We start from the raw sequence: 57671 nt of genomic DNA, 5'->3' as shown, positions 1-57671 counted from the left end.
AGCGAAAGCTTTAGCTTTATTTGTAAATTTTTTAACTATTTTTTAAATTTTAACCTTGTAATAAGCTTAATGCCGCTTGAGGTCTTTGATTTGCTTGACCTAAGATTGTTTGGCTTGCTTGCTGTAAAATTTGGTTTTTAGTCAAATTAGCCGTTTCAGCTGCGAAATCAGCATCTTTAATTCGTGATTTAGCAGCCGATAAGTTTTCTGAAATATTCGCTTGGTTACGAATAGTCGATTGAAAACGGTTTTGTACAGCACCCAATTCAGCACGCTTTTTATCTACTACAGCAATCATAGAATCCATAGCTGCGAGCACTTGCTGAGCATTTACTTGAGAAGATACACTTATTCCGCTTGCAGTAATATTGCTAAAACCTGCTGTAGCTGCGGTTAATCCAGTGCCTATATCACTAATACCTGCAACCAATGTAGACATTCCTTTTCCGCTCACGCCTGAAGCAATACCAGCTATACCCGACATAGTGAAACCACTATTTGCAGTTAGTGAGTTAGCTGTACTTCCAACATTTTTCATACTAAAGCCGATAGTCTGAACGGCATCAGCACCAATTTGAAAACTAGCGGAGTAACTCCCATCAAGTAAGTTTTGGCCACCAAATGTGGTATCTGCAGCAATACGGTTTACTTCAGCAGATAACTGACGAATCTCTTCTTGGAGAGCAAGTCTGTCTTCATCCGTATTTGAACCGTTTGCTGCTTGTTGTGCAAGGGTTCTAATTCGCTGAAAACTTGAAGTAATTTCTTCTAATGCCCCTTCAGCTGTTTGCGCAAGTGAAATACCATCGTTCGCATTTCGGTTACCTTGATTCAAACCTAGAATTTGTGATTGTAAACGGTCAGAAATTTGTAAACCGGCAGCATCATCAGCTGCGCTATTAATACGTAGGCCTGAAGATAGACGTTTAAACGAAGTATCTAAATCTGTACCTGTTCTATCCAACTGTCTTTGTGCATTTAATGCACTAACATTAGTATTTACATATAAAGCCATAATAAACTCTCTTCTTATCTGTCAAAGTAAAGTCACTTATTAAAAAGTGAATTTGACAAAGTGACCCTTACAGCGGCAAATCTAAGTCGCCTGGGGCAAAATACTGCCACTTTGCTGATTAGTTAATTAACTTGAAGTAATGAGAGCAATTAATAGGCCAACTATTAATTAAGATTAAAAAAGGAATAAAAAGGCTCCATTTAGGAGCCTTAAGAGAGATAAGTTTAAGAGTGGGTTTAATAACACAAATTATGGCATAATCTGTGCTTTATGTTTTATGTTCTTACAAATGTTAGAACACTACTGTCAGGATTTTGAGCGCCTCCGCTTTATAATCCTATCTTAGCGCCTTTGTTAATACCCCATTAGACAAAGGCGCTTTTCTTTAAGTCAAAGTTTTGACTTCACTTTGACTCAAATTCCCAACTATTAACCTAGTAAGCTTAATGCCGCTTGAGGACGTTGGTTAGCTTGACTCAAGATTGTTTGGCTAGCTTGTTGTAAGATTTGCATCTTAGTTAGGTTAGCTGTTTCAGTCGCGAAATCTGTATCTTTAATACGAGATTGAGCTGCACTTAAGTTTTCAGAGATATTAGCTTGGTTACGAATCGTTGACTGGAAACGATTTTGAACCGCACCTAGCTCTGCACGCTTTTTATCAACTACCGCAATCATAGCATCCATACCAGCCAAGATTTGTTGTGCATTAACCTGAGAAGACACACTGATTGTAGTTGCGCCGAAAGCTGAGAAACCAACAGTTGCAGCAGTCAAACCTGTACCTACATCACTAATTCCTGCAGCAAGAGTGGACATACCTTTACCTGTCACACCAGAAGCAACACCAGCAATACCTGACATAGTAAAACCACCGTTAGCAGAAAGCGTATTAGCTGTACCACCAACATCCTTCATGCTGAAGCCAATTGTTTGAACAGCATCAGCACCCACTTGGAAACTTGCTGAGTAAGAACCGTCAAGTAAATTTTGGCCACCGAAAGTAGTATCTTCAGCAACTCGGTTTACTTCTGATGCTAAAGAACGAATTTCTTCTTGAAGTGCCAAACGATCTTCATCAGTGTTTGAACCATTCGACGCTTGTTGCGCAAGGGTACGTATACGTTGGAACATTGACGTTACTTCGTCTAGTGCACCTTCAGCTGTTTGCGCTAAAGAGATACCGTCGTTCGCGTTACGGTTACCTTGATTAAGACCGTTAATTTGCGATGTTAAACGGTCAGAAATTTGTAGACCAGCCGCATCGTCAGCAGCGCTGTTGATACGGAAACCAGATGATAAACGCTTGAATGAAGTGTCAAGTGAGTTACCAGAATTCATTAATTGTCTTTGAGCGTTTAATGAACTAACATTTGTATTTACATAAAGTGCCATGATATTTCTCCCGAAGTAAACTTATCATTTACTCTCAAACTTACTCTAATTAAGCGGTAACTGTTGTTTGTTACTCTGCTTGGTTAATTAAGTTATCGGTCCGCTCAAAAAATCCTTTAGTGAATTTTTAAACAATTTTTAAAATTTTATTTAATGCACTGTATTTAAAAGAGAAATATTTTAGCTTTTTAACTAAACATGGCATCTGGTTACCTTGAAAGCCGCTATCACGATGTTTTACTAAAGATATAAATACTAAAAAGAGTGCTCTAAAAACGCTTTTAAAGTGTGAAGCTTAAGGAAGGTTTTGTAGGTTAAGTTTATTAAATAAGCTTAACCTACATAAATTATAAGTAATCAAATAATGAGAGGTTAGCCAAACGGCCAAATGTTGCCTGTGCAGCTTGCAGTGATGTTTCTTGTTTGGTGAGTTCAGTAATCGCTTCAGCCATATCAAGCTCAACAAGCTCAGCTTTTGCAGCTTTATTGCTAGTATCTAAGTCACCGTTTGATTGTTCGATTTTCTTGGCCGTATTTAAGCGACCACCCAAACCGGCCTGAACAAGTGAAACCTGATTTTTGGCATTATCGAGTTGTACGATGGCATCAGCTAAAACTTGATCAAACTCTTCTTGAGTTAAATCAGGATTGGTTAGTCCTGCTATCAGGTCATCCAAAGTATTTAACGCATTCTCTTTTTGTGGTGCTTCAAGGTCAACATCAACTTGGCCATTTGCAACAGGTGAAACAGAAATCTCCATACCTTGATATTCAATTTTACCGTTTTCAAAACTACCGCTGTCAATCGTTACACCAGCTTGCTGCACAACAAATGTATTAGGTGTGCCTGTGGTAGTAATAAAGCTTAGTGTATTGGCATTTGCGGCTGCGGCAGGGTCTGCGTTGTAATTTGCCTGATGGAATTTATCGAAATCAGCTTGCTCAGTAACATAAATTTTTGAGCTTGTGATACCGCCTGACACAGTGCCGTCGTTTGATGCCACATTTAGTCGAGCATTTACTTTTTCGAATGTATCAAAACCATTGTCACTTGATTTGATTTCTACACCTTCAGCCACTTTGATTTTGTGTTGCCCCTGATCGCCACCATATTCATAGCGACCAGAAGTACTATTAAAGGTGTAAGACGGAGTATTATCTTGGTAACCCGAAAAGATAAATTTACCGTCTTCGGTCTTTGCATTCATCAAATCAAGTACCGTACTTTGCAATGCTTTAACTTCTTCAGCAATACCTTCACGGTCGATATCACTATACGCACCATTACCAGCTTGAATAGATAAAGTATAAGCAGACTCAAGCGCACCTTTAATATTTTGCAGCACACCTTCTTCTGTTGTTAGGCGGCTATTCAGCATTGTAATGTTTTTTGTGAACTGTTCATTACCCTGAATGCGATCTGTATAAAGTAGTGCGCGAGCCGTAGCCGAAGGATCGTCAGCAGCAGTCAATACACGCTTTTGAGTATTAACCTGCTCTTGCGCTTTGTTTACATTTTGCTGTGAGTTAAGAATAGAGTTAAGGTTATTCTTATACATCATGTTATTTGAAATACGCATAATTACCTCGCCGCACTTAATAAGGTGTCAAAAATAGTACGTGCTGTTGAAAGGACCTGTGCTGATGCTGCATACGATTGTTGAAAGCGCAGTAAGTTTGCCGCTTCTTCATCAAGGTTTACACCTGATAGCGATTCATACCAAGCTTCAGACTGATCAGCCAATGCTGTAAAGGCCGCACCATTGGTTTGGGCTTGACTAGTCACTACACCAATATCAGTGACAATGCCTGAATAGGCTTGATTAAACGTTTTATGATTATCGGCTGTACTACTTGCTTCAACATTTTGACGCACTAGCTCACCATTTTGTAAATCGGCCAATAGCAAACCATTACGGTTATCATCAAAACCACCTGTGTTAAACTCTACTGTGAAGGTGTCACCTGTTGCAGGTGATCCTTCAATATTAAAGTCAAAGCCGTAGGTATCGTAAGGCGCCCCTGCTTGAGCAAGAATATTCTCAGCAGGTGGTGTAATGGTAAACGTCGATGTACCGTTACCATCTGTAATTTGATACTCGTTAGCATTCGCCGTTTTCACGAGTGTGATATCGCCATTCGCCAAACTCGGTGGGGGACCCACGGTAATACCCGTTGAGTTGTCAATATCGGACACTGTGCCAGCAGAAATACTTGCATCACTGGTATTATTGATATCGTTCGCAGTTCGAATAGGTGATGCTAACGCTAAATCTTCAGGACGTTCAGTTGCAAGCTCTAAGCTAGTTGCAGCCTGAGAGTTCAACTTAACCATAAATTGGTCACCAGTATTTGCAGCACCTGATACGTTGAGCTGTAAACCAAACGCTTCACCACCCGTAATAGTTGATGAGTCAATCACACCGGCAGTCACATTCGCTGTAGATGCGGTGCCAATGGGTTCACCTTTATTATCAATTGCCTGAATCTCAACAGTGGTTGCGCTTGTATAGGTCACAATAAAATCACTTGCTGGCAATTCGCTGCCTTTACCAGGTTCAAGGGTTGCCGTCATTGTTGATGTGCCCGTATTCGCTTGATAACCAAACGCATCTACCGTTGGAATAGCAAAAATATCGCCACCAATTTCACCATTAGCGTCCATACCTAAGCTATTTTGTTGGTTAAAGGCATCGGCTAATGCTAAGCCCATTTGACCAAGTTGGTTTTGCGCTGGAACTAAAATATCGTCACGAAATGCCAGTAAGCCACCAATTTTGCCTTTCAATTTACTCACATCAACTTCAAGCGGCACGGCTTTGCCACCGTTTATATCAAGTTTTAATTCTTTAAAGTTCGGATCAGGATCGCCACTGAATGAAAACAGGTTAAATGTGCCACTTTGCATGACAAGTGCTTGACCAGAGCCTAAATACACTTGTTTCTCGCCGTTATTACCATCGAGTGTTTCAATATCAATCAGCTCAGATAGATCACGAATTGCTTTATCACGTTCATTATATAAACCACTTGATACTGACTCACGATCAGTACCATGAACCGAAGCAATCTTGGTATTTAAATCACTGATATTTTGGATCAGGTTATTTGCTTCATCTGAAAAGATTTCTAGCTGCTCATTTACTACTGCTTTTTGGTCAACCACAATGCTCGATAACCTGTCCATTTGATCAATCAAATTTTGTGCATCCGTCATGACCAGTGAACGAGCTACTGTTGATGACGGTTGATTTAAGCTTTCTTGTACATTGTTAAAAAACGAATTTACGCTCGTTGATAAGCTGTTTGACTCTTCTGAAAACAAGCTATCTACACGGCTTGCTTCAGTTACAAACTGATCAAAAAACGCTTTATTAGAGGTATCTCTATTTAATTGCTTTTGTGCAAATTCATTTAGTAAGCGATACGTTTCACCACGGCCGACTTGGTTATCGATCATGGTTGTGAACTCAGTACGCTCACGCACATAGCCCTCGGTATTAACGTTGGCGATGTTTTTACTGGTGGTTTGTAAAAGCTCAGAGTTAGCTCTTACACCGGCATTTGCTATGTCATATAAGCTAAATGACATGAGGGTCTACTCCTTAACGTACCAATGAAGCAGCGACGCTTTGAAGCTCAACGCGCTTCAATACCTGCTTAATTTTATCGGCATAATTTGGATCAGTTGCATAGCCTGCTTTTTGTAACGAATCTAAAAAGGCTGCAGGCTCTGCGGTATTATTAAGTGCTTCTTGATAACGTGGGTTTTCATTTAAAAAATCCACAAAGTCGTTCACACTGTCTTTAATCGATTGATAAGAGCGAAAACTTGCTTGCTTTTTAACTGGCACACCTTGTTCAAACTCAAGCGTGACTTTGCTTGCTTTATCACCTTGCCAGCTCCTATCCGATTTAATATTGAATAAGTTGTTACTACTTGTGCCATCAGCTTTACTGATGATGTGTTTACCCCAGCCCGTTTCAAGTGCTGCTTGAGCAACCATCACAGCTGGGTTTAAGCCAATTTTTTCAGCCGCATTTTTAGCGTGCTCCCAAACAGAGCTAATGAAAGACTCAGCATCTTCAAAGCGGTTTTCTGATTGCTCGTTCGCTGATGTATCCTCGACAGCTTGTGGTTTAGCCTTAGCCTCAGTAGTGCTATTAAGGACACCGCTTGCGCGTTTATCACTATCAAAGTCAGCCGTCGTTCTTAGTACAGAACCTGGTGTAAACTCTTTACCGTCTGGCGAGAGCTGCTGAACAATCAAGTCAGCTAGGCCGAGCGAACCATTTGATGAAAGCTCAACCGACATTTGTTGGTCATGCATCTCTTCAAAAAATTTAACGCCGCTTGAATTAAATGGGCTGTCTTTATCTTCAAACGCTTCATTTGCTTTGCGCATGCTTTTAAGTAGCATCTGAGTGAAGATAGATTCAAATTGTGCCGCCGCTTTTTTCAGCGCCTCTTTTGACGCATCGCTAGAGGCATCACTTTTTAAGGCATTTTGACGTAATGAGTCTAAGTTGCCTAAATCAAAAAAGTTTTGCTTGTCGAGATGATTTGTATCCATCAGCTTTTTGACACAATAGTTAATAATGAAAATTAAAATGCAAAAATTGCGCCAATAAAAAACTTTATAAATGAATGGCTAATAACTGATACAGGAATGGAGTAACTTCAGAGCCAAGATTTTGGCTGATGTTTGTGTGCTAAATGATTTAAGAAATACTAAAACAAAAAACGCGCTCGAAAGCGCGTTTTAATTTAAATGATAACCAGTTGCCCGTTTATCGCCCCCGCTTCTTTTAAAGCTTCAAGGATTGCCATTAAATCACCCGGTGCGGCCCCAACTTCATTGATTGCACGCACGAGATCATCAAGATTAACACCCGGGTTAAATACAAAAGCACGTGAATCATCTTCGTTCACATCAATAATACTTTGATTGGTAACGGTAGTTTCACCATCACTTAAAGCATTTGGCTGTGACACATTTTGCTGCTCAGCAATGGTGACCGTTAAACCACCATGTGTAATCGCCGCTGGCTGTAGCTTCACGTTTTTGCCAATCACTATTGTGCCTGTGCGAGAGTTCACAATAATTTTTGCTGCTGTGTCTGCTGGCTTAAACTCTAAGTTTTCAAGTGTCGACAAATAAGCAACACGTTGAGAAGCATCACGCGGTGCTAACACTCGTACTGAAGCTGCATCGATTGCCTGAGCGCTGTCAGGACCCACTAAATCATTAATCGTTTGCTCTAAGCGTTTAGCCGTTGTGAAATCAGGACGATTTAAATTAAAGGTAATGTAGTCACCTTGCATAAACGGGCTCTTAATAGCACGTTCTACAATGGCACCGTTTGGAATACGACCCACTGTGGGTGTGTTAATAATTACACGGCTACCGTCTGCCCCTTCAGCACCTAGACCACCAACGACTAAGCTGCCTTGTGCAATCGCATAGGTATTGCCATCAACCCCTTTTAGGAAGGTTTGTAATAAAGTACCGCCACGTAAACTACCCGCACTACCAATAGATGAAACCGTAATATCAATGGTTTGACCGGGTTTTCTGAATGCCGGTAACTCTGCATGTACAGCCACAGCGGCAACATTTTTAATCTTAGGTTTTAAGCTATCAGGTAAGGTAATACCAAAACCATTCAGCATAGCTTTAAAGCTTTGTTGAGTAAATCGGCTTTGTTCACCTGTGCCGGGCAAACCGACAACCAAACCATAACCCACTAATTGGTTTGCGCGCACGCCCTCAACCATAGATACATCTTTGACTCGCTCAGCCTGTGCAGAAAACTGCAGGCTAATTAAGCAAAGAGCGATGATGTATTTAAACCCATTCATGACTTTATTCCTCTAAAATGGGAAAAGCGAACTACTAAAGAAACGAGACAGCCAACCTGCACTTTGCGTTTCTTGAATTTGCCCTTTACCTGAGTATTGAATTCGCGCATTAGCAATACGGTTTGATGTGACCGTGTTATCTGCTTGAACATCTTCAGGACGAACTAAACCTTCAAGGCGAATAAATTCTTCACCGGTGTTCAAAGTGAGCCATTTTTCACCGCGAATAACCAAATTTCCGTTCGGTAGAACACGCATCACATTGACAGATATATCACCAAATAAGCTATTTGATTGGTTAGACTTTGAATCACCTTTAAACGATGCCCCAGAACCAATACCAAACTGAATGCTATCACCGCCAATGTTAACTGGATTACCGCCAAGCCCAATAACAGGGTCTAAACTAGCGTCCGTTTCTTTGTCGGTTTCGGTTTTTGCCGCTTTGGTGGCTTGCGTTGATTCTTGCAATTTAACAGTGATGATATCACCCGCGCGCAATGCCTTTTTATCTGAGTACAAGTCATCTGCTGAATAACTATCAAACAACGAACCCGTTGGTACCATTGGCTCTGTTGTTGGCTCCGGATACATAGGCGCATAGTAAGGGTCATCCTGAACCACATGATGATTTTGCGTTGTCATACAACCACCCAGCATTAATGCTGCCGATGTGACTAAGATAATGTTACGCATGCTGCCTCCTACCCATTAAAGCTGTTGATTGATGTAACTAAGCATTTCATCAACCGCTGAAATCACTTTTGAATTCATTTCATAAATTCGTTGCGTTTCGATCAAGTTAACGAGTTCTTCTGTTACATTCACATTAGACGTTTCTAGTGAACCTTGAACCACAGTACCTAAACCATCGATACCTGGGTTCCCTTGCACAGGTGCGCCACTCACAGCAGTTTCTGTGTACAAGTTTTGCCCCATAGGTTCAAGACCCGATGGATTAATAAAGTCACTAATTGTTAGCTGACCAATGACCACGTTCTCTGCTTGCCCTGAAATACGTACCGACACTTCACCGTCTTGCGAAACAGTAATTGATTGTGCATCGTCTGGTACGTTCATTTCTGGCTGTAATGGAAAACCCGCACCAGAAGTTACAATGCGACCATCTTCGTCAGTGGTGAATTGACCATTACGTGAGTATGCAATGTTGCCATCTGGTAATTGCACTTCAAAAAAGCCAGGACCTGAGATCATCCAGTCCAATGAATTTTCTGTGGTAAGCATGTTACCTTGTGAAAAGTTCTTTTGGTTAGCAACCACTTTTGCACCGGCACCAAGCATTAAACCTGATGGCATTTCAGTGTCTTGAGATGAACGGCCACCTGGTTGATTGATGTTTTGATATAGTAAATCTTCAAATACGGCGCGGCTTTTTTTGTAACCGACCGTGCTGGCATTTGCGAGATTATTTGAGATCACCGAAATATCGGTTTGCTGGGCGTCAAGCCCGGTTTTACTGATCCATAATGCAGGATTCATAACTCTACCCTCTCAGTCATCTTAAACAATGCGTAACAGCTGATCTTGACGCTCGTCGAGCTCTTCGGCTGTTTTCATTAATTTAACTTGTAATTCAAATTGGCGTTGATTGCTGATCATGTCGACCATTTCATGCACTGGGTTTACGTTCGACATTTCAAGCGTACCCGACAGTACCTTTACGTTTGGTGAAATATCACAAAAACCACAAAGGTCATTGACCAACATGTCTTCTTTTGGTCGAAATAAACCGTCATTACCTTTTTCAAGCTGAGTGTTATCAGCCTCAATCACTTTTAAGCGATCAACCACTTCCAAAAAGTTAGCTGGCGCACCTTGTGGGCGAACCTGAATAGCACCGTCTTCACTAAACTCAACTTTCTCGATAGGTAATGGCAAAATGATTGGACCACCTTCGCCAATTACTTGACGGCCATGGCTAGTGATCAACGCGCCATCTGGAGTAATGTTTAATGTGCCAGTTTTGGTGTACGCCTCATTGCCTGATGCATCTTGTACACTCAACCAACCACGGTCACTCATCGCGATATCAAGCTCGCGGCCAGTTTCAACAAAACCACCCGATTCCATATTAGATCCAGGGCGTTCTTGCATTGCAAACACCCTAGATGGCAGACCTTCACCGAAGGCTTGCATAGAGCGAGCTTGTGCAAAATCAGCTTTAAAGCCAGTGGTGTTAGCATTCGCAAGGTTGTTGGCCTTGAGTTCAAGACCTCGCAAACTTTGCTTAGCACCCGACATGGCAATGTAGACCATTTTGTCCATAACATTGACTCACTAAAAATACGATAACTAAGAAATGCAATAAAAGTGCCAAAGTAAAATTGACGCTAAAATAGAAGAGAAAAATGAATAATTAGAATGAAAAAAGGCTGCCAATAGAGGGAGCAGCCTTCGTGTCGGATTAAGCTTAGAGCCGTTAAAATTAACGGATCTGTAGGATGTTTTGCTGTAGTGTTGAGTTAACCTCAAGCGCACGTGAATTTGCTTGGAAGTTACGCTGCGCACTAATCAAGTCAACAAGTTCGTTAGTTAGGTTAACGTTTGATTGTTCAAGCGCAGATGAGTTAATTGAACCCAAGGTACCTGAACCTGGTTCGCCAGCAATAGGTTCACCTGATGTAAGGCTCTTCTTCCAGGCCGTATCACCCACTTGTTGTAAACCCTGTGAGTTCGAAAAGCGTACCATCGCAACTTGACCTAGGAATGAAGTATCACCATTACTGTATGAAGCAACAATTTTACCGTCAGAACCGATATCGATACCTGATAGACGACCTACAGTCGCACCATCTTGTTCCAGTGCTTTTACTTCAAAGTTACTAGCATACTGAGTAGGAATTTTATTTGTTGTTGCTGCTTCATCACGCCAATTAATAGTGACATCATCTGGGAAGCTGGCACCATTAGAAAGTAAGTCAGATAAGCCTGCCGCAGCACCAACACCATTTGGTAACGTTAATGGGTCAAACGTAGTGTCAGTGTTTGCTACACCATCTGTATTTAGTGGTAAACCACTTGAGTCAAACTGAAAAGTCGAAATAGGCGTGTATGGCGACGTAGTTTGCTCAGTACCATCCGCAGCAAACGGTTTTTCATCTAAAGTAGCATACACTTCCCACTCATTTTCATTACCAGTAGTTGTTGAATCAGTTTTCACAAAAAAGAATTGTAAAATATGTGGCTCACCTAATGAATCATACACTGTTGTTGATGTTGAGCTGTTATATGAAGCACTTGTCTCAGGATCAAACGGCGTCACTGACGGTGAAGTTGCTCGAGAGTCTAGATTAAAAGATGAATAAACATTCGTGGTTGCACGTGGTGAACCTGATGCATCAGGAATTTGTAGTGCAGAAGATGTACTTAAGCTAACAGAAGTGGTATCACCGGTTGCTTCATCAACAGGGAAACCTTGTAGATAGTTGCCATTAGCATCGACTACAAAGTTATCTTTATTTAATTTAAACGCACCTGCTCGGGTATATGTGAAGTCTTGTGCACCTAGGTCATTCGCCATTGCGAAATAACCTTCACCAGTGATCGCTAAGTCAAGTGAGTTATTTGTGAAAGATAACGAACCTTGGTGGAATTGTTGTGCCACCATTGTTGTTCTTACACCGTCACCATTTTTTGTTTTACCAGAACTAAATACTGATGATGCGTATACATCAGCGAACTCTGCACGAGACTCTTTAAAGCCCGTAGTATTAACGTTAGCAATGTTATTTGCGGTAACGTCTAAATCTTTTTGCGCGGCTGCTAAGCCTGTTAATGCAATATTGAAGCTCATAACTCACCTCTAACCTATCTCTTAGCCTAAGCTAACCCAAACCTTTTTTACTTATGCGATTTCAGCTATATCAGTTAGCCTAACCGCACCCTCTTTTGTATTTACGATAATGCCGCTTGCGCCATTAATATTGACACTTTCAATATTCTTAAAGGTCGCCATTGGCATACTGCTGTAGTCTCCATTTACAAAGCCTTCAGCACTGATGTCATATTCACCTTCAGGTAGCACATTGCCATCATTGTCTTTACCATCCCATTCAAAACGAAGTGCACCCGCTGACTGAGAACCTAATTCAATGGTACGCACTAACTGGCCTGATGAATCCGTTATTCTTAGCGTTAAAGATTCAACAGCGGTTTCTGCAACCACCGACCCTTTAGCTAGATTTTCGCCATCAAAATCAATGGTGTCAGACTCAAGTAACGCTTGCTTACCAACAAGAGTCGAAGCCTGTAACGCAGAATTTGATGTCATTGATGCAGTGAGTGAATCAAACTTCTCGTTTAAGTTTGAAATACCTTCAGCCATGGTAAAGTTCGTCATCTGCGCAATCATTTGATCGTTATCAGCAGGATTACTCGGATCCTGAAACGACAACTGCTGTGTTAACAACGAAAAGAAATCTTCCTGAGAAAGCGTGTTGTTGTCTTCTTCAGTTGTTTGCGTACTACTTTGATTCCAACGCAAACTATCCATATAGGATGATGATGCAGAGCTGATGTCGTTACTCATAACTTATCCTCGGTTACCGTTGTCCTAACAACAGTGTTTTACTTAACATTTGCTTAGCTGCATCAGCAACTTGCACATTTGTTTGGTAAGAGCGAGAGGCAGAAATCATATTTGCCATTTCTTCTACAACATTAACGTTAGGTTTGTAGATATAACCATTTTCATCCGCACTTGGGTGGTTCGGGTTATATTCAATTTGTAGAGGTTTATCACTCTCTACAATGCCTAACACTTTAACGCCAACAGAAGAGCCCTGAGGATTGCTTTGTGATGCTGACGCTTTAGTCAACTCTGCAGCAAAAACAGGGTGGCGCGCTCGATATGTCTGATCTTGACTAGAACTAATCGTATTTGCATTCGAGATATTACTGGCTGTGGTATTTAAGCGAACATTTTGCGCACTCATACCGGTTGCTGAAATATCAAAAACATTATACAAACTCATGATTAAGCTCCTTGACTACCGAGGGCTTTTTTAAGGCCTTTAATTTTACTACTCATAAATTGCAGGCTTGCCTGATACTCTAATGAGTTCTGTACATACAAGTTTCGTTCCACTTGTATATCGACTGAGTTACCATCACCTGTATCTGCTTGATTTGGCGTACGAAACATTTCTGCGCTGCCAACAAAACGACTGCCCCCGGCAATATGTTTAGCATCGGTTCTTACCATGCTATTGCCGCCTTGTTGGTTGCTTTTTGCCGCTTTTAATGCCGAGGCAAAATCGATATCTTTCGCTTTATAGCCCGGCGTATCAGCATTAGCGATATTTGTCGCTAATAACTCAGCGCGTTGTGAACGGATCAACATCGCATGAGGATGAACACCAAATGCTTTATCAAAACTGATAGCCATAACCATCTCCAAAAAATTGACTCTGTAGTGGTTAATGCAAAAGCTAAGCCAAAAATTTAGGAGTAATTTGATTTATATAAGAGACTGAAAAATAGGTAAATTTAGCAACCTAAGGACTAGGTTGCTAAGGAGAGTTTACTTTTTCTGATAGATGATACCTGGGTTACAACGAACCATATCAAAGCTATCACTTAAGCCCGCCATTGATTCTGACGCACCTAAAAACAGGTAACCTTTCGGGTTTAAAGCTTGAGCAAATTGAGAAATGATTTTAGCTTTTACTTCTGGTGAAAAGTAAATCAACACATTACGGCAAAATATGATGTCAAACTTGCCCATTAGGGCATATGAATCGAGTAAGTTTAAATGTCTAAAGCTGACCATTTTACGTATAGGGTCAACTACCTGAGCCATTCCATTACCGCTGTCCTTGAAGAACTTTTGACGACGCTCCATCGACAAGCCACGAGCGAGCGCCAGCGAGTCATACTCAGCATTCTTGCACATATCAAGCATGGTATTAGAGATATCAGTGCCAATAATTTGCGCACCCATCTTTAATACACCTGGGTTTTTAGATTGGAACTCGGCAACAGACATGGCAATTGAGTACGGCTCTTGTCCTGATGAACTTGCCGCTGACCATATTTTTAGTGGCCTACGCACATCTTTAAGTTCAGGAAATAGTTTTGTTTTCAATAACTCAAACGGATATTGGTCACGAAACCAAAGCGTTTCATTGGTTGTCATCGCATCAACGACAGCGGCACGAAGCTGCCTCTCATGAGGGCTTAGTGTTTTACTTACCAACTGTGATAAAGATTCAACATTAAAACGCGCCATAAGCGGCGCAAGGCGGCTTTTAACTAGATAAAGTTTATTATCGCCAAGCACAATGCCACATTGTTGCTCTAAAAAAGAGCGGAATTGATCGTATTCGCTTTGTTGTAAATGCTTATTTTCCAAAGTAATACCACCTATAAATAATTAATCACAATGAACCCATTTCTTCACAGCTGTCGCTAATTCATCTGGGTTAAATTTTGCAATAAAATCATCAGCACCCACTTTTTCGATCATTGCTTGGTTAAACACCCCACTTAAAGAGGTATGCAAGATCACATGCAAAGGTGATAATTTTGGATCAGCCTTAATTTCAGCGGTTAAGGTATAACCGTCCATTTCTGGCATTTCTACATCAGATATTAATAGACCAACACGTTCAGTAATATCATTTTGACAATCGAGCTGAGCAATCTCTCTTAAACGTAAAAGTGCTTCTTTTCCGTTTTTAGCTAGTTCAGTTTGTACACCTAGAGGTTCAAGCGCACGCTTGACTTGGTTTCGAGCTACTGCAGAGTCATCAGCAATAAAAACAATACGCTCACCCAAGTCACGCTGAATCTCACCTTCACCAACTACTTCAGCACTCACTTCAGTGTTAACTGGGCAAATTTCGTTTAATATCTTTTCTACATCGAGAATTTCAACTAATTCGTTTTCAATCTCAGTGACCGCAGTTAGGTAAGAATAACGTCCGGCTCCCGAAGGCGGCGGCATTATTTTTTCCCAGTTCATATTCACGATGCGTTCAACACCACCAACTAAAAACCCTTGCACTGAACGGTTGTACTCAGCAATGATGATAAAACTGTCTTTGATATTTTCAATTGCAGGGCCACCTACAGCCATCGATAAATCAATAACAGAGATAGTTTGACCACGGATATGCGCAACACCGCGAATGTACGCATTTGATTTAGGCATGTTAGTAAGTGGTGGACATTGCAGAACCTCTCTTACTTTAAACACGTTTATACCAAAGCGTTGTCGCCCTCTGAGTTTGAATAATAGTAATTCAAGGCGGTTTTGCCCAACCAACTGAGTACGCTGGTTAACTGAGTCTAAAATGCCTGCCATTTCAATCTCCTAAAGATAAACAATCAGAGCTGGAACAATAATTGCCTTCTTTGTGTTAAAGCTACATAAGGTTACAAAGCGTCTGTTTTTTGACGCAAAATATTTATACCTTGTTTTCAACCATAAGCATAGTCGAAACAATATGAGTTTGTTAAAAAAAAGCCGAAGATACAGTGTTTTTTATTTTCTTACTAGCCTGTTGTTTACAACACAACTACAGGCAGAAGTTTATAATACCGAGCAACTTCAACAAATCGCCATCGATTTTGTTAGCGAGCAGCTCCCTGATCTGGACACCACACCTCAAATTAGTGCTTTACCATTAGATAGTCGCATTCCTGAGAGGTTATGTGAGTCACCAATTAACAAAGAGTTACCAACAGAGCCTCCTTTTAATCGGCAGGTAACTGTACAACTTAAGTGCCAAGATTTAAATAGTTGGACCCAATACGTTCACGTGCGCATTATTGAGCTCGAACCTGTGGTTGTTGTTACCACTAATTTAGCCCGTGGAGAGGTCATTCGCCCTGAACATTTACGCCTCGAAATGAAGCCAAAGCAATTTGTTAGAACGCAATATGTTCAAGATGAGGCTATACTTATTGGCAGTCGCAGTAAGCGCAATTTACGTGACGGCACACCTATTGTTATGAGCCAAGTTTGTATGGTTTGTAAAGGCGATAATGTAACTATCTATGCTTCATTACGCGGGTTAAGAATTAAAACCACCGGAATTGCTCTAGAAGATGGCACGTTAGACGAATTAGTACGTGTAAAAAACAAAAAATCAGGTAAAGTATTAAATGCACGTGTGGATGGGGTCGAGTCTGTACAAGTAAATATTTAATTTTTTATATTTATGCTAAAGTATCCGCTGTGCCCGCCGATATAAAGGCATATGTTGGGTAATGTATAGGTCAAAATTATGGTAAGCAATGTCAATAATGGTCAACAACAGCCTTCTGTGTTGACAAATACCAAGCAAAAAAAGCTTGATTTACAAAAAGATAATGCTAATGCAGCCGCTGCAAAATCGGCCGCACCAAAAGCAAGTGCAGATTCTGTGAGCTTAACTCCTCAAGCTAAACAGCTAAAATCTTTGCAAGAAAAAGCAGAGCAATCATCTGGCTTTGATAGCAATAAAGTGGCTGAGCTGAAAAAAGCAATCAGTGAAGGTAAATACCAAATTGATGCTGAAAAGCTAGCAAAGAACATCGCTGCATTCGAGTTTGATGTCTATGGCTGATCATAATCATTTAATAGCTAGCAAATTAACACAACAAGTTTCGTGCTTGGAGTCTATTGCTGCGCTGTTAGATGATGAGTTGACAGCCATTGCTGCAAAGCGTGGCGACGGATTAAAGAGTATTGCCCAACAAAAAATCTCTTTGCTCCAACAAATTCAAACCATTGATAAAGAAGTGCAAAAGCTTGTTGCGCATAACGAATCGCAAGATGACGAAGTAAGTACACTTATTAAGCAAGTAAATACTCTCCTAGCAAGCTGCAAAAAGAAAAACGATGTAAACGCTCACGCGGCCCATCAAGCACAGTTGAGTGTTAAGCAACTTAAAGATATTTTAATCGGTGCACCATCATCGATGACCTACGACCAAGGCGGTAGCGTGATTCAAGGCGATAAGAAAATCGTTCACAACTTGAAAGCCTAAATACTATTTCATTAAAAAAGCGCGATAACTAAGTTATCGCGCTTTTTTAATGCTTGCAGAATTTGCTGGACTTATGCAGCAAGCCAATACTAAGTTGCACCTAATAATATGTTACTTTTTTTACTTGGCGCGGTTTTACTTCGCCGATGTATAAATCGTGCACTCGCTTCATATCAAGCTGTAATTCAGTTGCGTAGGTGTCCCCTACTGCATAGGTTTTAATAACCTGTGCACCTTTGATCACACCTTGTACTTGGCTTTGTAATTGATCATTATGAGCAATGCTGTTTTGCACTGTAGTGCCTGCGGAAATTCTTTGCCCGTAAACTTGCTCAGCAAGCTCGCGGTAAGCTTCAAGCTTTGAGGCTTTAATCGCAAGTAGAGTACGCTGCGATTCATTGCTACCTGGTTGAGCACTAATTGGCGCATAACCCACGGCTTTTAGCACTGGGTAGCTATCTGGCTCAATGTAAGTGTATTCTACATGTTTATCAAAAATACTACTGCAGCCGGTTAATGCTGCGCAGGCAACCAGCCCACCGAATAGAAGTGCTCGCATAATTTGCTTCCGCTTAAAACTCTTTGGCTACAAATATGCACGTTTAATGCCACTGTGGTACAGTCCTTGCTCATTTAGGTTATTCATTGGTTTTAATGCTAGGTGTCAGCATGAAAAATAAAACAATAGCCAGCTTAAAAGGCCTTGGCTTAGCCTTTACAATTTTGTTTTCTAACAATAGCTTAGCGCAGTGGTTTGAATCTACAGGCCATGCAGTTGTAAAAAATGGCGATACGAGCCAAGCCAAATCTGCCGCCATTAAAGACGCCATAACTCAAGCTTTAGTGTTTTCTGGCGCTCGAGTAAGCTCTGTACAGACACTAGTTGACGGGGTTTTGACGCAAGATCAGCTAAAAATAAGCAGCCATGGTGAAATCCAGAAAATAGAATTGATCAGCGAAGACCGCCATAACGACACCTATGCCATCACGCTTCGCCTCGATATTTTTGCCCAAGCAGAAGAATGCCCTGCAAACCAATACACCAAATTTATTGCCGTGACACAAAGCCAACTCGCCAACCGCGAGCAAGCGCGTATGGGCCAAATTTTTGACGTAAACAAAGCCATTAGTGAACACTTATATGCCAGCTTAAGTAATACGCAAATGGCAGCTAAACCGACAGCCTATTACAATATGCCGTTGCGAGTAGATCATTTTTTCACTCAGCAATACGATTACAGTAATGCACTACTTGAAGAGATCACTAGCCGCAGTAACTCGCAATATGTATTACTGAGCCGTATTCGTGATTTATCGGTTAACCATAAGATCAACAACGATTATGCATTTTGGCAAGATGATAGTTTCAAGCGTGCATACAAAGTAGATTACGTCTTATTTGATGGCACCACTTACGAAAAGCTCTGGCAAAAAAGCTACCAAACAGAAGGTATTTGGCCGTATAAAAAGACTGAGATCATCGATGTATATAGCGACCGATTTTGGGCAACTGACTATGGCCAAGCTATTAGCGATATAAACCAAACCCTAACCTATGACTTACAAGCAGCCATGGCCTGCTTACCCACCCAAGGTAAAATACTGCATATCGAAAACGACAGACTAATCATCAACTTGGGTAAGGCGCATGGGCTTGAGCAAGGGCAAATTTTAAATATAGCCCATCATAATTACCTAACGGATGCACAGGGTAATAAGCTTCCGCACAAAATCACCACACTTAATCAAATAAAAGTGACTCAGCTTTATCAGCAATCAGCGGTTGCCATGAGTATAGATAAGCAACCACTACCTAACATTCAAATTAACGATATTGTTGAATTAGCTGCTAGTGAGTAAATGAGCTTGTAGGCCTTCATGAGCATTTAGCCAGTTAGCTAATTGCTCAACACCAGCTATATGTGGGTAGTGCTTACGAGTTGCAATGACAACTTGGCGTTGCTGGTTTGGTGTTATAGCTAAATACTTCACTCCTTCACGTGGTGTACATGCAAGCTTAGGAACAAAGGTTACCCCATCATCCATTGCCACCAGCGCGAGTAAGGTTTCAATACTGTTACCTTTATATTGATTCGAGACTTCAACCCCAGCTGAAAAGCAAAATTGCTCAGCTTGCTCCTTAAAGCAATGCCCTTCGTTTAACATTAATAAGTCACATTCATGTAATTGAGCTAAGGCAACTTCAGTATGTTGTGCTAAAGCGTGTTGCTCAGAAACCGCAACTAAAAAGTCTTCTTTATAAAGCGGTGACACATGATAAGGCGCTAAATCGGCAACATCAGCAACAATTGCAATATCAATCTCACCATTATCAAGGGCCACCAGCGTTTGCGCTGTTTGCATTTCTATAAATGAAAACTGGGTTTCACTAAATGCCTGCTTCATAGAAGTTAAGAGTGTTGGCAGTAAATAAGGTGCAATGGTAGGAATAATACCGACATTGATTTTACCCTTTAGTGGGTCATGTGAGCTGGCAGCTATTTCTTTAAGCACTTGGGTTTGATCTAGGATCAGTGTGATCTGCTTAAGAAGTTGTTCACCTTGCACAGTCAACGTGACTTGCTTTGTTGAACGGTCAAAAATAACAACTCCCAGCTCTTGTTCAAGCTTTTTAACTTGCCCGCTTAATGTCGGTTGGCTGACATAGCAAGCATCAGCTGCTTTTCTGAAGTGCTTATATTGTGCAACCGCTTTAACGTATTCAAAGTCTTTTAAATTCATATTACACCACCAATAGCTTTTACCTATCATACTAATACAAACAAACGATTGGAGCTATCATAAATTAAATCGCATAATGACACTCAACAAATCAAGAGGAATCAAAACAATGTTAAACAATATCGAAGGCCAAAAAGTACCAAACGTTACATTCGCAACACGTGTAGACGAGCAGTGGAAATCAATGACCACTGACGAAATTTTTAAAGGTAAAACAGTTGTGCTATTTGCATTACCAGGTGCCTTTACACCAACATGTTCATCAACTCACTTGCCACGTTATAACGAGCTTGCGGCTGTATTTAAACAAAACGGTGTTGATGACATTGTCTGTATTTCTGTAAACGATACCTTCGTAATGAATGCATGGGCACAAAACCAAGAAGCGCAAAATATCACTCTATTGCCAGACGGCAACGGCGAATTTACCGACGGCATGGGTATGCTAGTCGATAAAAACGACTTAGGTTTTGGTAAGCGCAGTTGGCGTTATTCTATGTTGGTAAAAGACGGCGTTATCGAAAAAATGTTTATCGAGCCACAAAAGCCTGGCGACCCGTTTGAAGTATCTGATGCAGATACCATGCTTGAGTACATTAACCCAGCACAGGTAAAACCAGAATCAGTGAGTATTATTACCAAGCCTAATTGTCCGTTCTGTACAAAAGCTAAAGCGTTACTAGAGACGAAAGGTTATGTGTACGAAGAAATCGTATTAGGTCAACACGCTTCATTAACTAGTTTAAAAGCGATTTCTGGTCGTGAGACAGTGCCGCAAGTATTCATAGGCGGTGAGCACATTGGTGGCTCTGACGATTTAGAAAAACACTTTGCATAATTTTCAAGTTGGGGCTGCTAATTGCAGCCCTTTATTACTTTAAAACCTCAAACCATTGATTAAGTTATAAATTATATAACTGGTCTGCTCTCGCCATCACCCGTATTTATATTCAAAATACCAACATCTTAGTTACCAATTTGTTACATAAAGCAAAGAATGAATCTAAAATGTCTGCAGCTACATTTACTTAAACCGTAACGAAATTAAGATGATTTAATTGGAATATACAATGAAAAAACTAATACAAGGATTGCTCCTTTCCTTGCTATGTTTCGGTGGCCAAGCTCATGCTGCGTCAACTGGTACTATCGATTTACTCACCCATCCTGTTGGCATTATATGCCTTGTTATTTTTATCTTTGCTTATGTGCTCGTCATACTCGAAGAAAAAATTCACTTACGCAAATCAAAACCCGTATTGGTTGCAGCCGGGATTATTTGGACCCTTATTGCTTGGCAGTACAGTGCACAAAACTTATCTGATCTTAGCACCGACGCATTTCGTCACGCCTTGTTAGAGTTTTCGGAGTTAATGCTATTTTTGCTCGTTGCGATGACCTATATCAACGCCCTAGAAGAGCGTCGTTTATTTGATGGCCTAAGAAGCTGGCTGGTTGCTAGAGGCTTTAGCTACAAGCAATTATTTTGGATAAGCGGTGTACTGGCATTTTGTATTTCACCTGTAGCCGATAACTTAACTACTGCCCTACTTTTATGTGCAGTGGTAATGAAGGTAGCAGCAAATGATAACCGCTTTATTGCTATGTCGTGCGTCAATATTGTAATAGCCGCAAATGCCGGTGGCGCATTCAGCCCGTTTGGTGACATCACGACACTGATGGTTTGGCAAGCCGATGTTGTTGCCTTTACCGAGTTTTTTGTTTTATTCCTACCAGCTTTAGTCAGCTATATTATTCCTGCTTTCGTTATGTCTTTATTTATCAATAACCGACACCCGGATACGGCCGATGAAGATATTGAACTTAAACGCGGTGCGCTTCGCATATTGTGCTTATTCTTACTGACAATACTCACCGCCGTCGTGCTAAAAACCGCCTTTGGTTTACCACCGGTTGTGGGCATGATGATGGGTCTTGGCTATTTACAGTTTTTTGGTTACTTCTTACGCGTGACACTCCCCGGCTCTCTTGCCAGAAAGCGCGCGATGGCAGAGCGTGAAGGTGACAAAGAGCGCTTATCTCGCTTAGGTAACGTTGTTCCTTTTGATGTATTTAGCCGTGTATCGAGAGCCGAGTGGGACACGCTCTTGTTCTTCTATGGCATAGTTATTTGTGTTGGAGGCTTAGGGTTTATCGGCTACTTAGCGCTGCTTTCTGACTTGCTTTATAACAACTGGTCTGCTACCGGTGCGAACATTATTCTTGGTTTAATGTCAGCGGTAGTCGATAACATTCCAGTGATGTTTGCAGTGTTACAAATGATGCCTGATATGTCGCACGGTCAATGGCTGCTTATTACGCTAACAGCAGGAATTGGTGGCAGCCTGTTATCAATTGGCTCTGCGGCAGGAGTTGCACTAATGGGTCAAGCGCGAGGGATCTACACATTTAATAGCCACTTAAAATGGTCGCCGGTCATTTTACTAGGTTACTTTGCTGGAGTATTAACTCATTTATACCTCAATACAGCCTACTTCGGCTAAGACTTAATAAAGTAAAAACCCTTATCACTTTGAGGGTTTTTACTTTAAATACTCCACAATGAGTAGTTTATAAACAGACATGTCGTAATAAGCTGTGTTTTTGTCGTAAAAAGTCAAGATTAAGGCAGGCGCTTTACTTTAGTCTAATAATTCACAAATAAGGTGAATTGAGGACACACATATGAGCCAAATGAATTCTGTTGCCATGCAAAATGGCAAGCTGCATGTAAAACAAATTGATATCCCTACACCTGGACCCGGCCAAGTACTGGTAAAAAGCCTAGCTTGCGGCATTTGCGGTTCTGATATTCATATAACCCGCCACACCAGCGATGTATTCGATATCTATAAAAACCTTGGCATCATGGCTAAAGATGCAGGCGATGACCAAGAAGTATTATTAGGCCATGAGTACGCGGCAGAAATTGTTAGCTACGGTCCAAATACTAAAGGCGAATTAGCTAAAGGCACCCGTGTAACCTCTGTGCCTATTTTACTTTCTGCTGGCGGCGCTGGCGTAGGTGTAACCCCAGGGCTATATGGTGCCTATTCTGAATACTTTATTGTTGATGAAGCCTTACTATTACCTATTCCTGATGCTGTTCCATCAGAAGCGGCAGCCATTACAGAACCACTTGCTGTTGGCCTGCACGCAGTGAACCGCGCACAAATGAATAATGATGATGTTGCCATTGTGGTTGGCTGTGGCCCAATTGGCCTTGCCGCGATTGCCGCGTTAAAGCTTCAAGGCGTAAAACACATCGTTGCCTCTGATCCACAAGAGAGCAAAAAACAAATTGCCCTTGAATTTGGCGCCACAGAATATGTTAACCCTATGGCGGATGATGAAGTTGCTACAGCCGCAGCACTTGCGGGTAACAACAAGGTCGTTATTTTTGAATGTGCCGGTGTAAGCCGCTTATTGAACGACTACATTTTACGTGCACCGGCAAAAGCAAAAATCATTGTAACAGGTGTACATACCGCACCACTAAACGTTAACTTTGCCTATGCCACAGTGAAAGAGCTCGACCTTATTTTCTCTTATTACTACCAGCCAGAAGAGTTTGCACAATCACTTGAGAACATTGCGTCAGGCAAAATTGCATGGCAAAAAATGCGTACTGGTAAAGTCGGCATAGACGGCGTACAAGGTGCGTTTGATACCTTATTTAAACCAAACGACCATATCAAAATCATCATTGAACCATGGCGCACAGGCGAGCTTGAAAAAGTAACGGGTTAATTTAGTTTAAAAACGAGTAATAACTCTGCAGCTTAGAAATTAACAATCAAACGTTAATTTCTAAGCTATAAACTATAGTTCGATATCAGGGATTACATTTGCCTGCTCAAGAAAATGATCACAACGAGCATTAACTATATCAAAGTAATGCTTTAGATATGACACTTGTGATTCTGAAGGGCTATCAACAAGCGATATTGCCTGTTGTAAATTATTTTTAATACTTGTCGCTATTTTAGTTAGATGGCTTTGTAGTAACTTTTTTGAAATTCCATTTTCATCTGCAAAGTCAACTAACTGATAGGCATTAATTGCATCAGGGTCAAACTCATCTCCTATACTCATAGCTAGATCCTGTTCAAACTCTGGATACATTTTAACGTTTACTAAATCATAGAATGGCGCTGGGGTTAGACCTGATTTTTGCACAAAAAAGCTAAAGTTTTTGCCATGTGCATCTGAGTTGTAGATAAAAAGATTAAATAACGCCCACTTTAAAATTTCAATTTTTGCTGCTATTGGGTTTTCGCAGAGTTCAGATAGCGCAAACAGTTTTTCAAAGCTTGCACCATCGCGAATGTGACTAACATCTCGCTGCTTACCTAAATTTCTTTCGTACTTTTTATCAACCCCTAGATTACAAGCTTGGCATGCATCAATCATATGCCTGCGCTTTACACTTTCGGGGCTAAACAATTTTCTATCAAACCTTTCTACAAGTAACGCAGGGTGGTGATCAAAATATTTAAGTTCAACCTCTGCAACACTTAACCCAGCTAGTTTTGCAAGTTTCATTGTTACAAATTCATTTATAACAAGATGTTGCTGATTATTCTTTTCAAACTTAATAATATGGGTAGAGCAAAGGTCTCCTTCACCAAAACCTAACTTGCTATCAACTGACAATACATTTAATTTTGATTGAACACCTGCTACTGACAATCTTGGTTTGCCGTCCCAGACTTCCAAATGCCATAGTTGAGGATCAGATAACCTTTTGATCAGTTCAGCATCACTAATAGCGATAAAGTTACTTTTTACTTTATCGTTTAAAGCACCTTCAGGTAAAAACATCATAGCCCCAGAGGTATCTTTACCAATTCCACCGATCTGAGCAAATACATTCGTCCGTGATACCCCTAAGTAATCTATTAAATAATCTAGGCCCTTATTTTCGGGTAGTAAATTTTGTAAAAAACGTCTGATATTGACAGAAGGTATGTCATGTCCAAAAGGTAAATGAGGAGATATTGGAAAGCCTTCATCCACCCACTCTTGTTGATAACTCAATGATAAATTATCGCTTTCTCTAGAAAGATGTAATTTACCAACCAGCTTTTGGCTATAAATTATGTCGAGTGTATATCTATCAAACCCAGACGTCATTCTCATCCTCCAGAGGTGAGTTAACTGTACTATCACTTTGCCATGGCTCAATTGATATCTTAACGCCTAATGCCGAGACAACTTTCATTAACGAGGCCAATTTTACATCTGCACTACCTTGTTCAATATTTATGTATGTCTGCTTTGATATACCCGAAAGTAATGCAGCGTCAGTTTGCGTGATATTGCTTTGTGTTCTCTTCGCTTTAATAACGTCACCAAGCAAAGAAGGTGTGAACGCTCTACTTAAATCTGGGGATTTACTCGCTTTAACTTTCTTTGCCATCACAATCTCAATTTGAACAATGTTTCTATAAAAGTCTAATCTATCAGACTTTTATTTCAACCTGCACCATAAAATAAAATAAAATAAGTCTACTTTAAAAGACTTTTACAGTTTTAAACTTAAAAGGTCACAATAAAGTCCAGTTTAGTAGACTTTATTTTCAAATAATGGCAGCACCTCCATTAAAGTCTACCTCAATAGACTTTAATAATTTTCACTATTACTTTGGTCATTAGTAATTATATTTTTGATGAAATTATTAGGGGTGATATTCAAAAAATGAGATTTGGTAGCCCCTACAGGAATCGAACCTGTAACTGCCCCTTAGGAGGGGGCCGTTATATCCATTTAACTAAGAGGCCACTCAAAAGCTGAGGTGCTTGTAGCTTGTAGCTTGTAGCTTGTAGCTTGTAGCTTGTAGCTAAAATTATAACGGTCTAAGGCTTTGGTAATCAAGAGAATAAACCAATCGACTTGTGAGTAAGTCGATTGGCAAAATAATGAGGCTAGTTAACGCTAGCTGTTGCTGATTTGATTGATTCATTTTTTAGCACAAAATAAGGGATCACTTTTTGTGCGCTGGCAATAACCAGCTTTGAGTTTAAGTTAATTACTCGAGCATTCACTTCAACACCATTTGGGCGGTATATCAGCGTGCCTGTAAGTACATGGCTCGCGATGCGACGCTCGGCTAACTCTTCTACATCTCGCGACATCACAAAATCACCACGTGAGGTCACACTAATGATATCCATCGCTTTAAAATCAACAACGCCAAAACCAAATTTTTGCAGCTGGTGCATCATTGTTTCAGAGAGTTGATTACCAAGTTGAGAACTATTTTTTAGGCTCGCATCTAAATCAACAAAGCTAGTAATGGCTATTCCTAACTCGCTTTCTTGTTGCATGGTATCCACTAACTCAAGGGCCATTTGCTCGACATAATTAACAACGGTTTTATGGTGTTGATAAGGCACAAATAAACGATGGTTAGCGTTATCTTGCTGCATATCTTTTTGCTCAAGCGCTTGTAGCATAGCAACGTAATCGACTTGAGTACTTGATGATGCAGGCATATTTTGAGCTGTATTTTGCGGCTCTGCTGATTGCTCTGGCAACAATTGGCAGCCAGATAGTGCGAGCGTTAACGATGCTAAGATAAAACCTTTCATAGCTTACTCACTTGCTTGTTTTAGTGTAATACCATCACTGCGGTTGGTACTATCAAGGGCATCAACCACTGATTGCGGGATAAAACCTTGCGCTGACCCTACAACTGCTTTGCTTGCTAAACCAACAATACGCGCATTCACGAGCACACCACTTTGATGATTAACCAAAGTACCTGCCAATACATAATTGAAGTTTTGGTCTTGGCTAAGCTCTAAATAATCACGACTGAAAACATAATCACCACTTGGCGTAACACGCATATAATCCGTGGTTTTAAAATCAATGACAGGTACACCAAATGCATGAAGTTCATGAATAAAACTTTCGGCTATTTGATTACCCAGCAAATTTGTTGAGTTGTAATCTGCATCAAGGTACACAAAGCTTGAAACAGCAACTGGTGTGTTATCACTAACATATTGCAAGTTTTCAACTAAATCCTGCATGATACCACGTACATAGTGATTGATATTTTTACGCGTTGGGGCTGCTGTAAAAGTGCTGTTATTCATTACCGCCTGATTGGTTTGAAACACACTGTCATTACTATGCGGCGCGGCAACTTCTCTTTGCGCAGCTAACTGAGGATCATTTTCGTGTTGTGTTGCATCACCAGTTAACATTGACGAGCAACCAAAGCCAAACGGCAAACATAAAGTTAAAATTAAACGTTTCATTAAATGAGTTCCTCTTAATATTCGCTTCGATACAACTGGCCATCACGTTGCTGAACTTTTTCAGCGCCCCACATTACATTGATAGGGATCTCAGTGCTTGCTGCTGACACAATTCGCAGATCTTTGGTATTCACTAATCGGGCATTTACTATGTAGGCATGTTGTTGCCGCGTCAGTGTGCCGGTAATAACAAAGTCAATATTCTGACGTTGACGTAAGGTATTTACATCACGACTAAGTACACTATCGGCCGATTGCTGCAAATTTAAAGTATTTTCTAATCGATACTCTATGGTATGAAAACCAAGCTGAGTAAATTGCGTTAATAAACTTTCTTGAATTTGCTGACTCAAGCCACTGCCCTGATCTTCTGCTAAATCAGTACCTAAGCCATCAGCCATATAAAAACTGGTCACAGCAATACGTGCATTGCCTTTGTAAGGGCCTTGAATACGGCTCAGCTGACTACTTAAATCAGCAACGTATTGATGCACCGTATAAGGTGCCATCGGCGATTTTGGGGTTTCTCTAGGGGGCGTTTTTTGTGGCTCTTCAGTTAAGCTACAACCCACCAACACTAAAAAAACTGAATAAAATAACAGGCGCATAATTGCCATCCTCACTAAACTTAGTAAGTACAAAGCAATAATTATGCCTAAGTATTATTGTTGATGGGATAAATCAAGCGGATTCTGTACATAATGTGATACCAAGCATGCCACCCCGACTGATGCTAACTTTTTACAATCATTAGCTGCTTGCTGCTTTTGTTGATATGCACCAATTTTCAAACGATGAAAAGTGCTGCCATTCACTGTTACTGACTCTACATTAGCAATAAACTGGCCATTAAGTAGCGCCGGCGCTTGTTTTTTAATTTCAGCAAGGCGAGCTGTTAGTCTAGGTAATTCTGTTACGGAAGCAAGTTGTAGTGCAAATTTGGCTGAAGGCTCAGCTATAAACTGAGGTGCGGTTACAGATGACTTTTTAGTCTTTTCAGGCTCAGTTTGCTGCGCATTTAGCAAAGTAAGTTGTTCAGTGAGTAAGGTTAACTCACTTTCTATTGTCAGCAAGCGCTCAAGCTCTGGCTTCATCGCTTGGAATTGTTGATGCGACTGCCTCAGCTCTATAAGCTCTTGCTGGCTAATTTTTACTAAGTTTTCTTCACTCACTTGTGGCTTTGACATGCTTTGGCAACCAATGATAGGAGTAACCAGTAAGACTAACCATACTTTCTTCAGATTTTGAAAAGTCGTAAAAACCATAATTTGCTCCTTGCTAGTGTTGAACATGCTGCTCTGTTACATGGCATTTAATTGCTTGTGATATTAGCTGCACACATTGCTGCTCAAGCTCGTTTGCAGACAGTGGGTCAAAGCCAATCGCAAGCGTGTAGTGTGCATTTGCTTTATCGTGTATATAAAAAGCGTTATGTAACCCTTGCTGTAACAAACGCTGTTTCACCAATGAGTAATACACCTTTAAAATTTTCAGTGAATTAAACTTGCCAATACTCGCTAAATATCCCTGGCGCTTTTCGAGTGGCCGCAAAGTAATATCAACCCCCACCAGCACATCACCTTTAGGCGATAATTTTATTTTGTGTGTTTGAGCACTGGTCAGTGATTTTTGCTCTTGGTATTGCTTATCAACTACCGCCTTATACTTACCGGGTTTAATATCAGTAAACAAGTAATAGCCATCATAAGCCGCTTGCGTAGTAGCTACATCATTACCTTGTTCATCCACTAAAGTAATTTGGGCATAAGGTTGAACATTAGAGCCTTGCTCTGTTTGCTGATAAACAGTACCTTCTATTTCGCTGGCATTATTTACTGGGTAATCCATGTACTCAACAAAACCTGCTCGTGGTGTTATGGAGAAACCATCGTGGGCGGGGATCATAAAAGGATCAGCAAAACTATCACGGTCGAGCACTATATCTGTTGTGCGATTAGCTGGCATAGCTGAAAGAATCGCAATACCTTGTTCATCGGTAATAGCTTGGCGATAATTTTGTAAGCCTTTTACTTTAACACCCGCCAAGCCCTTTTCATTGTAGTCTTTAAGGCCATTATCATTTTCATCTAAAAACACATTAACCATCAAACTACCAGTATTGGTCAATGTTCGATTACTCATAAATGGCTGATTATATTGACTATCAAAGCCAAAACTAAATCGACTATTTAAGCGAATCTGCCATTGATCATTGCTGTCGTAATTAACATTACTGCTTAAGTTAATCCTGTCATTTTGCCACGTTAATCCTAATTCGGCAGACTGAACATCGTAATCTAGAGAATCCCTTAACGTTAGTTCTGTTTGTAAGCTTGGGCCTAAACTTCTGCTAAACTCAGCTTCATAACTCACTATTTCACTAACCGGAGAGAGTCGATAATTAACCCCAAATCGACTATACACTCTACCTAGGCGTGTTTGTAAACGCGTCGTACCATCAACACTTTCTTGCCCAACACTTAAGTCTTGCCACTGCAATAAATTATTTATAGAGACGTTTGCATAGCTGTAATTTAAACGGTTATAAATTTGCTTTAAATCACCACTTTGTGCATGTTGAATCAGAAAGTTGTTCTGATAATTAAGCCGCCCAAAATCATTTTTCATCAGCTCACCAGACATATCAAACTGATAGCTTTTCAGCGTTATATCTCGACCATTTTGATTATCAGTACGGTTCGTTGCGCTGAATAGCAAAGACTGATCAGCCAATTTAGTTCTTGTTGTTAATTCAAATTCTCTTTGTTGTTGATTATTTTCTTCATATTCCAGATTAACCAAAAACCTGTCTAACAAGCTAAGGTTCGTTCCTAGAGCAACATGATATAGCTCATTTTGCTCTCGTTTTTGCGCCATGAAGCCTGAATACATGGCAATGTTATCACTCACACCATATTGGTATCGCCCTGCAGCAACCCAGCCCTTGTTGGCACTGTAGTTACTGCTGCCAAGTAACTGCTCACCTTGCTCTGAAACAGATAGCTCATAAACAGCTTCCCCTTGCTCAAGCTGCGTGCCATCAATGTAGTAATATTCAGTTTTTCGCTCTACTTGTCCTTGTGGGCCATAAAAGATCAACTCAAAGCTGTTTTCACCAAACAGTAAATCTATATCAGCAAAAACATAGCGACCATCAGTCAAGCTCAGCTGCTGATCAATTAAAATGCCATTACGATATAATTCAACATCCCAACCTGGCTGTACTGCACCAGTTAGATTCACCCGATTATTATCAATAGCTTGCCCTAGTTGATAATTCGAAATTTTAACCCCGCGACCGTATTGGTTGTTATAACGGCTGCCAACTTGCGTAGCTGTGACATCACCTACTTCAATAAGACTTGCAGCAAGTGGACCTAACAATTGATTATTCACATCTTGCTTGGAGAAAGTTAGCCTTGAGTTATTCAATAAATCACTTTCACGACCCGATAAAAAGTATTCCATCGTTAAATATGCAAAATCTTGCGAGCCAAGTAATGAGTAACTAGCCTGACTGCCATCATTATCTTGGGTATAATTCAATTGTAAGTCAGCCACAGGGACAGATAAGGCCTGATATGGGCTTGGTTTCCAAGGTAAGGTTGCTTGTTTTTGAGTACTATAGCTTTGCAGTTGTTTTTTATGACGCTGCGCTTGGGCGACAACTGGATAAACAGACTCAGTTTCAATATGTAGCTCTAAGCTTGCGTAGTCAGAGCGGTGCTTAAATTCTAAAGCCTCTGCAAGTACTGCTGCCTCAATATAAATATCATCGTCAACACTAATTTGTTGCTCAGTAAGCTGCCACTTTTTGTTATCTGTAATCAGCTCTTTTTGAGCTGTTAATTGAAAGGCTTTATTAGTGTTGATGAACCAACCTTCTGCCCTCTCGGCCGATAAATCGACATTGATTGCTAATTGTAAGATATCAACTAGCCCTGAAAGCCCCAGCAATATGTCTTGATCAGACTTAAGGGCAAAAACCTCACCTAAATAATTTTCATTTAAATAAATTGAAAATAGCAAAAACTCCCCAGTCGCAATTCGCTGCTGGGTGTCTAAGGTGTCTGCAGAATGATTGACAGCAGGTGTATGCTTTGATTGTGGAGCATGAAGCTGTTCGCCATTTAGCTTAGCCTTTATGGCATTGAGTCTAGCTAGTACATCCTCTGTACTCACAGTCGAATTAGCAAAGCTAATAGGGCTTAATAGCATAAGCCCTAACGCAAATAAGCGATTCATAAATTTTTTCGCATTAATCCCTAATGTCGAATAGGCAATGAATATGAGCCAAAATCGACGCCTTCATACTCATCGGCACCTTGATATTTAAGCTCAATGTTCCCTTGTTTTGGCATCTGTTTACCAGAGAATAAATCTAATAATACAGTCGCTTGTTCAATTTCAGGGTATAAGCTTAGATTCCCGATTTCTGCGATTTTTTCTTGTTTACCTGCAGAGTTAGTAACATACGCGCTAAGTCGACCGTAACTACTAAAACCTTGTTCTTCTGTTAATTTAACGGCAATTTTTGGTTTTTTGTTTAGAGAATCTTCAACTATTTCTGCAGTTTGAAATGTAACTTTTGGTAGCTCACCTTGTTCACGATATATAACTGGAATACTAAAACTCAAAATCATGTTTACTTTAAGCCCAGCCTTAGCTGCTTTATCTTCATTTGGTAAGGCTTGAAATAGTAAATGAGAACGATATTCCCCTTTAGCCAAATTCTTAGGCTTTCTAATTGCTATTTTAATCGTTTGCCTTTCGCCCGGTGCTAAGCGAATTTGCTTTGGAGATAAGCGTGCCATAGGAGAAAGGCTCGTGGTTTCTGGCTCACTCAATGTTTGATAACCACCTGCGGGGAGCGCTAATTTTTCGCTCCATACCACGCGGTATGTACGGTACTCTTCTGAGCTATTAATAACGGTGACTTTTGCGCTACGTTGGCGCTCATCAAATGAAACCCGCGTTGGTGAAATAAGTAAATTTGCCGTTGCGTATTGACTGAATAAAACAAAAAAGAGTCCACATAAAAGACGTTTTGCGAACATATCTATCCTTAGTAATCGACCGATATTTCTAAATAAGTTGAAGAAGAGTAATGACCATCTGCGTATGGTTTAGCGCTGCGATCTGTTGTTAATGTACCGCCAATAAATACTTTTGCCTCACCGAACTCATTGCTAATCACAAATTTGGGAAAACCATTTAGACGTACAGAAAATCCAGCACTTGTACTGCCATCTACATCATGTATTAGCTGAGCTGTAGAAAGTGGCTTTATCTCTAACTGAGTTCTGGCTGGTAAGCCAGTGAGTAATAACTCTGCTGGGCGGCCATTTTTAAGTACATAAACAGAGCCCTGTGTATTGATACTGCCATCATCTTTGACAATTACAGAGCTGGTATTTGTATTAGCTAAAATAACCAGAGTGCCAAAATCAAGCGCTTGTTGCTCTGAGCTCGCTGCTTGTAGAGGCAAAGAGAAAACAGAAAATAGCACAGTGGCTAATAGCAAGAAGCGCATGATAAATTGCCCAAACTAATAATTAATAGGCAACTTCTAGTTGAAAAGTTCCTGTATACTCAACATCACGATAAGGCTCAGATGATGATGTATTTGCGGTAGATAAATTGGCACCAATGTTAAACTCAACACTGCCGTCAGCATCTGCTGTTAAATTTGGGCTGCCAGGAAGATAGTAAGCGTTGGCATTTGGGCCAGAAGTAATAAAATATCTCCAACCATCAACAATAAAGTTTGGCTCATTTAAACCTTGCCCATCAGAAGCTAAAGTATTAGCAGTGGGATCAGTAATCGACAAACGCGCATTTGGCACCGCTTCCGATACCGTAAATGAAGCAGGAGACCCTTGCTCAATAATTGAAATAATCGCAGGAGATACATCTGTTCTTGTTGAAACAGGGCTTGCATCAGGTTCTGGGTTGATAGTTAAAACAGCTTGCGCAACACCTAAAGGATCGGCTACGGCACGAATAGTACCAAAATTTAGATCATTTCCTTTTGTTAAAACAACTGAGTTTTGAACCTTTACTGTTGCACTGAAAGATTCAGTAGTGGCATAAGAAGAAAAAGCAGAAAATGCTAATGAGCATGCAATTAGAGAAAGAGGTAATTTCATATTAAGTCCTTATAATTAAATGGCTAAGCCATTTTTCTGTATCTTAAGCTTTATCGACCTCTAGAACAAATACTTTAAGATTAATTACCTAATTTTTAAGAGGAAAGATGCTTAAAGCATCTCTCCAATAAATGGTGCCGTCACACAGGTTTGCCCCATTCTTTTGGCTATCTCACAAAATGCAGTAGCCTGAGTATAGTTTGCAAATGGACCAGCCCTCAATCCATACAAGGTTACGCCTTTTTGCTCTCGTGTTTTAAAACGAAAATCAAGGTCATTTAAAACAGCAGGATAATCACGTTTAAGCTTTAAGAGCTGATGACTAACTTTTTTCGGCGTTAAATATAAACCTAATTGCACGCCCGCTTCAGCCGCTTTATTTGCTGCAATAATCGCCTCAAATGAGTCTGTGGATGATGCTTGCTGTACTTGCGTTTGTTCGCTTTGATGAATAATCACATCATTTTGTGGCTCAAATTGTGATGGTTGTGCGGTTAAATCGCTATTGGCTGAAAGCACTTCGATTAACAACGCAAGGTCTTTTTCCATCAACGCAAGACGCTCAATACTAGGTTGTTTATTATGCCACTGGGCAGCAAATTGCTGTACTTGCTGCTCAGTGTAAGCTGGCTGGGTTTGCTCTTGGCTCATCATACATGCTGTTAGAGCAGTTAAGCAGATGGTTATAAATAGATATTTCGAGAAAATAGAAAAATGCATGGTGACGTCAATTCTAAAAAAACAGACTTAAATCTTAGCAATAAAAATGCCATCTTTAGAGTGAATATTTGACGCTAAAAATAAATTCGGTTGTCAGTGTAGTTACTTACCCAGCAATCAATGCCTTGTCGTTTAATCGCTTCACAATCAGCTTTCGCGTTTTTCAAATACTTATAGCCACCAAACTTAAGTCGATAGTAGGTATGCTCATTTACATCAGCGACTTCAACATTAAGTATCGGCTTTCCTTGAAAAATACTGGGTGCTCGTTTAGCCATTTTCTTTAATGTATAAGCTAGATCTTGTTCCGTATTAACAGACGCTAATTGCAAAGCAAATGCATAGTCAGGTTTAACAGAGTCTTTAGAGTCGCTTGATAGTGCTTGAGAAGTATCAGCCTGATCTAACACTGTACTGACAGGTTCACTTTGGGTTTGCGCCAACAAAAGTGAGTTTTGCATTAGCGTTACATCGCTAAGGTACTGAACAACATTGAAAACAGGAAGCTTGTTAAAAGAGATATCAGGAAATGCCTTATTACTGCAACCAGACACAGTCAATAACACCAACAGGTATATACTGTAACGCAAAGGTTTTGAGCAATATTTCATAAGTAGGATTCTTAAACGTACCATTAAAAATTTGCTTCTTTTTAAAGAAGTCTATCTGTTAGCACTTACCTATACAAAAACCATAAAAGTGATTTACGGCATTGCATAAGAAAACTCTAACACATTATTTGTTATTATAATATTTTCAGTACAGTGCTTAACTAACTGCAATAAAAACTTAATGACACCCTAATACTTAAGTTTTCATATTAGACAACCTAAAGCAATAAAAATCCGTCTTTACATAGGTATTTTTATAAGTATAGCTGAGTTTAACTATCCTACAGGGGTAAATAAGCATCTCACTGATCTTTAATCTTAACAATGCGTTAAGACTTAGGTATATCAGAAAAATCCTTTATTGGGTAATAATCGACAATTGGGAGGAACATGTAAATAACAAAAAAGTGCCATATAGACACTTTTTTTACATAATTTTCAACTAGGTAATTTGAATTGCTTATTTAACCAGCGACTTTATGAAGTCTGTAAGCTCACCTTTGAATTCATCACGACGCAGTGCAAACTCAACGATGGCTTTTAAATAACCAATTTTGCTACCGCAATCATGGCTTTTACCCTTCATTGAGTAAGCATCAACAATCTCTTTTTCCATGAGCATGGCAATGGCATCTGTTAATTGGATTTCATCGCCTGCACCGGCTGGGGTTTTTGCAAGTAATGGCCAAATATTTTTGCTCAATACATAGCGACCCACAACAGCAAGATTTGATGGTGCTTGATCAACTGGAGGCTTTTCAACCATATTTAAAATAGCTGCGCTTTCACCTTGATTGATTTTTACATCACCTAAGTCGACAACACCGAACTTGTCTACTTCGTTTTGCGGCACAGGCTCAACCATAATTTGGCTCTCGCCGGTGGTTTCAAAACGCTGGATCATTTCAGCTAAGTTATCTTTTTTAAGGTCACTTGCTACATCATCGATGATCACATCCGGTAAGATAACAACAAACGGTTCATCACCTATGATAGGTGCAGCACAGTTAATCGCATGACCAAGGCCTTTCGCTTCACCTTGGCGAACATGAATAATTGTTACATCTTTCGGGCAGATTGATTGTACTTCTGCGAGTAACTGACGTTTAACACGCTTTTCAAGCGTTGCTTCTAACTCAAAACTGGTATCAAAGTGGTTTTCAATTGAGTTTTTACTTGAATGCGTTACTAGAACAATTTCTTTAATTCCTGCTGAAATTGCTTCATTTACAACGTACTGAATCAACGGGCGGTCAACAATAGGAAGCATTTCTTTAGGGATTGCTTTTGTTGCAGGTAACATACGCGTGCCAAGACCAGCAACTGGGATCACTGCTTTCATTGATTTCTCCTTAAATTTTATTGTTCTTAAACTGAAAACGGATACTTAATTGCATCGTGACACTGATAACCTACTACTTCAAAATCGTCTTTTGTAACCCAGGTTTCAATGTCTTCTAGTGATTTAATATTTGGGTTTATTTTTAATTCTGGCGACGCGAATGGCTCACGCTTAAGCTGCACATCACGCATCAACTCAAGTTGGTTTTCATAAATATGCGCATTCGCTATTTTATGATACGCCTTACCCGGTTTGTGGCCGGTGATTTGTGCAACTAAAGCAAGTAACACAAAACATTGAATTTGATTAAAGTTCAAACCCAGCGGCACATCGCAGCTACGTTGGTATGATGTTAAGTATAAGGTATCGCCCAACAAAGAAAAGGTGTGCGTGTGCATACAAGGGCGTAAACAGCCTAACTCAAACTCACCTGGGTTATAAAAAGTGACGATTTCACCGCGATCATCAATCCCTTTTGATAAGTTATCGATAACTTTTTTAAGTTGATCAAGGTGGCTGCCATCCGGACGTTGCCAACTGCGGCCTTGCACACCATACACTCGACCCATATCATCTTCACCACGACGATGTGGATTTTCAAGCCAAGCTTTGTTTTCGTTTGCGTTAGCATTCCAAGTCATACAGCCGATATCACGAAACTGTGCAGCGCTGTCGTAACCACGTAAATAACCAAGTAACTCCGCAATCGCCGCTTTGTAAAAGCTCTTGCGCGTTGTTATTAGCGGAAACTTATTATTTGCCACATCATATTCAAGATCGGCATTAATAACGGTTAAACACTTAGTCCCTGTGCGTTTGTTCTCAACCCACACACCTTCGTCAACAATACGCTGACATAAATCTAAATACTGTTTCATTGATTTGCTCTTGTTATGCTTTGCTTGCCACGCTGTGTTGCGGCTTTTTATAGGCCCATATTAACAAACCAAGGCCACCAATTACCATCGGCAATGACAGTATTTGTCCCATCGAGATAAAGCCTGCGAATAAACCTAAATGAGCATCTGGCTCACGGAAATATTCAACAATAAATCTAAACACGCCATAGCCAAGTAAGAACACCCCAGCAACACTTCCCGCTGGACGAGGCTTTTTGATAAACCATTGTAAGATTAAGAACAGCACCAAACCTTCTAAAAAGGCTTCGTATAATTGTGATGGATGACGGGGCTCTGGGCCACCTGATGGGAAAATAAACGCCCAAGGTACATCTGTCACTCGGCCCCATAACTCGCCATTAATAAAGTTACCAATACGTCCAGCTAATAAACCAAGCGGTACGAGTGGCACTACAAAATCGCCCACTTCAAATAATGATTTTTTACGGGTCCAAGCAAAAATTGCAATGGCTGTAATTACACCCAGAGTGCCACCATGGAACGACATACCACCTTGGTCAATTCTAAATAAATACAATGGGTTTTCAATAAAGTAGCTGAACTGATAAAACAATACATAACCAATACGGCCGCCTAGTATTACCCCGAGCATGCCGTAAAATAATAAGTCACTAACTTGTTCTTTTGTCCAACCTGAGTTTGGTTTTTCTGCTTGACGATTAGCAAGCCACATAGCCAAAGCAAAACCAATTAAATACATTAAACCGTACCAACGTACGCTAAGCGGGCCTACCGAAAAAATAACCGGATCGATATCTGGAAATTGAAGAGCCATAAAAATAAAAACCTTTAACTAAACACCATTTTAAGCGCAATTATGACAAGTAATAGCGCGAATACTTTTTTTATTGTTGCCACAGGCAAGTAATGCGTGGCTTTGGCACCTATTGGCGCAATGAGCGACGAGGTAACCACAATCCCCACTAACGCAGGTAAATACACAAATCCGGCAAATCCATCACTGAAAGATGTTAATTGCCACCCGGCAGATACGTAACCCACCGAGCCGAACAGCGCAATGACAATACCACATGCAGCAGCACAACCAATGGCCTTTTTAATATCAACAGAAAAATAATGCAGTAGCGGCACAATAAGCGCCCCGCCGCCAATACCAATTAGCCCCGACAGCGCTCCCATTATGGCACATAAAAAGCCAAGAATAGGCCCTGATGGAAGCGGTTTTTCACTGGCGGCTTTTTTTCGTGTCGATAACACCATTCTGAGCGCGATAAACACCACGCTACCAGCAAAAACAAAGCGCAGTAGCTGCTCGGGGATAAAGCTTGCTGCAAAACCACTGATCAATGCGCCTAGGCCAACACCAGTCATAACCCATGGGGCAATTTCCCAAGGCACGTTAGCATTACGATGATGAGCAAGGGCTGAAGAAGTCGAGGTAAAAATAATGGATGCTAACGAGGTTGCTATCGCGATGACTAATACATGGCTTGGGTCGGCAACATTGAACGATACTAATAGCGCACTAAGCACCGGTACGATGATAAGACCACCACCAATACCTAATAATCCTGCTAAAAATCCAACCACGCTGCCCAAAATTGCGCAGTACACCATTAAAAGTATTACGTCATGCATAGCACACTCATATATTCAATTTGTTATATACATATACTAAACTAATATATATACCCAAACCACCTCAAGATGCGAGTTTCAGTTGGAATTAAAAGCGATTTAGNTACCATTCTTGCAAAGTAACGCCTTGATATTAAGCACCTGTGAAACGCTGAATTCTACATCTTGAGATGGCTTGGGTATAGGCGCTTCACAGCACAATTTTCCCTCATGATTGGCCTTGGCTTGGGGTATAAAATAGCTCACCGAGTTGATGTTCAATCATAAAGTTACGCGTTAACCTGAGTACATGTTTTGCTGTGGGTTGTAATAAACACTCTGCAAGTAACTTTTCCATATCACTGACATTTAATCGCCTAAGCACAAACTTAATTTTACTAATCGAAGCGTAGTTCATACTCAAGCTTCGATAACCCATCGCAATAAGCAGTAAAGCGCCTTCAGGGTCGCCTCCTAACTCACCACACAAACTAAATGGCAACTCATGTTGTTGACACTCTTGTGCTATTTTTAACAGCACTCTAAGTACACTTGGGTGATAAGGGTTAAATAGCTCAGCAACGCGGGCATTAGAGCGATCAACTGCCAGCATATACTGGGTTAAATCGTTGCTACCTACAGAGCAAAAATCGACTTTTTGCGACCACTCTTCAAGCATAAATACACTTGAAGGTACTTCTAACATCACCCCGATTTCTGGGCGTTCTATTGCCTGTTCGGGGTATTGCTCACTTAACTCAAAATAGGCTTGTTCGAGCAATTTTAACGATTCATCGACTTCCTCTGAACCACTGATCATCGGCAGCATGATTTTTAAATTACCCAAACCAATATTGGCTTTTAACATTGCCTTGAGCTGATCTAAAAATAGCTCTGGATGGTCTAAGGTCACGCGAATACCACGCCAACCTAAAAATGGGTTTTCTTCTGTTATATTGAAGTAATCTAAAACTTTATCGCCACCAATATCGAGTGTACGCATCACCACAGGATTAGGGTGGTAACTCGTTAGCACTTCGCGATACCAGCTTTCTTGCTCTGACTGTGAAGGAAATTGGCCTTTTTGCATAAACCAGGCTTCGGTGCGATAAAGGCCTACCCCATCGCAAAATGGCTTATTGTCATGCTCGGTATTTAATTCAAGACCCGCGTTAAGTAATAAACTAATGTGTTCGCCATCTTTAGTGACGGCATCTAGGCTTTGCTCTGCAACAAAACGGTCATTCAATAAGGCTTCTTGATATTTGAGCTGACTGTATTCCTCTTGCAGCATTTGTGAAGGAGAAATATATAAACGCCCTGCATAGGCATCTAAAATCATTTGCTTGCCTTCAAACTGCAATAACGGCACATCTTCAATGCCCCAAATAGCAGGGATCCCCATAGCACGAGTTAATATAGAAGCATGACTATTTGCCGCACCATTAACACTCACAACCCCGGCAAGTTGCCCTTTAGGTACTTCAGCAAGCATTGCGGGGGTTAATGTACCGGCAATTAAAATAGTGTCTTTAGGGTAAGGTTTTGCCGCATGCTCAGTATTAACTAAGTGATGTAAAACCCGTAAACCAATATCTTTAACATCAACAGCACGCTCTTTAATGTAAGGATCTTGCATGGCATTAAATTGAGTCACTAATTTCTCAATAACAATTTTCAGGGCGCTTTTAGCATTCCAGCCTTGTTGTAATTGCGCTTCAACATTTTGACCAAGACTTTTGGCATCAAGTAATTGTTGGTACACATCAAATACAGCAAGCGCTTCTTGAGGTATTGAATCGCTAAGTGTCATCGATAAGGTATTAAACTCGTTCCGTGTTGCAGCAACTGCTTGTGTAAATAGCTTACGTTGGGTGCTCACATCGTCGTCTTTTTGCAGTTCAATAGAGCTAAAGTCAAGTTTAGGGATCACCACAAAGGCTTCACCTATAGCAATACCTGGTGCACTTGATACCCCTTTTAATACTGAGGTTTGGTGTGAAAACTCATCGACGCGTAATATTTCTTTTATTTCTGCATGAGCTAACTGAGAAGCTAGCTGTGCCGAGAGCGTAATTAAAAATGACTCTTCGTCAGGGCTAAAAACACGGGCTAGTTTTTGTTGAACAACAATAACGCCTAAAACCTTTTTCTGGTGCACGACTGGCACAGATAAGAACGCGTTATAGCCTTCTTCATTGACTTCAGGTGAGAGTTTAAAACGTGGATGAGACTTAGCAAAAGCGATATTAATGGGCTCTTCACGCTGAGCAACAAGACCAACGAGACCTTCGGTAAAGCCTATACGAAACTTACCCACTGCATCTGGGTTGAGGCCTTGGGTGGCCATCAATACAAAATTATCTTGGCTGTAATCTGCAAAATAAATCGAGCAGCACTGTGTTTGCATGGCATCTTTTACCATTTGCACAAAACACCCCAGCGCACTATTTAAGTCCGCCTGTTGCGACACTGCCTCAGCAATTGATCTGAGCGTGGCTAACATGATGCTGCTCCTTTGATTTTAAATAAGGTTGCCCTTATCGTTTATGTCGCCAATGATCTTTGTGTTGCTCTCGTTTATTAAACGGCATTGCAAACGGAGCAAACTCTTTCATTACTCGACGATATACATCGCGCTTAAACGAAACAACTTGCCTAACCGGATACCAATAACTCACCCATCGCCAATCATCAAACTCGGGGTGATGAGTTTTAAGTAAATCTACATCTTCATCTTTACAACGAAGTTTCAGTAAAAACCATTTTTGTTTTTGCCCAATACACACAGGACTTGAGTCTCTGCGAATTAAACGCTTGGGTAATTTATAGCGTAACCAATGTTTAGAACTTGCGACGATCTCAACGTCTTCAGGAAGCAAGCCCACTTCTTCGTGTAATTCTCTGTACATGGTTTGCTCTGCTGTTTCGCCGTCATCAACACCACCTTGGGGAAATTGCCAAGAGTGCTGACCATAGCGACGAGCCCAAAATACTTGTCCCTGATTATTGCAAATTACAATTCCGACATTGGCACGAAAACCTTCGGCATCAATCACCTTAGTGCCTCATTTGTAAGTCGATTTTTATTGATTGTTCCACATAACCTGCGATACAGCAAACACTTTACACCTAAGCCTAAATTAGATTGAAAATTTATTTTTTAACAAACATGTTTAATCAAGGTGTTACGAAGTAATTATTATAAAAATGTGCTGTTTGATTAAAATAACTATTTACAACCGTATTTTTATCACCTTACCCACAGCTTGTGCATAACTTTTGTAAATCATGCCTAAATTGCAAACAAATCCACAATCCACAGTTTAAATATCCACTTTCTCCACAGAAACTGTGGATAAACATGTTTATATATCTGTATTTATACAAACAACTGTTTAATTAATGAAATAGAAACAACATAAAAAAACAGTAAAACAATTAAATATCAGTTAGTTAGGCTAGAACATCCAAAACTAAAACTGATTATTTTTAGCCCACACTTAACGTGCGCAAAAAACACCCAAACACAAAGATATCCACTAAGGCGTGCATTTGCTATCATGAACCGGATAAATAGACAATCAAATAAACGCCTTATGCGACCAATAAAACCCGCTTCTATAAAAGAATTAATGCAACGTGTTGATGCTATTGCAGGCCTCACCCTAGGGCAGCTAGCTGAGCAATACCAGTTTAAAACCCCTGACGATTTACTTCGTGAAAAAGGCTGGACCGGGCAACTTATCGAATATGTGCTCGGCGCAACAGCGGGTTCAAAACCAACACCTGATTTTGAAGAGTTAGGCATTGAGCTAAAAACCTTACCTATTTCATTTAAAGGCAAACCACTCGAAACAACCTTTGTTTCGGTAACGCCGCTATTAAATGTAACCGGAATGACTTGGCAACAAAGTACGGTTCGTAAAAAGTTGAATCATGTTTTATGGCTACCGATTTTAGGCGAACGTGAGATACTGCCTTTTCACCGTACCATAGGCAGTGGCTTTTTATGGCAGCCAAGTGCAAAGCAAGATGCCCTTTTACAGCGTGATTGGGAAGAACAAATGGAGCTAATCGCCCTTGGTCGCGTAGATGAAATTTCGGGTCATTTAGGTGATGTAATGCAAATAAGGCCAAAAGCTGCCAATAGCAAAGCGCTGACTGACGCTATTGGCCCAAATGGCCAGATAGTACAAACCTTACCTCGCGGCTTTTACCTAAAAACCAGCTTTACTGGCGAAATCCTAAAACAACAATTTCAGCTATAAAAAAACCTCCCGAAGGAGGTTTTTTAAAGTCTTGATGAAGCTAAGCCAGATTACTGACCTTTAACCTCTTTAAGACCGTTGTAAGGTGCTTTCTCACCTAATACTTCTTCAATGCGAAGTAATTGGTTGTACTTAGCAATACGGTCAGAACGGCTTAATGAACCCGTTTTGATTTGACCAGCTGCAGTACCTACTGCTAAATCAGCAATTGTCGCATCTTCAGTTTCACCTGAACGGTGTGAGATAACAGCTGTGAAACCAGCATCTTTAGCCATTTTGATAGCAGCAAGCGTTTCAGTTAATGAACCGATTTGGTTGAACTTGATTAGGATTGAGTTAGCAATACCGTTATCAATACCACGCTTTAAGATCTTCGTGTTAGTTACGAAAAGGTCATCACCTACTAATTGTACTTTGTCGCCAATTAGTTGTGTTTGGTGTGCGAAACCATCCCAATCAGACTCATCTAAGCCGTCTTCAATTGAAACAATTGGGTATTGCTCAGTAAGGCCTTTAAGGAAGTGGTTGAATTCTTCAGAAGTGAATTTTTTACCTTCGCCTTTAAGGTCGTAGATATTCGCTTCTTTGTCGTAAAACTCAGATGCCGCACAGTCTAGAGCTAGAGTGATATCTTTACCAAGCTCATAACCTGCATTTGCAACAGCAACCTTGATTGCAGCAAGTGCCGCTTCGTTTGATTCAAGGTTAGGAGCAAAACCACCTTCATCACCTACTGATGTAGAGTGACCTTCAGCTTTAAGTACTTTTGCTAAGCTGTGGAATACTTCAGCGCCCATACGTAATGCTTCACGGAAATTTGAAGCACCAACTGGCTGGATCATGAACTCTTGAATATCAACAGAGTTATCAGCGTGCTCACCACCATTGATGATGTTCATCATAGGTAATGGCATTGAGTAAACACCTGATGTGCCGTTTAGGTCTGCAATGTGCTCATAAAGCTCAACGCCTTTAGAGTTAGCAGCCGCTTTAGCTGTTGCTAAAGACACAGCTAAGATAGCGTTAGCACCTAGTTTTTCTTTATTTTCAGTACCATCTAAGTCAAGCATTACTTGGTCAACAGCTTTTTGATCAACTGCGTTTTGGCCTTTAAGCGCTTCAGCGATTTCGTTATTGATATAGCCTACTGCTTTTAAAACACCTTTACCTAGGTAACGTGCTTTATCACCATCACGTAATTCAAGCGCTTCGCGAGTACCTGTTGATGCACCAGATGGTGCTGCAGCACGGCCCCATGAACCATCAGCTAAATGTACATCAGCTTCAACAGTTGGGTTACCACGCGAGTCCATGATTTCGCGACCAATCACTTTTACGATTTCTGACATCTTGATTCCTCTTTTCCCGAAAATGGTGAGTTAGTGCCAATTTTATTAATTATCCTTAATGCCATTGGCTTATTAAAACAAATAAGCCGTGCATAAAGCACGGCCTATTTAAATTACGATGACGCTTTTTGGTGAGTGTGTGCAGCTGCAACAAACCCTTCAAACAGCGGGTGACCATCACGTGGTGTTGACGTGAATTCCGGGTGGAATTGCGCGGCAATAAACCAAGGGTGATCTTTATTCTCGATAATTTCGACTAGTTTCTTATCTTCAGATAAACCAGTGAAACTTAAGCCTGCTTTTTCAAGCTGCTCTACAAAGTGGTTATTCACTTCGTAACGGTGACGGTGACGTTCAACAATTTCGTCACTACCGTATACTTCACTTACTTTAGAACCCGGTGTTAAGTGACACTTCTGTGCACCTAAACGCATAGTACCACCTAGGTCAGATTGCTCATCACGGATTTCAACGTTACCGTCAGCATCTTGCCATTCAGTGATTAAACCAACAACTGGGTGTGCTGATTTAGCGTTAAACTCTGTTGAGTTTGCATCTTCAAGGCCTGCAACATTACGCGCATATTCAATAAGCGCTACTTGCATACCTAAACAAATGCCTAAGTAAGGAACTTTGTTTTCACGTGCATATTTAGCCGCTAAGATCTTACCTTCAACACCACGGCCTCCGAAGCCACCTGGAACTAAGATAGCGTCAAGGTGAGAAAGTAACTCAGTACCTTTGCTTTCTAAGTCTTGTGAATCAACGTATTCGATATTCACAGTTAAACGGTTTTTCAGACCTGCATGCTTTAATGCTTCGTTTACTGATTTATATGCATCTGGTAGTTCGATGTACTTACCAACCATACCAATTGTCACTTCACCTGTTGGGTTAGACTCTTGGTATAACACTTGTTCCCACTCAGATAAATCTGCTTCTGGGCACTCAAGATAGAAACGACGACATACGAAGTTATCTAATTCTTGTGACTTAAGTAACGCAGGGATCTTATAGATGCTTTCTACGTCTGGTAATGAAATAACAGCTTTTTCTTCAACGTTAGTGAAAAGTGCAATCTTCGCGCGCTCGTTATTTGGTAATTTACGATCAGAACGACAGATCAAGATATCTGGTTGGATACCAATCGAACGTAATTCTTTTACAGAATGTTGTGTTGGCTTAGTTTTAACTTCACCTGCAGGGCCTAAGAATGGCACTAGCGTTAGGTGGATAAACAATGCGCGCTCACGGCCAATTTCAGTGCCAAGCTGACGAATTGCTTCTAAGAAAGGTTGTGACTCGATGTCACCAACTGTACCGCCAATTTCAACGATTGCTACATCGCGACCTTCAGCACCGTCGTATACACGTTGCTTAATGTCGTTTGTGATGTGTGGAATAACCTGAATTGTTGCACCAAGGTACTCACCACGACGCTCACGTCGTAATACATCTTCATAAACACGACCTTGTGTGAAGTTGTTGCGGCTAGTCATCTTGGTACGGATGAAACGCTCATAGTGACCTAAGTCAAGGTCAGTCTCTGCACCGTCTTCAGTTACAAATACTTCACCGTGCTGAATTGGGCTCATAGTGCCTGGGTCAACGTTAATGTAAGGATCCAGCTTTAAAATAGTCACGTTAAGACCACGTGCTTCTAAAATAGCGGCTAATGACGCTGCTGCAATACCCTTACCCAACGAAGAAACAACCCCGCCAGTTACGAAGATAAATTTTGTACTCATGCGAACCCTAGAATATCAGGAATTAAAAGGAATAATATAGAATCAAGACGGGGCGATATTATAGCAAAGGGGCTGCTATCAATCCAGATAAAATTAGCAAATAAGTGCACAAAAAACGAGCTTGGCTACACTGTACCCAAACTGCTCTACAATGCACTTACTTGGCTTGCTTTTTAATGGCTTCCCATGCGTTGTCCATTTCTTCGAGGCTAGCCGTTTCTAGGCTCTGGCCACGCTCATCTAAGTAAGCAGCCACTTTTTCAAAGCGTGACGCGAACTTAGCATTGGCACTTCGTAATAATTGCTCAGGATCGCGCTTAATATGACGGGCAACATTCACTGTTGCAAACAGTAAATCACCAAGCTCTTCTGCACTGTGCTCTGAATAAGGGTCGTGAGCCAGCGCTTCTTTTACTTCGTCTACTTCTTCAGCAACTTTATCGAGCGCACCATGATAACTTGGCCAATCAAACCCTAAGCTTGCTACACGCTGTTGAATCTTCTTCGCTTTTGATAACCCTGGCATAGCATCAGGAATGTCTTGCCACAGGCTCATTTGTGGTGAAGCTGCTTTTTCTGCTCGCTCTTGTGCTTTAATAGCCTGCCACTGCTCAGAAAGCTCAGCGTCAGTCAGCTCACTTTGCTCTGCAAAGACATGGGGATGACGACGCACTAACTTATCATTAAGCGTATTAGCCACATCGGCAAAATCAAATAATCCTTGCTCTTTGGCAAGTTGAGCATAAAAGATGATTTGAAACAGTAAATCGCCAAGTTCACTTTTAAGCTCAGTAAGCTCACCTTTTTCAATGCAATCTGCTACTTCGTAAGCTTCTTCAAGGGTATGCGGCACTATTGACTTAAAGTCTTGTTTTAAATCCCACGGGCACCCAGACTCTGGGTCCCGTAGTTTGGCCATAATAGCAAGCGACAGCTCAATTGCCTGTTTATCACCCATTACGAATGACCACGCTTTGCATCATGTACACCTTCGATTTGATGTAACTTAGACAATAAGCGGTTGGTGCTTGATAAGTCATGTACTTCAACCTGCATTGAAAACAGCGCAAGCTGCTTATCTTCAACCGTGTTGACGTTCATGTTCAGCACATTCACTTTTTCGTTTGCAAGCACTGAGCTGATATCTCGAATAAGGCCTGAGCGATCGGTCGCTTCAACTTTAATCGTTAATGAGTAAGAGCCATTGACATCGTCTGACCAACTTACTGATATAACCCGCTCAGGATGCTTCTCGCGAAGTTTCTCAAACGAATCGCAATCTTCACGGTGAACTGCAATCCCTCGGCCTTGCGTAATGTAGCCAATAATTTCATCGCCCGGCACAGGTCGGCAGCATTTAGCAACATGGCTCATTAAGCTACCTACCCCATCAACAACAATACCGTTCTTATCGCCGGTGACACTTTTTGGTTTTTTAAACTTAATTTGTGGCTCGTCATGCTCACGGTCACTAATAAAGTTTAATAACTGGTTTAAGCGAACATCTCCAGCACCTACCGCAACCATAAGGTCGTCAAGGCCTTTAAGGTTAAAGCGCTCGATTGCTGGCGCTAGATCTTTGGTTGTTAAATCTAGTTTTTGCAGCTCAGTTTCGAGTATTTCTTTACCGGCACTTAAGTTTTTATCGCGATCAAGCTGCTTAAACCAATGATGGATTTTAGAGCGTGCTCGTGAAGACTTAATATAACCTAGCGATGGGTTTAACCAATCACGGCTTGGGTTAGGTTGCTTTTGAGTTAAAATTTCAACCTGATCGCCGGTGCTTAATTGGTGAGTAAATGGCACAATTTTGCCAAACACTTTTGCGCCAATACAGCGATGCCCTACATTTGAGTGAATGTAATAAGCAAAATCAAGTGGTGTTGCACCCAGCGGCAAATCGAAAATATCCCCTTTAGGCGTAAACACATAAACACGGTCTTCTACTACTTGGTTTTTAAGCTCTTCCGCTAGGTCACTGCCATCAACAACTTCTTCTTGCCATTGCAGTAACTTACGTAACCAGCTAATTTTTTGCTCGTAGCCTGAACCACGTCCTGGCAATGCACCTTCTTTGTACATCCAGTGCGCAGCAACACCTAGCTCAGCATCTTGGTGCATTTCGCTCGTACGAATTTGAATTTCAACGGTTTTACCTTCTGGGCCAAATACCACGGTATGAATTGACTGATAACCGTTTTGCTTAGGTGTTGCGATGTAATCATCAAATTCTTTATTTAAATGGCGCCAGTTAGTATGCACGATACCTAATGCCGCGTAACAATCTTGCAGGCGCTCTACCACTATGCGCATAGCGCGAATATCAAAAAGCTGGTCGAACTCGTAGTTCTTCTGTGCCATTTTTTTGTAGATGCTGTAGATATGTTTAGGGCGGCCATACACCTCACCTTCAATACCTGCTTCAGCCAAGCGTGCTTTTACTAAAGCAACCATGTTCTCCATGTAAGCTTCACGGGCAAGGCGCTTATCATCCAGCTGTTTGGCGATATTTTTATAGGTATCTGGGTGCAAATAACGGAACGAAAGATCTTCAAGTTCCCATTTAAGCTGACCAATCCCTAAACGGTTAGCTAGGGGAGCAAAAATGTCGCGTGTTTCTTTAGCGGCAATGACGCGCTCTTCTTCACTGGCGTCTTTAACATCACGTAGGTGGCACACTTGCTCTGCAAGTTTAATCACTACGGCGCGCACATCTTCAACCATGGCTAACAGCATACGGCGAATATTATCGATTTGTACTGTGCCTTTTCCTTGATGGGCTAAGGTGCTGATGGTAGCCATTTGGCTTACGCCTGTTAGTAATAACGCAACGTGATTACCCAGCTTTTCGGTGACTGTCTCAATTGAGATTTTTTCGGCTAAAAAATAAGGCGTTAAAAAAGCAGTGGCAAGAGAGTCTGCATCTAAATTTAGCTCAGCTAAAATCTCCACCATTTCAATGGCTGTGTTTTCACGTTTTGCATCATCGCAATGCAGGCACAGTTGGTGGGCCTGCTCTAATAAGGTATGTTTGTCTTCTGTTAGCGCTAACAGCTCGATACGGCTGGCAAAATCACTCGGCTTAGTTAGCTGATGTGACTGTCTAGTGGCTACCATGTGCGCTTTACCTCCTGTGAAATAACGCCATCGTTTCAATATGCCCGGTATGCGGGAACATATTCATAAGCCCAATTTTTTCAATGCTAAAGCCTGCTTGTAAAATAATTGCACTGTCACGGGCTAAAGTAACAGGATCACAAGAGACGTATAAAATCGTTTTAAACTGAGTAAGTGGTAACTGCTCTAAAATAGCCATTGCGCCAGTACGTGATGGATCAAGAACTAACACGTCAAGTTCGGCACTAAACCAAGCAGCTGATTGCATTGATTTTGTTAAATCAAAACAATAAAAATCGGTATTCGACAATGAGTTAGTTTGCGCATTTTGTTTTGCTAATGCAACCGCAGAATCGACCCCTTCAACACCAATAACATATTTAGCATACTTTGCAATCAATAATGAAAAGTTACCAATACCACAAAACAAATCCAATACCTGCTCATGACCTTGTAAATCAAGCCACTGTTTTGCTTGATGCAGCATAGCTTGGTTCACTTGCGGGTTAACTTGAATAAAGTTTTCAAGGCCAAACTCAAAGCGTAAATCATAAGCTGGTATCTGGTAGTACGGCATTGGATGGTCACTGTGATCAATTTCACCACTTTGTGATTGCCACACAACACGCCAGCTATATTCATCACACGCCGCTACGACTATGGCTTTTAACTCTGCATTAATAGCTTTGGTATGCCTAATAACCACAAAGGCCGCGTTATCAGCTTCACATAATTGTAAGTGACTAATACTGCTCAGACCTGAATGGCTGTTGATAAGAACATCAAAAACTGAAAAAACGTCTTTAAAAGTGCTGCTCAGCACATCACAGCTTTCAATACTCACCAATTGTTTAGAACCCTGAGCTCGATACCCTACGCGCATTTTCTTTGCGGATTTGTCATGCATTACAGCAATACGCGCAGAGCGACGATAATGGTGCTCTTCACTAAGCAAAGGTGCTTGCCAATTTAAGTCATCAGCTTTAGCAAACTTGCTAAACAGCTGACTCACCGCAGCTTGCTTCTCAACCAATTGTTGCTCTGCATTAAGGTGCTGTAGCTGACAACCACCACAAACCTGATAATGCTGACAAAAAGGAGTAACCCTATGCGCTGAGGCTGATAGTACTTTTTTACAATCAGCACTGGCAAAACGTGCCTTATCTTCAATCAATAACGCTTTTACTTCTTCACCCGGCAAAGCACCATTAACAAAACAGACTTTATTTCCCTGCTTAGCAACGCCCCGCCCTTGGTGATCCATAGCAGTGACATTGAGGGTTAGCATTTTTTGCGAAACGGATTTCTTTTTGGCTTTGAAAATCTGTGCCATCGGGCAACACCTTAATTATTGATAAAGCGGGAGTAAGTATATACTCTTAAACAACGATAATAATGATAACAACATTCTTTATGACTAAATTTGGCTTACGTGACTCAGTCTTAACCCTTACACTTATACCGACTGTGATCATAGGCTTGTTGCTGGGCGGTTATTTTACAATAAATCGTTACATTGAGCTCGATGAAATTTTGTATCAACAGGGCGTGACTATTATTGAGCCCCTCGCCATTGCTGTTGAGCAACCATTAATAAAGCGTGATAAAGCCTTATTAACTCGCTTAGTTAGTCATACACATAACAAACACTCCCCTGCTATCCAATCAATTGCTATTTTTGATGAAAACAATGAGTTAGTGATTTTTAGTAAATACCAAAGTGAATTCAAAGAAATTGTTAGCAGCAATGCAAACAGCATGGATGGCATTCAAGTACAAAATTCTGAGCACTATTTAACATTTTCTACTGCCATAATTAATCATAGCCGCCAAGACATGATTTGGAATCATCACAGCTACCAAGCATCGCTAGGTACTGTGGTGATCATGCTCAACAAACAACAAGCCATTATTGGCCAGCAACGGGCATTATTAGTCAGTGGCGTGGTGATTTTACTCGCACTCATACTTGCCACCGTATTAGCGTTTAGATTAACTCGGATGTTTATTCAGCCACTTAATAAGTTAGTACTAGCTACCGACAAACTCATTGAAGGTAAAGTAGACACCGGACTTGATCAAAAAATGTTTGGCGAGTTTGAGCTCTTACGTACTGGTTTAAATACCATTTCAGAAACTATGGTTGTACAACGTGATGAGATGCAAAAGCACATTGACCAAGCAACCTCTGATTACCGCGAAACACTTGAACAATACGAAACCCAAAATATTCAGTTAAGTATTGCTAAAAAAGACGCGCAAGATGCGAACCGAGTAAAGTCAGACTTCTTAGCTAAAATGAGTCATGAATTACGTACGCCTTTAAATGGTGTAATTGGTTTTACGCGTCAGCTTTATAAAACCCCGCTGAATAAGCATCAAAAAGATTATCTAGATACCATTGAACTGTCGGCCAATAGCTTACTTACCATTATCAGTGACATTTTAGACTTTTCGAAATTAGAAGCCGGTGCCATGGAACTTGAATCAATGCAATTCCAGCTCCGTGACAATATTAATGAAGTTATGACCTTGTTGGCACCAAGTGCCCACGAAAAGCAACTTGAGCTTTCAATATTTATCCATCCGCAAGTACCAGACAACCTAACTGGCGACCCGACCCGCTTTAAACAAATTTTAATCAACCTGTTAAGTAATGCCATTAAATTTACTGAAAAAGGCTCAATCAAGGTTGATGTTGGCTACCGCTTATTAGACGAAGAACGCGCCTCTATTTTGGTGTCTGTCACCGACACCGGTGTGGGTATCCCAATGGATAAACAAGATGCGTTATTTACACCATTTGGCCAAGCAGACTCGAGTATCACCCGTAAATTTGGTGGCACAGGTCTTGGGTTAATCATCACTAAACATATTGTTGAAGCGATGAATGGCCGCATTACCCTAAACTCAGCACCTGGTAATGGTACCTGCTTTACGTTCAATGCCGTATTCAGAACGCCAAGTAACTCAATTACCAGTGACTTACCGACTCAATCACTGATCAATAAACGTATTTTGTATCTTGAGCCTCATGAGCATACCCATCAAGCAACTTTATCTCTACTACATGAATGGCAAACTCGCGTTACCGCCTGCATGGATGAAGAAAGCTTCTTAAATGAGATCAACAAAGACTTCAGCTACGATATTTGTATTATTGGCCATACCGCTACTATTGACGATATGCAGCAACTTAAGAGTTATGTAAAAGCAGTGCGTCCTGTCACTGATTATTTATACATAATGCTTAATACTGTTTCGCATAATATGCGTGAAGCCTTTGTTGGTAGCGGCGCAGATGCTTGCTTAAGTAAACCGCTTAACCACCGTAAATTATGTGAGGTACTTGCTGCGCCTTACCGTCTTGACCACCCGGTGCATAACATTGAGCAAGGTGATGAAAAATTATTACCACTTAAAGTACTGGTTGTTGACGATAACGATGCCAACCTAAAACTAATTTGCACCTTGCTTGAAGAACAAATTGAGCTAATTGATACCGCACACAACGGCTCACAAGCTTACAGCTTAAGTAAAAGCCATAAATATGACTTGATCTTCATGGACATCCAAATGCCAATTATGGATGGTATTACCGCATGTAAACTTATTCGCGAGTCATCTCTCAATGAAGATACCCCCATCATTGCGGTTACTGCTCACGCCCTCGCAGGTGAAAAAGAGCAACTACTTAAAGATGGCTTTAAAGGCTATTTAACTAAGCCTATTGATGAAGACATGCTAAAACAAATAATTAGCGATCATAGTCCGCAAGCGCCGATTAATCGTGAACGTAGCAAAACTGCCGCAGTTGACTCTGAACCTCCATTTGAAAGTGCCCGCCTCGATTGGCAATTGGCACTACAACGCGCAGGCGGAAAAGAAGAACTAGCACTTGAAATGCTCAATATGCTGTTACTCAGCGTGCCTGAAACCTTGCGCCTACTCAATGAAGCTATAGAAAAAGAAGATTGTGAACATGTACTTAGTATAGTCCACAAGTTCCATGGCGCATGTTGTTACACCGGCGTACCAAAACTAAAATCACTTGCAGAAACACTCGAAACCGCTTTAAAAGGCGATTGCGATTTAAATTACATTGAGCCTGAATTATTTGAGCTGATTGATGAGCTGAATAACTTGTTAAGTGATGCGGGAATGGTTGAGCAACAACGATAAGAGAACACTCAATAAATTGTATAAAGGAATATATTAATGAAAAACTATTTATTGCTAGCTGGTAGTTTGTTTGTATTTGGTTGCGCATCAACCGAAGAGAAACCCGTAAAATTAGAGTATGCAGATTTAGCTGTTAGCTATAATGAAATGGAGTCAGCAAAATGGCAACAGCTTGAACGCTTTCCTGCCAGATACCCCAAAAAAGCAGTTATCCAAGCAAAAGAAGGTTGCGCAACTATTGAGTATGTCATTACGCCACAAAATGAGATTAGAGATATTCAGGTAGTTGCCTCAACTAACCCTGTATTTGCCGCTGCAGCAAAAGATGTAATCACTAATTGGCACTGGAATGAACTGGCGAAAAATATTACTGATAAAGCGGTGAAAACCCAAACTCGCTTTGATTTTTGTTTTGACACACCTGAGCAATCTTGCAAAAAGCTAAAGCCTAACTATTCATGCCCTAGTTCAGATATTATTTATTCCACGGGTACACGCGTAGTGAAGTATTAAAGGGAGCTTGCTTTGTATTTTATCTTACTTATCATCTTTAGTGCTATTTCACTCACTTGGTTTTTCCTCCGCTATAAAAAACTAAGTATTGAAGCTAATAATTACGTAAAAACCAATTACACAGAGCAGTGGCAAACATACGAAAGCCAAGCCCATTTAATGAAGGCAAAACCTAACTCAATGGTTTTTCATTCAATCAAGAAAGGTGAATTGTCGGCAATAGATGATGATGTTTTAAAAAGCTTTAAGAAAAAACATCAATATTTAGTGGCCCTACTCTGCCTTTCGCCTTGGCTATCTTCATTGCTTGCACAATTTATTGTTTATCTGAGTAAATAAATGAGTAAATAAAAACGCGGTGGATATCATATCCACCGCGCTCAGTATTCAAACTTACCAGCGTCTATAAAAGAGCGGCAGTTCAAAGTCTTGCTTCAATCATTAAACGTTTCATATCGCTGACTGCTTTTTCTAAACCATCAATCGCTGCACGGGCAATAATCGCATGACCAATGTTTAACTCATAAATTTCTGGCATTGCCGCAATAGGTTTTACATTGTGATAATGAAGACCATGGCCGGCATTAACGATTAAACCTAAGCTATCAGCATATTGTACGCCGCTACGAATACGCTCAAGCTCAGTGTGAAGCTCTTCGTCATTTTCAGCATCAGCATAAGCACCTGTGTGAATTTCAACGTATGGAGCATTACACGCTTTTGCAGCGTCAAGTTGTGCGTTGTCGGCATCAATGAATAACGAGACCTTAATTCCTGCTGCAGTTAACTTTTCTGTTGCTGCTTTTACTTTTTCAAAATTACCCACAACATCCAGACCACCCTCAGTGGTGAGCTCTTCACGCTTTTCAGGCACTAAACAAACATAAGCAGGTTTCACTTCAAGGGCGATGTCGATCATTTCATCGGTGACTGCAATTTCAAGATTCATACGTGTTTGAATCGTTTTTGCCATCACATATACGTCGCGGTCTTGAATATGACGACGGTCTTCACGCAAATGAATGGTGATACCATCTGCACCAGCATGCTCTGCAACAGCTGCAGCATGCGCAGGATCTGGGTAACTCGTGCCACGCGCTTGGCGTAAAGTGGCAATGTGATCAACGTTTACACCAAGAAGAATATCTTTCATTTTTTTACCTGTTTAAAACAACGATTCAAGGCTGAACATCAGCCTACTTAATAAATAACTCACGGCTTTTTAATGGCTTTTTACCAAGTAAAGGCTTGAGTAGGTATCGACTTAATTGCTTTGCCATATATAACACATCAGGGGCGCTAAAGTCATGAGCTGCTATGGCATTTAATTGCTTTCCTGAAAAGCCACTATGGGGGTCGTCATGCAGTAAAAAACCGTATTCAGCAAAGTACTGGTAATTTGCTGCATCGTTAATTTCATCACCTTCGGCATCAACACTAAAATCAACGCCATAACCCAGCATCTCTAACAGTTGAAACTCGTAAGAGCGCAGCACAGCTTGTAGGTTTTTAGTGCATGATAACTCGTCTAGATGCTGTTTATAAAGATGATATACACTTTCCATCGGCTCATTGATAGGTACGATACGATTGGTTAATTCGTTCATATAGAAGCCGCAATAAAGCTCGGTACCCTGCAACATAGTTTGCCGGCCATGGGGTTCAAAACGATTAATGTATTTTAAATCAGACTTGCCGCTATATTGTACGAGCAGAGATTGGAAAGGTTGTAATTGTGCTTTATGTTTAGTGGCCTGGCGACCACTAACACGGGCCAGCATTCTCAGCTGACCTACGCCTTCTACCAGCATATCGAGCATGACTTGCGAGTCGCTAAATGGACGTCGGTGCAGCAAGTATGCTGTGTAGAATTCGCTATCCATGGCGTGTAAGACTTTACTTAGTCTTCACCATAGCCAAGGCTACGTAGCGCACGCTCATCGTCAGCCCAGCCAGACTTCACTTTTACCCAAAGTTCTAAAAACACTTTGTTATCAAGCATGTCTTCAAGGTCTTTACGAGCTTCACGGCCAATCACTTTGAGCTTTTCGCCTTTATTGCCGATCACCATACGCTTTTGCGTTTCACGCTCAACGAGGATCAAACCATTAATTTGCCAAACACCATTTTCTTGCCATTTAAACTGCTCGATCTCGACGGTGACTGAATATGGTAGCTCATCACCCATAAAGCGCATCAGCTTTTCACGGATCACTTCAGCCGCCATAAAGCGCATTGAACGGTCTGTTACGTAATCTTCAGGGAAGTAAAACTCACAAAGCGGTAAACGCTTTTTCACTTCATCTTTGATTAAATCAATATTTTTACCCTGCTTTGCTGAGACCGGCATAATAGCCACAAAATCAAATTTACCACCTAAAAACTGCATGTGCGGAAGCACTAAATCACGGTCTTTAACTTGGTCAATTTTATTCATAACTAATAATACTGGACGACCGCTCTGACGTACTTTATTTAGTACCATCTCATCGTCTTCGTTCCAGTGTGTGCCTTCAACCACAAAGATGATCAGTTCTACATCGCCAATTGAGCTTGATGCGGCACGGTTCATTAAACGGTTAATAGCACGTTTTTCTTCGACGTGTAAGCCTGGTGTATCCACATAAACAGCTTGGTATTTACCTTCGGTATGAATACCCATAATACGGTGGCGTGTGGTTTGTGGCTTACGAGAAGTAATAGACACCTTTTGCTCAACAATATAGTTAAGTAAGGTTGATTTACCTACATTTGGGCGGCCAACAATGGCAACCATACCGCAGTGCGTGTCTAGCTCTGCAGGTTCTTTGCTAATTAAATCATCAAGATTCATTTTTAAGTATCTTTAAGGCTTTTTCAGCGGCTTTTTGCTCAGCTTTACGACGTGAGCTACCTACTGAGATAATGCTATCCATCCCTTCAACAATACATTCAACCGTGAATGTTTGATTGTGCGCTTGGCCTTTTGTATCAATTACAGTGTAGCCAGGTAACGATAATTTGCGCGCTTGTAAGTATTCTTGAAGTAATGTTTTTGGATCTTTTTGATTTAAGCCCGGCGAAATTGCATCAAGACGCGACTCGTACCAGCTTAAAATTAACTCACCACATTGTTCAATGTTTGAGTCTAAGAACACCGCACCAATGATCGCCTCAACGGCATCAGCAAGGGTTGATTCACGGCGAAAACCACCGCTTTTAAGCTCACCTGGACCTAAGCGTAAGTAATCGCCTAAGCCAAACTCTAGGCCAAACTCAGCCAACGTTTGACCACGAACTAGGGTCGAACGCATGCGGCTTAAATCACCTTCGCGTGCTTTTGGAAATTTAGTGTAAAGCGCATTCGCAATCACAAAGCTCAAAATCGAATCACCTAAAAACTCTAAGCGCTCGTTGTGTTGGCCTTTATGACTGCGGTGCGTCATTGCCTGCTCAAGCAAAGCTTGATCAGTAAATGTATAACCTATTTTGTTGTATAACTCTGTTACGTTTTTTTTCATCGTTACTGAATATTACCTAGGCGTTCAAAACGAACACCAGTTGGAACCCAGCCTGGTAAAAAGTCATCTGGGCCATTCTCAAATTCAAAACTCATCCATATAAAGACGGCTTTACCTACCAAGTTTTCTTTAGGTACAAAGCCCCAAAAGCGACTGTCTTGGCTATTATCACGGTTATCACCCATCATGAAATAATGATCGGCAGGAACAACCCACTCGTCTGAGCGTGTACCTGGTTGTTGATAATAACGGCCTTTCATTTCAGGAGCTTGCGGGTTAATTAAAATATTATGATTCAATGTGCTTAGGTTTTCTTCTAAGCGCACTAAATTCATCGAACCCTGCTTGAACTCGTCACTATTGAGGATTTCCATATCAATTTTGTTGTAT

At 40.8% G+C, this 57671-nt stretch carries 56 protein-coding genes and 1 tRNA gene (1 of these 57 only partly in view); 11 read left to right on the top strand and 46 right to left on the bottom strand.

What is annotated here, in order from left to right:
• Nucleotides 1-49: 49 nt before the first annotated feature.
• The 15 genes from AN213_RS06145 to AN213_RS06075 form a co-directional block, all read right to left on the bottom strand.
• Complete coding sequence (locus tag AN213_RS06145; protein ID WP_054562210.1) at nucleotides 50-1015, bottom strand: flagellin; 966 nt, start codon at nucleotides 1013-1015, stop codon at nucleotides 50-52.
• Nucleotides 1016-1444: 429 nt separating this feature from the next.
• Nucleotides 1445-2407 (bottom strand): flagellin, encoded by a 963-nt coding sequence (locus AN213_RS06140; RefSeq protein ID WP_054562211.1) that lies wholly within the window; start codon nucleotides 2405-2407, stop codon nucleotides 1445-1447.
• 347 nt (nucleotides 2408-2754) lie between these two features.
• The gene (gene flgL / locus AN213_RS06135) at nucleotides 2755-3987 is read right to left on the bottom strand and encodes a flagellar hook-associated protein FlgL (protein ID WP_055197943.1); all 1233 of its coding nucleotides are present in this window, start codon (nucleotides 3985-3987) and stop codon (nucleotides 2755-2757) included.
• A 2-nt stretch (nucleotides 3988-3989) separates the two neighbouring features.
• On the bottom strand, nucleotides 3990-5999 hold the full coding sequence (gene flgK / locus AN213_RS06130; RefSeq protein WP_054562213.1) for a flagellar hook-associated protein FlgK: 2010 nt from the start codon (nucleotides 5997-5999) through the stop codon (nucleotides 3990-3992).
• Between the two features lie 13 nt (nucleotides 6000-6012).
• The gene (flgJ, locus tag AN213_RS06125; protein ID WP_054562214.1) at nucleotides 6013-6981 is read right to left on the bottom strand and encodes a flagellar assembly peptidoglycan hydrolase FlgJ; all 969 of its coding nucleotides are present in this window, start codon (nucleotides 6979-6981) and stop codon (nucleotides 6013-6015) included.
• 194 nt (nucleotides 6982-7175) lie between these two features.
• Nucleotides 7176-8270, bottom strand: coding sequence for a flagellar basal body P-ring protein FlgI (locus tag AN213_RS06120; RefSeq protein WP_054562215.1), 1095 nt, complete (start codon nucleotides 8268-8270; stop codon nucleotides 7176-7178).
• Between the two features lie 12 nt (nucleotides 8271-8282).
• Nucleotides 8283-8966, bottom strand: a complete 684-nt coding sequence (gene flgH / locus AN213_RS06115; protein WP_054562216.1) for a flagellar basal body L-ring protein FlgH — start codon at nucleotides 8964-8966, stop codon at nucleotides 8283-8285.
• A gap of 15 nt (nucleotides 8967-8981) precedes the next feature.
• On the bottom strand, nucleotides 8982-9770 hold the full coding sequence (gene flgG / locus AN213_RS06110; RefSeq protein WP_054553306.1) for a flagellar basal-body rod protein FlgG: 789 nt from the start codon (nucleotides 9768-9770) through the stop codon (nucleotides 8982-8984).
• A 21-nt stretch (nucleotides 9771-9791) separates the two neighbouring features.
• Nucleotides 9792-10556 carry a flagellar basal body rod protein FlgF gene (locus tag AN213_RS06105; protein WP_054553307.1) on the bottom strand — a complete coding sequence of 255 codons (765 nt, stop codon included), beginning with the start codon at nucleotides 10554-10556 and terminating at the stop codon, nucleotides 9792-9794.
• Between the two features lie 160 nt (nucleotides 10557-10716).
• The gene (gene flgE / locus AN213_RS06100; protein ID WP_054562217.1) at nucleotides 10717-12084 is read right to left on the bottom strand and encodes a flagellar hook protein FlgE; all 1368 of its coding nucleotides are present in this window, start codon (nucleotides 12082-12084) and stop codon (nucleotides 10717-10719) included.
• Between the two features lie 51 nt (nucleotides 12085-12135).
• Nucleotides 12136-12819 carry a flagellar hook assembly protein FlgD gene (locus AN213_RS06095; RefSeq protein WP_054562218.1) on the bottom strand — a complete coding sequence of 228 codons (684 nt, stop codon included), beginning with the start codon at nucleotides 12817-12819 and terminating at the stop codon, nucleotides 12136-12138.
• A gap of 13 nt (nucleotides 12820-12832) precedes the next feature.
• Nucleotides 12833-13264 (bottom strand): flagellar basal body rod protein FlgC, encoded by a 432-nt coding sequence (gene flgC / locus AN213_RS06090; protein WP_054562219.1) that lies wholly within the window; start codon nucleotides 13262-13264, stop codon nucleotides 12833-12835.
• Between the two features lie 2 nt (nucleotides 13265-13266).
• Entirely contained in the window at nucleotides 13267-13677 is a 411-nt protein-coding gene (gene flgB / locus AN213_RS06085; RefSeq protein ID WP_054562220.1) for a flagellar basal body rod protein FlgB, read from the bottom strand.
• Nucleotides 13678-13812: 135 nt separating this feature from the next.
• Nucleotides 13813-14643 (bottom strand): protein-glutamate O-methyltransferase CheR, encoded by an 831-nt coding sequence (locus AN213_RS06080; protein ID WP_054562221.1) that lies wholly within the window; start codon nucleotides 14641-14643, stop codon nucleotides 13813-13815.
• A gap of 21 nt (nucleotides 14644-14664) precedes the next feature.
• A complete protein-coding gene (locus tag AN213_RS06075) occupies nucleotides 14665-15597 on the bottom strand; it encodes a chemotaxis protein (RefSeq protein ID WP_054562222.1) in 933 nt (310 codons plus the stop codon).
• A 142-nt stretch (nucleotides 15598-15739) separates the two neighbouring features.
• On the opposite strand from AN213_RS06075, the gene flgA reads away from it, so the two are divergent.
• The 3 genes from flgA to flgN all read left to right on the top strand — a co-directional run bounded on the left by flgA (nucleotide 15740) and on the right by flgN (nucleotide 17267).
• The gene (gene flgA, locus AN213_RS06070) at nucleotides 15740-16444 is read left to right on the top strand and encodes a flagellar basal body P-ring formation chaperone FlgA (RefSeq protein WP_054562223.1); all 705 of its coding nucleotides are present in this window, start codon (nucleotides 15740-15742) and stop codon (nucleotides 16442-16444) included.
• Between the two features lie 78 nt (nucleotides 16445-16522).
• Nucleotides 16523-16843 carry a flagellar biosynthesis anti-sigma factor FlgM gene (gene flgM, locus AN213_RS06065; RefSeq protein ID WP_054553314.1) on the top strand — a complete coding sequence of 107 codons (321 nt, stop codon included), beginning with the start codon at nucleotides 16523-16525 and terminating at the stop codon, nucleotides 16841-16843.
• Nucleotides 16836-17267 (top strand): flagellar protein FlgN, encoded by a 432-nt coding sequence (gene flgN, locus AN213_RS06060; protein WP_055197941.1) that lies wholly within the window; start codon nucleotides 16836-16838, stop codon nucleotides 17265-17267. Before flgM ends, flgN begins: the two co-directional genes overlap by 8 nt.
• Before the next feature lie 100 nt (nucleotides 17268-17367).
• Here the strand turns inward: flgN and AN213_RS06055 are convergent, their stop codons facing one another.
• Nucleotides 17368-17826 (bottom strand): LPP20 family lipoprotein, encoded by a 459-nt coding sequence (locus AN213_RS06055; RefSeq protein WP_054562225.1) that lies wholly within the window; start codon nucleotides 17824-17826, stop codon nucleotides 17368-17370.
• 110 nt (nucleotides 17827-17936) lie between these two features.
• Here AN213_RS06055 and AN213_RS06050 point away from each other — a divergent pair, with 110 nt between their 5' ends.
• On the top strand, nucleotides 17937-19127 hold the full coding sequence (locus AN213_RS06050) for a flagellar assembly protein FlgT (RefSeq protein ID WP_055020695.1): 1191 nt from the start codon (nucleotides 17937-17939) through the stop codon (nucleotides 19125-19127).
• Here AN213_RS06050 and AN213_RS06045 read toward each other — a convergent pair.
• Nucleotides 19110-20009: a LysR substrate-binding domain-containing protein gene (locus AN213_RS06045; protein ID WP_054562227.1), complete on the bottom strand. Its 900-nt coding sequence runs from the start codon at nucleotides 20007-20009 to the stop codon at nucleotides 19110-19112. The two genes, AN213_RS06050 and AN213_RS06045, sit on opposite strands and share 18 nt — an antisense overlap.
• A gap of 109 nt (nucleotides 20010-20118) precedes the next feature.
• Here AN213_RS06045 and AN213_RS06040 point away from each other — a divergent pair, with 109 nt between their 5' ends.
• The 3 genes from AN213_RS06040 (at nucleotide 20119) to AN213_RS06030 (ending at nucleotide 23759) form a co-directional block, all read left to right on the top strand.
• On the top strand, nucleotides 20119-20847 hold the full coding sequence (locus AN213_RS06040) for a glutathione peroxidase (protein WP_054562228.1): 729 nt from the start codon (nucleotides 20119-20121) through the stop codon (nucleotides 20845-20847).
• A 232-nt stretch (nucleotides 20848-21079) separates the two neighbouring features.
• Nucleotides 21080-22513: a sodium:proton antiporter NhaD gene (nhaD, locus tag AN213_RS06035; protein WP_055197939.1), complete on the top strand. Its 1434-nt coding sequence runs from the start codon at nucleotides 21080-21082 to the stop codon at nucleotides 22511-22513.
• Nucleotides 22514-22694: 181 nt separating this feature from the next.
• Nucleotides 22695-23759: a zinc-binding dehydrogenase gene (locus AN213_RS06030; RefSeq protein ID WP_055197937.1), complete on the top strand. Its 1065-nt coding sequence runs from the start codon at nucleotides 22695-22697 to the stop codon at nucleotides 23757-23759.
• A gap of 72 nt (nucleotides 23760-23831) precedes the next feature.
• Here AN213_RS06030 and AN213_RS06025 read toward each other — a convergent pair whose 3' ends face one another.
• The 19 genes from AN213_RS06025 to rppH form a co-directional block, all read right to left on the bottom strand.
• Nucleotides 23832-25145, bottom strand: coding sequence for a HipA domain-containing protein (locus tag AN213_RS06025; RefSeq protein WP_055197935.1), 1314 nt, complete (start codon nucleotides 25143-25145; stop codon nucleotides 23832-23834).
• Nucleotides 25129-25431: a helix-turn-helix domain-containing protein gene (locus tag AN213_RS06020; protein WP_055020691.1), complete on the bottom strand. Its 303-nt coding sequence runs from the start codon at nucleotides 25429-25431 to the stop codon at nucleotides 25129-25131. Before AN213_RS06020 ends, AN213_RS06025 begins: the two co-directional genes overlap by 17 nt.
• Before the next feature lie 287 nt (nucleotides 25432-25718).
• Nucleotides 25719-25793 (bottom strand) — tRNA-Arg (locus AN213_RS06015).
• A gap of 144 nt (nucleotides 25794-25937) precedes the next feature.
• Nucleotides 25938-26603, bottom strand: coding sequence for a FlgO family outer membrane protein (locus AN213_RS06010; RefSeq protein ID WP_055197933.1), 666 nt, complete (start codon nucleotides 26601-26603; stop codon nucleotides 25938-25940).
• A 3-nt stretch (nucleotides 26604-26606) separates the two neighbouring features.
• Nucleotides 26607-27281 (bottom strand): FlgO family outer membrane protein, encoded by a 675-nt coding sequence (locus AN213_RS06005; protein WP_054562231.1) that lies wholly within the window; start codon nucleotides 27279-27281, stop codon nucleotides 26607-26609.
• 14 nt (nucleotides 27282-27295) lie between these two features.
• The gene (locus tag AN213_RS06000; RefSeq protein WP_055020737.1) at nucleotides 27296-27889 is read right to left on the bottom strand and encodes a FlgO family outer membrane protein; all 594 of its coding nucleotides are present in this window, start codon (nucleotides 27887-27889) and stop codon (nucleotides 27296-27298) included.
• A 54-nt stretch (nucleotides 27890-27943) separates the two neighbouring features.
• Complete coding sequence (locus tag AN213_RS05995) at nucleotides 27944-28546, bottom strand: SPOR domain-containing protein (RefSeq protein WP_055197931.1); 603 nt, start codon at nucleotides 28544-28546, stop codon at nucleotides 27944-27946.
• 13 nt (nucleotides 28547-28559) lie between these two features.
• The gene (locus tag AN213_RS05990; protein ID WP_055197929.1) at nucleotides 28560-31526 is read right to left on the bottom strand and encodes a hypothetical protein; all 2967 of its coding nucleotides are present in this window, start codon (nucleotides 31524-31526) and stop codon (nucleotides 28560-28562) included.
• Between the two features lie 20 nt (nucleotides 31527-31546).
• Nucleotides 31547-32338, bottom strand: a complete 792-nt coding sequence (locus AN213_RS05985) for a molecular chaperone (RefSeq protein WP_055197927.1) — start codon at nucleotides 32336-32338, stop codon at nucleotides 31547-31549.
• Nucleotides 32339-32346: 8 nt separating this feature from the next.
• Nucleotides 32347-32814 carry a DUF4402 domain-containing protein gene (locus tag AN213_RS05980; protein WP_055197925.1) on the bottom strand — a complete coding sequence of 156 codons (468 nt, stop codon included), beginning with the start codon at nucleotides 32812-32814 and terminating at the stop codon, nucleotides 32347-32349.
• Nucleotides 32815-32836: 22 nt separating this feature from the next.
• Nucleotides 32837-33430 carry a DUF4402 domain-containing protein gene (locus tag AN213_RS05975; protein WP_055197923.1) on the bottom strand — a complete coding sequence of 198 codons (594 nt, stop codon included), beginning with the start codon at nucleotides 33428-33430 and terminating at the stop codon, nucleotides 32837-32839.
• Nucleotides 33431-33541: 111 nt separating this feature from the next.
• The gene (locus AN213_RS05970; RefSeq protein WP_055197921.1) at nucleotides 33542-34084 is read right to left on the bottom strand and encodes an SPOR domain-containing protein; all 543 of its coding nucleotides are present in this window, start codon (nucleotides 34082-34084) and stop codon (nucleotides 33542-33544) included.
• A gap of 140 nt (nucleotides 34085-34224) precedes the next feature.
• Nucleotides 34225-34761: an SPOR domain-containing protein gene (locus AN213_RS05965; protein ID WP_160318715.1), complete on the bottom strand. Its 537-nt coding sequence runs from the start codon at nucleotides 34759-34761 to the stop codon at nucleotides 34225-34227.
• Nucleotides 34762-35221: 460 nt separating this feature from the next.
• Nucleotides 35222-36103 (bottom strand): UTP--glucose-1-phosphate uridylyltransferase GalU, encoded by an 882-nt coding sequence (gene galU, locus AN213_RS05960; RefSeq protein ID WP_054562235.1) that lies wholly within the window; start codon nucleotides 36101-36103, stop codon nucleotides 35222-35224.
• Between the two features lie 26 nt (nucleotides 36104-36129).
• Nucleotides 36130-36981: a thymidylate synthase gene (locus AN213_RS05955; RefSeq protein ID WP_054562236.1), complete on the bottom strand. Its 852-nt coding sequence runs from the start codon at nucleotides 36979-36981 to the stop codon at nucleotides 36130-36132.
• A gap of 13 nt (nucleotides 36982-36994) precedes the next feature.
• Nucleotides 36995-37798 (bottom strand): prolipoprotein diacylglyceryl transferase, encoded by an 804-nt coding sequence (gene lgt / locus AN213_RS05950; RefSeq protein WP_054562237.1) that lies wholly within the window; start codon nucleotides 37796-37798, stop codon nucleotides 36995-36997.
• 14 nt (nucleotides 37799-37812) lie between these two features.
• Nucleotides 37813-38622 (bottom strand): sulfite exporter TauE/SafE family protein, encoded by an 810-nt coding sequence (locus AN213_RS05945; protein WP_055020682.1) that lies wholly within the window; start codon nucleotides 38620-38622, stop codon nucleotides 37813-37815.
• A gap of 208 nt (nucleotides 38623-38830) precedes the next feature.
• On the bottom strand, nucleotides 38831-41107 hold the full coding sequence (gene ptsP, locus AN213_RS05940; RefSeq protein ID WP_055197915.1) for a phosphoenolpyruvate--protein phosphotransferase: 2277 nt from the start codon (nucleotides 41105-41107) through the stop codon (nucleotides 38831-38833).
• A gap of 34 nt (nucleotides 41108-41141) precedes the next feature.
• Nucleotides 41142-41660 carry an RNA pyrophosphohydrolase gene (rppH, locus tag AN213_RS05935; protein ID WP_054562240.1) on the bottom strand — a complete coding sequence of 173 codons (519 nt, stop codon included), beginning with the start codon at nucleotides 41658-41660 and terminating at the stop codon, nucleotides 41142-41144.
• A 540-nt stretch (nucleotides 41661-42200) separates the two neighbouring features.
• On the opposite strand from rppH, the gene mutH reads away from it, so the two are divergent.
• The gene (mutH, locus tag AN213_RS05930; RefSeq protein WP_055198056.1) at nucleotides 42201-42872 is read left to right on the top strand and encodes a DNA mismatch repair endonuclease MutH; all 672 of its coding nucleotides are present in this window, start codon (nucleotides 42201-42203) and stop codon (nucleotides 42870-42872) included.
• A gap of 50 nt (nucleotides 42873-42922) precedes the next feature.
• Here mutH and eno read toward each other — a convergent pair whose 3' ends face one another.
• The 5 genes from eno to rlmD form a co-directional block, all read right to left on the bottom strand.
• Nucleotides 42923-44221: a phosphopyruvate hydratase gene (eno, locus tag AN213_RS05925; protein ID WP_055020681.1), complete on the bottom strand. Its 1299-nt coding sequence runs from the start codon at nucleotides 44219-44221 to the stop codon at nucleotides 42923-42925.
• 113 nt (nucleotides 44222-44334) lie between these two features.
• Nucleotides 44335-45969: a CTP synthase gene (locus AN213_RS05920; RefSeq protein WP_054562242.1), complete on the bottom strand. Its 1635-nt coding sequence runs from the start codon at nucleotides 45967-45969 to the stop codon at nucleotides 44335-44337.
• Nucleotides 45970-46126: 157 nt separating this feature from the next.
• On the bottom strand, nucleotides 46127-46927 hold the full coding sequence (gene mazG / locus AN213_RS05915; protein WP_055197913.1) for a nucleoside triphosphate pyrophosphohydrolase: 801 nt from the start codon (nucleotides 46925-46927) through the stop codon (nucleotides 46127-46129).
• On the bottom strand, nucleotides 46927-49086 hold the full coding sequence (relA, locus tag AN213_RS05910; RefSeq protein ID WP_055197911.1) for a GTP diphosphokinase: 2160 nt from the start codon (nucleotides 49084-49086) through the stop codon (nucleotides 46927-46929). Before relA ends, mazG begins: the two co-directional genes overlap by 1 nt.
• Nucleotides 49087-49093: 7 nt before the next feature.
• Nucleotides 49094-50419 carry a 23S rRNA (uracil(1939)-C(5))-methyltransferase RlmD gene (gene rlmD, locus AN213_RS05905; protein WP_054562245.1) on the bottom strand — a complete coding sequence of 442 codons (1326 nt, stop codon included), beginning with the start codon at nucleotides 50417-50419 and terminating at the stop codon, nucleotides 49094-49096.
• Nucleotides 50420-50499: 80 nt separating this feature from the next.
• On the opposite strand from rlmD, the gene barA reads away from it, so the two are divergent.
• The 3 genes from barA to AN213_RS05890 are packed head-to-tail and all read left to right on the top strand — an operon-like array spanning nucleotide 50500 to nucleotide 54120.
• Complete coding sequence (gene barA, locus AN213_RS05900) at nucleotides 50500-53268, top strand: two-component sensor histidine kinase BarA (protein ID WP_054562246.1); 2769 nt, start codon at nucleotides 50500-50502, stop codon at nucleotides 53266-53268.
• Nucleotides 53269-53304: 36 nt separating this feature from the next.
• The gene (locus AN213_RS05895) at nucleotides 53305-53781 is read left to right on the top strand and encodes an energy transducer TonB (protein WP_055197909.1); all 477 of its coding nucleotides are present in this window, start codon (nucleotides 53305-53307) and stop codon (nucleotides 53779-53781) included.
• 12 nt (nucleotides 53782-53793) lie between these two features.
• Nucleotides 53794-54120, top strand: coding sequence for a hypothetical protein (locus AN213_RS05890; protein ID WP_055197908.1), 327 nt, complete (start codon nucleotides 53794-53796; stop codon nucleotides 54118-54120).
• An 82-nt stretch (nucleotides 54121-54202) separates the two neighbouring features.
• On the opposite strand, the gene pdxJ is transcribed toward AN213_RS05890, so the two are convergent.
• The 5 genes in view from pdxJ to lepB are tightly spaced (at most 43 nt apart) and all read right to left on the bottom strand, a layout consistent with a single transcriptional unit that may run on beyond the window.
• On the bottom strand, nucleotides 54203-54934 hold the full coding sequence (gene pdxJ, locus AN213_RS05885; RefSeq protein ID WP_054554340.1) for a pyridoxine 5'-phosphate synthase: 732 nt from the start codon (nucleotides 54932-54934) through the stop codon (nucleotides 54203-54205).
• Nucleotides 54935-54977: 43 nt separating this feature from the next.
• The gene (recO, locus tag AN213_RS05880) at nucleotides 54978-55664 is read right to left on the bottom strand and encodes a DNA repair protein RecO (RefSeq protein WP_054562249.1); all 687 of its coding nucleotides are present in this window, start codon (nucleotides 55662-55664) and stop codon (nucleotides 54978-54980) included.
• Between the two features lie 17 nt (nucleotides 55665-55681).
• Nucleotides 55682-56614 carry a GTPase Era gene (gene era / locus AN213_RS05875; RefSeq protein ID WP_054554338.1) on the bottom strand — a complete coding sequence of 311 codons (933 nt, stop codon included), beginning with the start codon at nucleotides 56612-56614 and terminating at the stop codon, nucleotides 55682-55684.
• A complete protein-coding gene (gene rnc, locus AN213_RS05870) occupies nucleotides 56604-57281 on the bottom strand; it encodes a ribonuclease III (protein ID WP_054554337.1) in 678 nt (225 codons plus the stop codon). Before rnc ends, era begins: the two co-directional genes overlap by 11 nt.
• Nucleotides 57282-57283: 2 nt before the next feature.
• Nucleotides 57284-57671, bottom strand: partial view of a signal peptidase I gene (gene lepB, locus AN213_RS05865; protein WP_054562250.1) — the final stretch only. It continues 548 nt past the right edge of the window; 388 of the gene's 936 nt are visible here — the last part of the coding sequence; its start codon lies off the right edge, out of view; the stop codon is at nucleotides 57284-57286.

This window comes from Pseudoalteromonas sp. P1-8 (assembly GCF_001399985.1).
In the GTDB taxonomy this organism is placed as follows: Bacteria; Pseudomonadota; Gammaproteobacteria; order Enterobacterales; family Alteromonadaceae; genus Pseudoalteromonas.
The sequence above is the reverse complement of the archived record's forward strand: the minus strand, read 5'-3'. Positions and strand labels throughout refer to the sequence as shown.

Bases quoted from the DNA above. Each gene is read 5' to 3' on its own strand.
- galU (WP_054562235.1), bottom strand. From the start codon at position 36,103: ATGAAAGCAGTGATCCCAGTTGCTGGTCTTGGCACGCGTATGTTACCT.
- AN213_RS06020 (WP_055020691.1), bottom strand. From the start codon at position 25,431: ATGGCAAAGAAAGTTAAAGCGAGTAAATCCCCAGATTTAAGTAGAGCG.
- AN213_RS05995 (WP_055197931.1), bottom strand. From the start codon at position 28,546: ATGGTTTTTACGACTTTTCAAAATCTGAAGAAAGTATGGTTAGTCTTA.
- ptsP (WP_055197915.1), bottom strand. From the start codon at position 41,107: ATGTTAGCCACGCTCAGATCAATTGCTGAGGCAGTGTCGCAACAGGCG.
- eno (WP_055020681.1), bottom strand. From the start codon at position 44,221: ATGTCAGAAATCGTAAAAGTGATTGGTCGCGAAATCATGGACTCGCGT.
- AN213_RS06000 (WP_055020737.1), bottom strand. From the start codon at position 27,889: ATGCGCCTGTTATTTTATTCAGTTTTTTTAGTGTTGGTGGGTTGTAGC.
- AN213_RS05970 (WP_055197921.1), bottom strand. From the start codon at position 34,084: ATGATGAGCCAAGAGCAAACCCAGCCAGCTTACACTGAGCAGCAAGTA.
- AN213_RS06005 (WP_054562231.1), bottom strand. From the start codon at position 27,281: ATGAAACGTTTAATTTTAACTTTATGTTTGCCGTTTGGCTTTGGTTGC.
- flgK (WP_054562213.1), bottom strand. From the start codon at position 5,999: ATGTCATTTAGCTTATATGACATAGCAAATGCCGGTGTAAGAGCTAAC.
- AN213_RS06045 (WP_054562227.1), bottom strand. From the start codon at position 20,009: ATGAATTTAAAAGACTTTGAATACGTTAAAGCGGTTGCACAATATAAG.
- AN213_RS06050 (WP_055020695.1), top strand. From the start codon at position 17,937: ATGAAAAATAAAACAATAGCCAGCTTAAAAGGCCTTGGCTTAGCCTTT.
- AN213_RS05920 (WP_054562242.1), bottom strand. From the start codon at position 45,969: ATGAGTACAAAATTTATCTTCGTAACTGGCGGGGTTGTTTCTTCGTTG.
- mazG (WP_055197913.1), bottom strand. From the start codon at position 46,927: ATGGGTGATAAACAGGCAATTGAGCTGTCGCTTGCTATTATGGCCAAA.
- rnc (WP_054554337.1), bottom strand. From the start codon at position 57,281: ATGAAAAAAAACGTAACAGAGTTATACAACAAAATAGGTTATACATTT.
- lgt (WP_054562237.1), bottom strand. From the start codon at position 37,798: ATGGCTCTTCAATTTCCAGATATCGATCCGGTTATTTTTTCGGTAGGC.
- AN213_RS06120 (WP_054562215.1), bottom strand. From the start codon at position 8,270: ATGAATGGGTTTAAATACATCATCGCTCTTTGCTTAATTAGCCTGCAG.
- flgB (WP_054562220.1), bottom strand. From the start codon at position 13,677: ATGGCTATCAGTTTTGATAAAGCATTTGGTGTTCATCCTCATGCGATG.
- rlmD (WP_054562245.1), bottom strand. From the start codon at position 50,419: ATGGCACAGATTTTCAAAGCCAAAAAGAAATCCGTTTCGCAAAAAATG.
- AN213_RS05895 (WP_055197909.1), top strand. From the start codon at position 53,305: ATGAAAAACTATTTATTGCTAGCTGGTAGTTTGTTTGTATTTGGTTGC.
- flgE (WP_054562217.1), bottom strand. From the start codon at position 12,084: ATGAGCTTCAATATTGCATTAACAGGCTTAGCAGCCGCGCAAAAAGAT.
- AN213_RS05975 (WP_055197923.1), bottom strand. From the start codon at position 33,430: ATGAAATTACCTCTTTCTCTAATTGCATGCTCATTAGCATTTTCTGCT.
- AN213_RS06040 (WP_054562228.1), top strand. From the start codon at position 20,119: ATGTTAAACAATATCGAAGGCCAAAAAGTACCAAACGTTACATTCGCA.
- AN213_RS05945 (WP_055020682.1), bottom strand. From the start codon at position 38,622: ATGCATGACGTAATACTTTTAATGGTGTACTGCGCAATTTTGGGCAGC.
- AN213_RS05985 (WP_055197927.1), bottom strand. From the start codon at position 32,338: ATGTTCGCAAAACGTCTTTTATGTGGACTCTTTTTTGTTTTATTCAGT.
- AN213_RS05990 (WP_055197929.1), bottom strand. From the start codon at position 31,526: ATGAATCGCTTATTTGCGTTAGGGCTTATGCTATTAAGCCCTATTAGC.
- AN213_RS05955 (WP_054562236.1), bottom strand. From the start codon at position 36,981: ATGAAACAGTATTTAGATTTATGTCAGCGTATTGTTGACGAAGGTGTG.
- AN213_RS06030 (WP_055197937.1), top strand. From the start codon at position 22,695: ATGAGCCAAATGAATTCTGTTGCCATGCAAAATGGCAAGCTGCATGTA.
- flgH (WP_054562216.1), bottom strand. From the start codon at position 8,966: ATGCGTAACATTATCTTAGTCACATCGGCAGCATTAATGCTGGGTGGT.
- flgC (WP_054562219.1), bottom strand. From the start codon at position 13,264: ATGAGTTTGTATAATGTTTTTGATATTTCAGCAACCGGTATGAGTGCG.
- flgM (WP_054553314.1), top strand. From the start codon at position 16,523: ATGGTAAGCAATGTCAATAATGGTCAACAACAGCCTTCTGTGTTGACA.
- flgA (WP_054562223.1), top strand. From the start codon at position 15,740: ATGAGTTTGTTAAAAAAAAGCCGAAGATACAGTGTTTTTTATTTTCTT.
- nhaD (WP_055197939.1), top strand. From the start codon at position 21,080: ATGAAAAAACTAATACAAGGATTGCTCCTTTCCTTGCTATGTTTCGGT.
- AN213_RS05965 (WP_160318715.1), bottom strand. From the start codon at position 34,761: ATGAAATATTGCTCAAAACCTTTGCGTTACAGTATATACCTGTTGGTG.
- AN213_RS06025 (WP_055197935.1), bottom strand. From the start codon at position 25,145: ATGACGTCTGGGTTTGATAGATATACACTCGACATAATTTATAGCCAA.
- AN213_RS06145 (WP_054562210.1), bottom strand. From the start codon at position 1,015: ATGGCTTTATATGTAAATACTAATGTTAGTGCATTAAATGCACAAAGA.
- relA (WP_055197911.1), bottom strand. From the start codon at position 49,086: ATGGTAGCCACTAGACAGTCACATCAGCTAACTAAGCCGAGTGATTTT.
- AN213_RS06055 (WP_054562225.1), bottom strand. From the start codon at position 17,826: ATGCGAGCACTTCTATTCGGTGGGCTGGTTGCCTGCGCAGCATTAACC.
- barA (WP_054562246.1), top strand. From the start codon at position 50,500: ATGACTAAATTTGGCTTACGTGACTCAGTCTTAACCCTTACACTTATA.
- era (WP_054554338.1), bottom strand. From the start codon at position 56,614: ATGAATCTTGATGATTTAATTAGCAAAGAACCTGCAGAGCTAGACACG.
- AN213_RS06075 (WP_054562222.1), bottom strand. From the start codon at position 15,597: ATGGCAGGCATTTTAGACTCAGTTAACCAGCGTACTCAGTTGGTTGGG.
- AN213_RS06105 (WP_054553307.1), bottom strand. From the start codon at position 10,556: ATGGACAAAATGGTCTACATTGCCATGTCGGGTGCTAAGCAAAGTTTG.
- AN213_RS06140 (WP_054562211.1), bottom strand. From the start codon at position 2,407: ATGGCACTTTATGTAAATACAAATGTTAGTTCATTAAACGCTCAAAGA.
- mutH (WP_055198056.1), top strand. From the start codon at position 42,201: ATGCGACCAATAAAACCCGCTTCTATAAAAGAATTAATGCAACGTGTT.
- flgG (WP_054553306.1), bottom strand. From the start codon at position 9,770: ATGAATCCTGCATTATGGATCAGTAAAACCGGGCTTGACGCCCAGCAA.
- AN213_RS06010 (WP_055197933.1), bottom strand. From the start codon at position 26,603: ATGAAAGGTTTTATCTTAGCATCGTTAACGCTCGCACTATCTGGCTGC.
- recO (WP_054562249.1), bottom strand. From the start codon at position 55,664: ATGGATAGCGAATTCTACACAGCATACTTGCTGCACCGACGTCCATTT.
- flgN (WP_055197941.1), top strand. From the start codon at position 16,836: ATGGCTGATCATAATCATTTAATAGCTAGCAAATTAACACAACAAGTT.
- AN213_RS05980 (WP_055197925.1), bottom strand. From the start codon at position 32,814: ATGCGCTTCTTGCTATTAGCCACTGTGCTATTTTCTGTTTTCTCTTTG.
- flgL (WP_055197943.1), bottom strand. From the start codon at position 3,987: ATGCGTATTTCAAATAACATGATGTATAAGAATAACCTTAACTCTATT.
- flgJ (WP_054562214.1), bottom strand. From the start codon at position 6,981: ATGGATACAAATCATCTCGACAAGCAAAACTTTTTTGATTTAGGCAAC.
- pdxJ (WP_054554340.1), bottom strand. From the start codon at position 54,934: ATGAAAGATATTCTTCTTGGTGTAAACGTTGATCACATTGCCACTTTA.
- AN213_RS06095 (WP_054562218.1), bottom strand. From the start codon at position 12,819: ATGAGTAACGACATCAGCTCTGCATCATCATCCTATATGGATAGTTTG.